A 55,764-nucleotide genomic window follows, 5' to 3' on the forward strand; every position below is an offset into this window, starting at 1 on the left:
CACGCGGCCGTCACCTCAGGACAGGGGTGCACGTGATCCGCCTGCTGATCGCCGACGACCACACGGGCGTCCGGCTGGCGCTCGAGGACCTGTTCGGGTCCACCACCGACATCTCGGTCGTGGCTGCGTGCTCGGACGGGGACGAGGTGCTGCCCGCGGCCCGGTCCACCCGTCCGCACGTCGCGCTGCTCGACCACGTCATGCCGCGCATGACCGGGCTGCAGGCCGCCGCGCAGCTGCGGGAGGAGTGCCCCGAGGTCCGGGTGGTGCTGCTCACCGGCACCGTCGGTTCCAGCCTGATGGCGGAGGCGAGGGCCCTCGGCGCAGCCGGCTTCCTCGCCAAGGGCGAGGACTCCGACGCGCTCCCCCACCACATCCGCACCGTCGCCGACGGAGGCAGCGCCTGGCCGGAGCCGGCGACGGCCAGCGGGCCCGTCTGACCGGACAGCTGCCACGACCGAGCGTTACGGGCACGGTCACCCAGCGCGAGGGCGCAACGATCGGACGCCGCAGCTGCCGGGGACCAAGGTCCCAACAGGCGCCGTCGCGGTACCACGGGGAACTGCGCCAACCGCATACTCCCCGCACCACCGGCCCCTCGGGGGGCCACGGCAGCTGGGAGTCGACCGTGCCGCTCACGACCCTGACCGATCGCCCTGCCCGCGTCGCCGCAGCGCGCGTCCTGGTCGTGGACGACCACCGCACCTTCGCCGAGCTCCTGGTCGTCGCCCTCCGCTCCGCCGGCATGGCACCCGTGGGCACGGCCACCTCCGCCGCGCAGGCGGTCGCCATGGCCCGCGATCTGCAGCCCGACATCGTGATCATGGACATCGAGATGCCCCGCCAGGACGGCCTCACGGCGACCCGCCAGATCCGGGAGGTCGCGCCGCGGACCGTCGTCGCCGTCGTCACCGGCCACTGCGACCCGACCTGGGTGGTCCGCGCGGCCCAGGCCGGCGCGTCGGCCTACATCCCGAAGAACGGCTCGCTGGACGAGATGATCGACGTGCTCTCGCGCGTGCGGCTCGGCCAGATGCTCGTCGCGCCGTCCGCCTTCACCGGCGGCGCGACGTCGGCCCCGGCCGCCCGCGCCGCCGCACCGCCGGTGCTCACCCGGCGGGAGCAGGAGGTGCTGGACTGCCTCGGCCGCGGCATGCAGGTCAAGGGGATCGCCCGCCTCCTGGGCATCACCGTCGAGACGTGCCGGGGCTACGTCAAGTCGCTGCACACCAAGCTCGGCGTCCGGTCCCAGCTGGAGGCCGTCATCAAGGCCCAGGAGGTCGGGCTCCTGCCGGCCTCGCGCGAGCGCTGAACCTGGGGGATGGCCGCTGCCGACCCGCGCCCGTGGTACCGACGTCTCCCCGGATCAGGCCACGGACGGGAACTGACCTACTTCGCCGGTGCGGGGGTACTGGCGCTGATCGCCGTGTCCACCGCCACCGTGCTGATCAGCGAGCGCATCGCCCGGTCGAACGCACTGGAGGAGGTGGAGCGGACGACGGTCCGGATCGCCGCCCTGGCGATCGGGCCGCTGGTGCCCGGCTACCTGAACGGGACGGTCGCCGACCGCTTCGAGTTCGAGCGGGCGGTCGCGAACCGCCTCCGGGACCCGTCGATCGAGTCCGTCGTCATCTGGGACGACCAGGGCCGGGTGGTGTACTCCAACCAGCGCCAGCTGATCGGTGAGCAGTTCCCCATCAGCGAGGAGCTGCGCAGCGCGCTGTCCGGCACCCTCGTCGCCGAGGTGGACGAGTCCCCCGAGACGTCCTACGAGGGGACGGCCGCCGGTCCGGCCCTGGAGGTGTACGCCCCCCTGTCGGGGAGCGGTCAGGACCTGGCGCTCGAGGTCTACTACGACCACACCGTGATCGAGCGCCAGGCCGCCCGGTTGCGCAGCGAGGTGCTGCCGATGGCGCTCGGCGGCCTGGTGCTGCTGCAGGCCATCCAGTTCCCCATCGCTGCCTCGCTGGCCAGACGGGTCCGGCGCAACGACGAGGAGCGCGCCGCCCTCGCCGCCGCCGCCCTCGAGTCCTCCGAGCGGGAGCGCCGGGCGATCGCCGCGGACCTGCACGACGGGCCGGTGCAGGACCTGGCGGGGGTCAGCTACGCGCTCAGCGCCCTGCGCAGCAGTGTCCCCGAGTCCCGGCAGGCGATGGTCGACCGGCTCGCGGGGGTGGTCCGGACCGCGGTGGCCTCGCTGCGCCGCGTGATGCTCGACGTCTACCCACCCGACCTGTCGGCGGACGGGCTGCCCCGTGCGCTGGACGACCTGGCGCTGCCGCTGCAGGAGCGGGGGCTGACGGTCGACGTGCGGACCGGGCCGCTCCCCCCGCTGGGCCCCCAGCAGGCCGCGACCCTCTACCGCACGGCCAAGGAGGCCCTGGCCAACGTGGCCCACCACGCGGGGGCCGAGCACGTCTGGGTGGCGCTCGAGGCGGAGGGGTCCGGGCGGCGGACGGTGGTCCGGCTCGAGGTGGCCGACGACGGGGTCGGCTTCCCGTCCTGCCACCAGCGCAGCCCCGACGGCCACCTGGGGCTGCAGCTCAGCCGCGACCGGGTCCTCGCGCTCGGCGGTCGGTTCGACACGGGTGACCGGCCGGGTGGTGGCGCTCGCGTCACGGCCCGGCTGCCGGTGGACCGCGAGGTGTGACGGGCGCCGGGGGCGGACCACCCACGTTGGGGGGAGCGGGATGCCCCAGGGTGCGGCTGCCCCGGTCGCGAGCGGCCCGGCACCGTCGGTGCCACCGCACGACGGGAGCGGCGGACAGGAGGGACCCATGGACACCCCCGGACCGCCGGTGCGGCCGTCGTGACGGGACGGCACGCGGCGCCGGGCACCAGGTCCCGGGCGCGCTCCCCCGTGTGGGGGCGGCTGGCGACCGGTGCCCTGGTCCTGCTCGTCCTCTCCGTGCTGGGCGTGCTCCCGCTCCAGCTGGTGCGGGTCGCGTCCGGCAGCATGGCGCCCACGCTGGACGACGGCGAACCCGTGCTGGTCCTTCGCTGGCCGGTGTCCGTGGACCGCTGGGACGTCGTGGTGGCCACCCCTCCCGGGCCGGACGCCGAGCCGGTGGTCAAGCGGGTCGTGGCGCTGGGCGGGGAGTCCGTCGCCGTCGAGGACGGCGTGCTCGTGGTCGACGGCCGGGCCGTCTGCGAGCCCTGGAGCGACCCCGCGCACCTCGACGGCGTCTGGTTCGGTCCGGTGCGGGTCCCCGACGGCTCCGTCTTCCTGCTCGGCGACGAGCGGGGCGGCTCGATCGACTCCCGCGTCTTCGGACCCGTCGGCGAGGACCGCGTCGCCGGGGTGGTCGTCGCCGGGGCGTGGCCGCTGCCGCACCCGCTGCCCACGTCACCCTGCTGATCCCGCCGCCCGGTCCGATCCGGCCGCCCGCCGCCCCGCCGCTGGTACCTTTCTGGCCGCCGGCGTCTGCCGGCGGTGCAGCCGCAGCGAAGTCCGGTGCGAACCCGGCGCTGTCCCGCAACTGTGACGGCCCTGAGCGGGCCGGAGCCAGATCGCCTGCCCTGCGCCGTGCAACCGACCCTCGCGGCAGGGGTCGCGCATCGGGCGTCGGGTCAGCTCGGGAGCGACGCCCGCCGCCTCCCCTGGAGGCTCTTCCTTGCTCGGCACCTCCTCCCCCGCGGCCCGGACGACCGGGCGCGCTCCGCGACGGTGCTCCCGCCCGGCCCTCGCCCTGCTGGCCGCCCCGCTCCTGGCGCTGACCGCCTGCGGCGGGTCCTCCGACGGCGGCGACGACACCGCGGCCACCAGCTCCGCCGGCGGCGACGCCTTCCCCGTCAGCGTCACCGCGGACAACGGCGAGGTCACCCTCGAGGAGCGCCCGGAGTCCATCGTCTCCCTGTCGCCCTCGGCCACCGAGATGCTCTTCGCCATCGGGGCCGGCGACCAGGTCGAGGCGGTCGACGACAACTCCGACTACCCGGCCGAGGCGCCGACCACGGAGCTGTCGGCGTTCACGCCGAACGCCGAGGCCGTCGCGGAGTACGACCCCGACCTGGTGGTGGTCAGCAACGACACGAACGGGATCGTGGACGCGCTCGAGACCCTCGACGTCCCGGTGCTGCTGCTCGAGGCCGCCGAGGACCTCGACGACACCTACGCCCAGATCGAGCTGCTCGGCGAGGCCACCGGCAACCCGGAGGAGGCCGCCGAGGTCGTCGCCGACGTGCAGGACCGGATCCAGGCCGCCGTCGACTCGGTGTCCACCGACGTCGCCGGCCAGCGGGTCTACCACGAGCTCGGCCCCGAGCTGTACTCCGCCGACAGCTCGACCTTCATCGGCAGCGTCTACAGCCTCTTCGGCCTGGAGAACATCGCCGACCAGGCTCCCGACGCCAGTGGCGGCTACCCGCAGCTGTCGGCCGAGTTCGTGGTCGACCAGGCGCCGGAGCTGATCGTGCTCGCCGACACGAAGTGCTGCGGCCAGAGCGCCGCGACGGTGGCCGACCGGCCCGCGTTCGCGAGCGTGCCGGCCGTGACCGAGGGCCGGATCGTCGAGGCCGACGACGACGTCGCGTCCCGGTGGGGGCCGCGCGTGGCCGACTTCGCCGAGACCGTCGCCGGGGCCCTCCAGGGCTGAGGCCCGGCCCCGGCATGAGCACCACCACCTCCGGTCCCCGGTCCGGCCGCACGGCGGCCGGACCGGGGACCGTGCGGTCCCGTCGGCCGGCCGCCGTGGTGTTCGGCGCCTCCGGGGCGGTGCTCGTGGCCGCCGTGCTGGCGGGGGTCTGGGTGGGCGCGGTGCCGCTGGCTCCCGGCGACGTCGTCGCCACCCTGCTCGACCGGGCCGTCGGCCCGCTGGGCGTGGACGTGCCCGGCGGGCTCGAGGGCACGCAGGCGTCCGTGCTGCTGCAGCTGCGCCTGCCGCGAGTGGTGCTCGCGGTCCTGGTCGGGGCGGCCCTGGCCGTCTCCGGCGCCGCGTACCAGGGCGTGTTCCGGAACCCGCTCGCCGACCCCTACCTCCTGGGGGCGGCCGCGGGGGCCGGCCTGGGCGCCACCCTGGTCATCGCCTACTCCCCCGTCCAGTCGATCGGCCCGGTGGGGATCGTCCCGCTCGCCGCGTTCGTGGGAGCGCTGGTCGGCGTCGGCTGCGCGCTGGCGCTGGGCACCGCGGCCGGTGGGTCGCACAGCCCCACCCTGCTCCTGGCCGGCATCGCGGTCGCCGCCTTCCTGGCCGCGGCGCAGACGCTGGTGCAGCAGCAGAACACCGACGACCTGCGGGAGATCTACGGCTGGATGATCGGCCAGCTCGGCAGCTCGCAGTGGTCCGACGTCGGGGTCGTGCTGCCCTATCTCGGGGTCGCCGGCGTCGTCCTGCTCTGCTGCGGCCGGGCCCTCGACGTGCTCGCCGTCGGCGACGACGAGGCGAGCGCGCTCGGGGTGCACCCGGGGCGGCTCCGGCTGCTGGTCATCCTCGCCGCCTCCCTGGCCACCGCCGCGGCGGTGGCGGTCAGCGGCCTCATCGGCTTCGTCGGCCTGGTCGTCCCGCACATCGTCCGCCGGCTCGCCGGCGGCTCGTACACCCGCGTCCTGCCGCTCTCGGTCCTGGTCGGCGGCGGTTTCCTGGTGCTGGCCGACCTGATCGCCCGGGTTCTCCTGGCCCCGGCCGAGCTCCCGATCGGCGTGGTCACCGCCTTCGTCGGTGCGCCCTTCTTCGCCGGCCTGCTGTGGACGGGGGCCCGGCGCCGATGACCGGGCAGCCCACCCCTCCCGGCGGCGCCCGGGTCGAGGTCCTCGACCTGAGCGCCGCCTACGGCCGCACCCAGGTGCTGGACTCGGTGCGGTTCACGGTCGAGGCCGGTGGCTGGCTGGCCGTCATCGGCCCGAACGGCTCGGGCAAGTCCACGCTGCTGCGCTCGGTCCTCGGGCTGCACCGCTCCCAGGGCCAGGTGCGGATCGACGGCGTGCCGACCACCGGCATGCCGCGGCGCGACCGTGCCCGCCTGCTGGCCTACGCCCCTCAGCTGCCGGTGCTCCCCGAGGGCATCACCACCCGCGACTACGTCACGCTCGGCCGCACCCCCCACCGGCCGTTGCTCGCCGCCCCCCGCCGGGTCGACCGGGAGATCGTCGCCGACGTCCTCCAGCGCCTGGACCTCGAGCCGCTGGCCGACCGGCTCGTGGTCACCCTGTCCGGCGGGGAGCAGCAGCGCGCCGTCCTGGCGCGGGCGCTGGCCCAGCAGCCGCGCGTGCTGCTGCTCGACGAGCCGACCGCCGCGCTCGACCTCGGCCACGCGCAGCAGGTGCTCGACCTGCTGGACCGGCTGCGCCGGCAGGACGGGCTCACGGTCGTGAGCACGCTGCACGACCTCACCCTGGCCGGCCAGTACGCCGACCGGCTGACCCTGCTGGCCGGCGGGCGGGTGGCCGCGGAGGGCAGCCCGGACGAGGTGCTCACCGCCGCCGCGCTGGCCGACCACTACGGCGCCCGCGCCCGCATCGTGCCGGGGCCGCACGGCCCGGCGATCCTGCCGCTGCGCTGATCGGCGATCCTCGATCGCCCTCCTCAGCGGGCCGCCCGGAAGCGGACGACGTCGCCCGGACGCAGCTGCGCCGCCGCCGCCAGGTCCGCGGTGACGACGACGGCCAGCACCGGGTAGCCGCCGGTGACCGGGTGGTCGGCGAGGAAGAGCACCGGCGCGCCGTCGGGCGGCACCTGCACCGCGCCCGGCACGAGGCCCTCGCTGGCCAGCTCGCCCTCGCGCGCCCGCGCCAGCCGGGGGCCGGCCAGCCGCAGCGCCACCCGGTCGCTGTCCGGGCTCACCCGCCACTCCTCGCCGAGCAGCGCCGCCCACGCCGCCGCGTCCAGCCAGTCCCGCCGCGGCCCGGGCAGCACGCGCAGCACCGGTCGTTCCGCCGGCGCGCCCACCGGGGCGACGTCGACGAACGGCTCCTCCCCCGCCAGCGCCCCCACCGGCAGCCGCGTCCCCGCGGTGAGGGCGGGGGGTCCGAGCCCCGACAGGGTGTCCGTGCTGCGCGATCCCAGCACCGGCGGGACGTCGACGCCGCCGCGCACCGCGAGGTAGCTGCGCAGGCCGGCGCGCGGGGCGCCCAGGGCCAGGACCGCCCCGGCGGGCAGCGTCGTGGGTGCGGCGAACGGTGCGGCACGCCCGTCGATCGAGACCGGCACCGGCGCCCCCGTCACCGCGACCAGCACCGTCCGCTCGGCGCGCAGGCGCAGCCCGCCCGCGGTCGTCTCGAGCACCGCGGCCGCCGGCCGGTTGCCGACCAGCCGGTTGGCCAGGGCCGCGGCCGGCCCGTCCGCGGCGCCGGACCGGGGCACCCCGATCGACGCCCACCCGGGCCGGCCGGCGTCCTGGACCGTGCTGAGCGGGCCCGGGTCGAGGACGGTGAGCACTCAGCCGCCCACCACGAACCGGACCGCCGTGCCCGGGGCGAGCAGCGCCGGCGGGTCCCGGTCGACGTCGAAGAGCACCGCGCCGGTGCGGCCGACCAGCTGCCAGCCTCCGGGCGAGGCGCGCGGGTAGACCCCGGCATAGGGGCCGGCCAGCGCCACCGCACCGGCCGGCACCCGGGTGCGCGGGGTCCCCCGGCGCGGGACGTGCAGCGCCGGCGGCAGCCCGGTCAGGTAGCCGAAGCCCGGGGCGAAGCCGCCGAAGGCCACGACGAACCGGACGTCGGTCAGCACGGCGACGACGTCCTCCTCGGTGCGCCCCGTGAGCCGGGCGACCTCGGGCAGGTCCGGACCGTCGAAGACCACCGGCAGCTCGACGGACGCCGTGGGCGCCCTCGCGGCCGGCCGGGCCGGGGCCAGGCGCCGCAGCGCGGCGACGTCGAGGTCGGTGGGTGGGCGGTCGAGGACCACCAGGACGGTGCGCGCCGCCGGCACCAGGTCCACCTGCCCGGCCAGGGGGGTGGTGGTCAGTGCCTCCCGCAGCTCCGGCACGTCGGCCGGGTCCGCCGCCTCCACCAGCACCGCACGGTCGCCGTAGGGCGCCGCACGGGCGACCGCTCCCCCCTCGGACACCGGACCATGATGGGACATCGGTCACCCGGCCGGATGACCAGGACCGTCGCCGCGGCACTGCGGTCGCCCGGTCCGCACCCCGGTGGAATGCTGGCCCGTCGTGACCTCGTCGACCGCTGCCGGCCCGGACCCCCTGCCGGTGGAGACGACGGGGACGGCACCGGTCGCGGACGGCGCCGCACCCGCCGTCGTGGTCGGGCTGGTCGCCGCGCCCGGCACCCCGGCCGAGCTGGCCCAGGGAGTGGCCGCCGACCTGGCCGCGGAGCTGGCGGCCCGGCACCCGGAAGTCACCTGGCAGGTCCCCGTGGTCGAGGACGGTCTGGTCCAGCCGCCGGCCGACGACGCCGAGCTGGTCGCCGCCACCCGCGAGCGGCTGCTGTCGGCCGACTGGGACCTCGCGCTCTGCTTCACCGACGTCCCGCTGGAGGTGTCCCGGCGCCCGGTGGTCGGCCACGCCAGCCCGGTGCACGGGGTCGGGGTGCTCTCGCTGCCCGCGCTCGGCGCCGTGGGGCGCCGCCGCCGCGCCGTGGAGGCGGCGGTCGGCCTGGTCCAGGCACTGGTGAGCGACGGCGCCGACGACCCCGCGGACCCCGGGGACCGCGCCGCGCTCGGCCTGCGGCTGCGGCAGCTGGCCACCGACCCCGCGGACACCACCGACGGGGTCCGGTTCACCGCCCGGGTGCTGTCGGGCAACCTGCGGCTGCTCGGCGGCATGGTGCGGGCCAACCGGCCGTGGCGGCTGGCGATCCGGCTCTCCCGCGCCCTGACCGCGGCGATCGCCGCCGGCGTGTTCGCCCTGATCACCCCGGACATCTGGCGGCTGGCCGACGCCTTCGGCGGCTGGCGGCTGGCGTTCGTCGCCGTCGGCTCGGTCGTGGCCATCGCCGGCACGCTCGTCGTGGGTGCCCAGATGTGGGAGCGACCCCGGAACCGGCGGGTGCGCAAGCAGGTCGTGCTGTTCAACATCGCCACCGTGGCCACGGTGACGATCGGCGTGCTCTCGCTGTACCTGGCGCTGTTCGTGCTCGCCCTGCTCGGCGGGCTGCTGCTCGTCGTGGAGCCGCTCTTCGCCGAGGGCCTCGGGCACCCCGCGCACCTGTCGGACTACCTGGAGCTGGCCTGGCTGACCAGCTCGCTGGCCACCGTCGGGGGTGCGCTGGGAGCGGGACTGGAGACCGACGAGACGGTGCGCGAAGCGGCCTACACCTACCGGCCCGGAGGCGCGGCCGGGTGACCGGCCGGACCGGTTCCGGCACCGCGGCACATCGAGATGTAGATCACACCTGCCGGGCGGAGAATCGGGCGTGACCATCGGAGGCCGCTTCGAGGCCGCGCTCGCGCGCGAGTCGGATCCGGCGCTGGCCGGATCGGAGCTGCTGCCGGTACGGCTCAGCCGTGCGTGCGCCGCGATCCTGCGGGTCGAGGGCGCCGGCCTGAGCCTGGCCGACGGCACCGGCCGGCGCGTTCCGCTGGGCGCCAGCAGCCCTGCGGCGTCCAGCGCCGAACGGATGCAGTTCACCGTCGGCGAGGGCCCGTGCCTGACCTCCCAGGCCTCCGGGCAGCCGGTGTTCGCCGTCGAGGAGGACCTGCGGCGACGCTGGCCCATGTTCGCCGACCTCCTGCTCGGTGGGACGCCGTTCCGGGCCGTCGTCGCCCTGCCGTTGCAGCCGGGGCCCGCGGGCGACGGCGCGCTCGACCTGTTCTTCACGCGCGCCTCGGCGGTCGCCGAGCTGGACGTGTTCGAGGCCGTCGCCGTCGGCGAGCTGGTGACCTCGTCGCTCAGCGACGCCGCGATGTGGTCGACCTGGACGCCGGCGGAGGGACCCGGCTGGTTGCACGGGTCGGCACCGCGCCGGCGGGCCGCGGTCTGGGAGGCCATGGGCAGGGTCAGCGTCGCCCTGGACGTGGACCCCGCCGAGGCGCTGGCGCGCATGCGCACCGACGCCTACACGTCCGGGCGTTCCGTGGACGACGTGGCCGCGGACCTCCTGACCGGCCGCCGCCGGATCGAGGACCTCGGCCGCGGCGACTGACGCCTCAGCCGGCGAACGGGCCGACCCGGACACCGGCGGCCTCGAGCGCGCCCCGCACCGCCCGCGCGAGCCCCACCGCGCCCGGGGTGTCCCCGTGCACGCACACCGACCGCACGTCCACCCGCACGGTGCTGCCGTCCACCGCCACGACGGTGCCGTCGAGAGCCATGCGGACGGCCCGCTCGGCCACCGCGGCGGGGTCGTGCACCAGCGCGCCCGCCGCCCCGCGCGGCACCAGCGTGCCGTCCGGGGCGTAGCCGCGGTCGGCGAACCCCTCCGCCACGGTCGGCAGCCCGGCCGCCGCCGCGCCGACGAGCAGCGCCGACCCGGGCAGGCCCAGCACCGCCAGGCCGGTGTCGTAGCCGGCGACGGCCGCCACCACCGCCCGCGCCTGGTCCGCGTGGTGCACGACCGCGTTGTAGAGGGCCCCGTGCGGCTTGACGTAGGACACCCGCCCACCCGCCGTCCGGGCGATGCCGTCGAGCGCGGACAGCTGGTAGAGGACGTCGGCGGCCAGCTCGTCGGGCGCGACGTCGACGAACCGGCGGCCGAACCCGGCCAGGTCGCGGTAGGACACCTGCGCGCCGATCGCGACCCCGCCCGCCACGGCGGCCGTGCACACCCGGCGCATCGTCACCGGGTCGCCGGCGTGGAAGCCGCAGGCGACGTTGGCGCTGCTCACGACCTCCAGCAGCGCGTCGTCGTCGCCCAGCCGCCACACGCCGAACCCCTCCCCGAGGTCGGCGTTGAGGTCGATGCGGCGGGGGTCCGGTGCGCTCACCGGGGCAGTCTCGCACCGGAATGGCGAGCGGCCCGGCGGCGCTGCACCTGCCATGGGAGCCGCCGAGCCACTCACGCTCTTCGACGTGGGGCCGCCGCCGGCACCGATGCCGCCCAACCACCTCCTCCGGGTGCGCCGCGTCTACGCCGAGCCCGCGGCGGCGGACTCCCCGCGGGGTCGTCAGGTCCTGGGCCGGTTCCCGGACGCCGAGGTGGTCGAGGTGCCGAGCCACTGGCAGATCCCCGAGCTGCACGGCAACGCCGGGAACGTCGACCGCTGGGTGCGGGTGAAGACCGAGACGCTGGTGCTCGGCGTCCGCAAGGGGCTCACCACCCGGCCCAACGGCCGCTCCGCGAACTTCATCGCGCCGGGCCTGGCCAACGGCTGCGCGATGGCCTGCGCCTACTGCTACGTGCCGCGGCGGAAGGGGTTCGCCAACCCGATCACCGTGTTCACCAACATCGAGCAGATCACCGCGCACCTGCGCCGGCACGTGGCCCGGCAGGGCTCCAAGGTCGAGCCCGACCAGTGCGACCCGGCCAGCTGGGTGTACGACATCGGCGAGAACAGCGACTGCTCCGTCGACGCGCTGGTGAGCGACAACGTCGCCGACCTGGTGACCACGTTCCGGGACCTGCCGACGGCGAAGGCGTCCTTCGCCACCAAGTACGTCAACCGCGGGTTGCTGGAGCTCGACCCGGCCGGCCGCACCCGCGTGCGCTTCTCGCTCATGCCCGACGACGACGCCCGGGTGCTCGACGTCCGCACCAGCCGGGTCGCCGACCGGATCGCCGCGGTCGACGACTTCGTGGCCGCCGGGTACGAGGTGCACCTGAACCTCTCCCCCGTCGTGCTGCGCCCGGGCTGGGAGGAGGACTGGGGCGGCCTCCTGGAGCGTCTGGACGACGAGCTCGGGGCCGCGGCGAAGGCGCAGGCCGCCGCCGAGGTGATCTTCCTGACCCACAACGAGGCGTTGCACGAGGTGAACCTCGGGTGGCACCCCACCGCCGAGCAGCTGCTGTGGCGGCCCGACCTGCAGGAGCCCAAGCGCAGCCAGAACGGGCAGGACAACGTGCGCTACCGGGCCGGGGTCAAGCGGGCGGCGGTCGCCCGGCTGCGGGAGCTGGTGGCCCGGCACGCGCCGTGGCTGGACATCCGGTACGCGTTCTGACCGGTCGCCGTGTCGCGATGTCGACATGGCCACATATCGACGGTTCGTGTCCGCGCCCTCACCCGCTGTGTGAGAGAGTGAGCGCTGTGACGGGGCTCTGACGCCCCGTCGGAGAGTTCTGGTCGAGGGGGAACGGTGCCCGAGTCGACCTCCGGGGTGCCCGCGGCGACCCTGCTGGCGGCCTTGCCCGACACGGTCGTCGTGGCCGGTGGTGACGGGCGGATCGCCTACGTGAGCCCGGCTGTGACGGTGCTGCTGGGCCACGACCCGGCGGCGCTGGTCGGCCGGCCGTTGCAGGTGCTCATGCCGGAGCGGCTGCGCAGCGGGCACAACGACGGCTTCTCCCGGTACCGCGCCACGGGCGTGGGCAAGCTCGTCGGCGCGACGACGCAGCTGCCGGCGCTGCACGCGGCCGGCCACGAGGTCGCGGTCGATCTCACCCTGTCCCGCGTGACCCCGACGGAGGGGGCCTCGCCGGACGACGCGCTGGTGGTCGCCGTCCTGCGTGACGCGAGCACGACGATCCTGCTGGAGCGGCAGTTCGCCGTCAGCCGCTACCTGGCCGCGACGCTCCGGGTCACCGCGGCGCTCACCGAGGCGCGCGACGCCGACGTCGCCTTCCGCCAGCTGCTGCCCACGCTCTGCACCGAGCTCGACTGGGACGCCGCCCTCCTGTGGCAGGCCGACCCCGAGCACGGACGGCTGGTGCACGCCGCCACGTGGGCCGCCCCCGAGGCCGATGTCCCGGCACTGGCCGCCGACGCCCCGGGCCGGGTGTTCCGCCGTGGTGAGGGGCTGCCCGGGCGTGCCTGGCTGAACCGGGAGCCGGTCGTCGCCGAGGAGCTCGGGTCCGACCCGCGGGTGGTCCGCCGTGACGTGGTCCGGGCGGACGGGTTGGGGACCGGTGTGGCGTTCCCGGTGCTGGGCGGCGACACGCTGCTCGCGGTCTGCGAGCTCTTCTCCACCGAGGCCCGGCCGGTCCCGCCCGAGCTGCTCGAGGTGCTGGGGCACGCCGGCCGGCAGATCGGCCAGTTCCTCGCCCGCCTGCGTGCCGAGTCGGTGGTCCGCGAGCTGGCCGACACGCTCCAGCGCAGCCTGCTGCCCTCCCACCTGCCCGCCATCCCCGGGATGGAGCTGGCGGCCACCTACCGGGCCGGCGGCGAGGCCGCGCTCGTCGGCGGCGACACCTACGACGTCATGCCGCTGCCCGACGGGCGGTGGATGGTGCTCATCGCGGACGTCTGCGGGACCGGGGCGGAGGCGGCGGCCGTCACGGCGGTCACCCGGCACACCGCGCGGGCGGCGGCGTCGTCGGGCAGCGCCGGCGAGATCCTGGCCGCGGTCAACACCGCCCTGCTGCACGAGCAGGGCAGCGCACCGCTGCGCTTCGTCACCGCCTGCTGCCTGCTGCTCGAGCCGGTGGCCGAGGGCCACCGGGCGACGCTGGGCGTGGCCGGCCACCCGCTGCCGCTGCTGCGCTGCCCCGACGGCGGGGCGCACGCGGTGGGCACGGCCGCCCGCCCGCTGGGCATCGATCCCGACGTGGCGTTCCCGGAGGTGGAGTTCCTCCTCCCGCCCGGCGCGACGCTGGTCCTCTACACCGACGGGGTCACCGAGGCCCGCGACGACAGCGGCGCCCAGTTCGGCGAGGACGCGCTGCTGCGGGTGGTGGCCGGAGTGCCCACCGGCGACGCGCAGGAGACCGTCGCGGCGGTGTCCGCCGCGGTGGAGGAGCAGCTGGCCGGCTCCCGGCACGAGCACGACGACCTCGCCCTCCTGGCGCTGTCCGTCCCCCGCTGAAGGGGCCGCACCTCCCGGGACCGGCCGGCCCCGCCTCCGGCCTGGCTACGGTGGTCGGGTGGCGCGGGTCGTGGTGGTGGGTGCCGGCCTCGGCGGGCTCGCCGCCGCCGCCCGGCTGGCCGCCCTGGGGCACGCGGTCACGGTCCTGGAGCAGGCGCCGGGGGTCGGCGGGAAGCTCGGCTGGTTCGCCCGCGACGGGCACTCCTTCGACACCGGCCCGAGCCTGGTCACCCTGCCGCAGGTGTACCGCGACCTGTTCGCCGCCACCGGCGGCCGGCTCGAGGACGCCGTGGACCTCGTCCGGCTCGACCCCGCCGTCGCCTACCGCTTCGCCGACGGCACCCGGCTGACCGTGCCCGGGCAGCCGGCCGCCGTGCCCGCCGCCCTCGACGAGGCGCTGGGCGCGGGCGCCGGCAGGGAGTGGAGCGCGCTGCTGGACCGGGCCGCGACCATGTGGCGGATCAGCGAGGGCCCGTTCCTCCGCACCCCCCTGGTGGGCGCCACCACGCTGGCCCGGCTGGCCCGGCGCCCGGCCGACGTCGCGGCGATCGCGCCGTGGCAGTCGCTGCGCGGCCTCGGCCGCCGGCAGCTGAGCCACCCCCACCTGCGGACGCTGCTCGACCGCTACGCCACCTACTCCGGCTCCGATCCGCGCCGGGCGCCGGCGGTGCTGGCCACCGTCCCGTACGCCGAGCAGGCCTTCGGCTCCTGGTACGTGCGGGGCGGGCTGCACCGGCTCGGCCTCGCGGTGCTCGACCGGGCCGTCGCGCACGGCGCGGTGCTGCGCACCGGCTGCGCGGTGCACCGGGTCCTGGTGGAGGGCGGCCGGGCGGCGGGCGTGCAGCTGGCCGACGGCGAGCGGCTGCCCGCGGACGTCGTCGTCTCCGGTGTCGACGCCGCCGCCCTGCACACCGACCTGCTCCCCGCCGACCCCCGCACCCGCGGCGTCCGACGGGACCTGGCCCGCGCCACCCCGTCGCTGTCGGGGTTCGTGCTGCTGCTGGCGCTGCGCGGCCGGACCCCGCCGCCGGCGCACCACACCGTGCTCTTCCCCGACGACTACGACGCGGAGTTCGACGCGGTCTTCGGCACCGGCCGGTACGCCGGCCGGCCGTGCCCGGTGCCCGACCCCACCGTGTACGTCAGCGCGCCCGATGACCCGGCGCTGGTGCCCGACGCCGACAGCTCGTCGTGGTTCGTGCTGGTCAACGCGCCCCGGCACGACCCCGCGCACGGGGTGGACTGGGACGCCCCCGGGCTGGCGGAGGACTACGCCGACGGGGTGCTGGAGGTGATGGCCCGGCGCGGGCTCGACGTCCGCGACCGCCTCCGCTGGCGGGTGGCCCGGACGCCGGCCGACCTGGCACGCGACACGGGCAGCGTCGGCGGATCGATCTACGGCACCTCGAGCAACGGGTCACGGGCGGCGTTCTTGCGCCCGGCGAACGCCTCCCGCATCCCCGGGCTGTTCCTCACCGGCGGCTCGTCGCACCCCGGCGGCGGCCTGCCCCTGGTCGGGCTCTCGGCCGAGATCGTCGCCGGCCTCGTCGGCCCCGCCTGACACCGCGCCGGCGGCACCTCAGCCGCGGGCGGCCCCGTAGCCGAGCAGCGCGGCGAGGCCCAGTGCGCTGCGCGGCTGGTAGGCCGCGCGCCAGAGTCCCCCGTGCGCCGCCTCGTACGCCTCGTCCTGCCACGGGTGCTCATGCGCCGGGCCCCCGCCGGTGTGCAGGTCGTGCACGAGTAGCGCGGCCATGAGCACGTTGGCCGTGGCCGGCTCGAAGATCTCCACGCCGAACCGGTGCGCACCGGCGTAGGCCGCGGCCAGCGCCCGGTTCTTCACCACCGACCGGGTCCGCGTCGGCGGGGCGACGTTCATCGACACCGTGCTGCCCGCGGCGCGCGCGACCGTCGCCCGCCACCGCTGCAGGCGCTTGGCCAGGGCGTAGTTCGGCCCCTGCTGGGCGACCAGGCTGTCGGCGATGCCCGGGTCGGTGCCGGGCACGTAGGCGCGCTGCAGCAGCCGCCCGCCCGACACCGTGCGCAGCGGCCGGCCGAGCAGCTTGGCCGTGCGGGTCCGCCCCGCGTACGCCTGCACCGACTGCGCCACGGCGTCGGCGGGCACGGCGAAGACGTCGGTGGGCGTGGCCAGGAACGCCAGCGCGAGATCGGCGCGGTCGGCGGCCACCCGCACGGTGAGCGCGTCGACGGCCGCGGACACCCGCACGTTCGTGGCGCCGTCGGCGTAGACGTAGTTGCCCAGCACCGGGTTCCCGGGCAGCGCGGCGATCCAGTCGGCGACCGCGGGCACCTCGGCGATCAGGTCGGCGCCGGCCCGCGCCGGGTCGGCGTCCGGTGCCGCGTCCGCCGTCGGCACCAGCAGCGTCCCGGCCCCGGCGCGGGCGGTGCCGAGCACCCGCTCCCACAGCGGCGCGCGGGGCAGGTCCACCCCGGCCACCTGCGCGCCCCAGCGCAGCAGCGCGGTCAACGGGCCCATCTCCGCGCCGGCGCCCAGCACGACGACGGTGCGGTCGGGCAGCGACAGCCACTCCGGGTGCGCCGCGACCGTGCGCACCGCCTCCGCGCACGACGGCTCGACCACCCCGGCGTCCACCCAGCCGTCCAGCCGGCGCAGCAGGGCGTCACCCCGCAGGCGCCCGCCGCGGAAGGGCAGCGAGAGCTCCCGCTCCGGCTCGGCGGTCCCGGTCACCGACGCGGTCCCGAACGACCGGCCGGCGGGCGCGGTGGCCAGCCCGCCCAGCCCGCTCTCGCCGTCGGGTCCGGCCACCTGCATGCGCCGGTGCAGCGCCACCAGGCCGGCGTCGGCGATGGTCCGGGCGGCGTCGGGCGAGGTCAGCCCGGCCTCGACCAGCCGGCGGAAGTGGGTCAGGTAGCCCGCCCGCCAGTTCGTCTCCCGCTCGGCGGCCATCGCCCCGGCGGCGTCGACCGGCCGCAGCGCGTCGGCGACGACGGCGCGGCCGAGCGCCGCGGTGCTCCGCCGTCCGTCGGGCCCGGCCGGGAACACGACCCCCTGGTCCTCGCTCATCGCTCGTCCACCACGCGACCAGCTTCTCCCGGGCCGCCCGCGCTCGGCCAGCGGGGTCGCCGGGGGCGCGCCGCCACGAGGTCCCGGCGCAACTGGGTTGAGCACGTCCGGTCCTGGCTATCCATGCGCCATGCCTCCTGCAGCCACCGACTTCTACGCGGCAGCGCTGCAGTCCGCGGGGACCGCAGGCGGCCCGGCGCCCGAGCCGTGGTCGGTGCGGGACGCCGACGGCCGCACCTTCTCGCTCGCCGGTGCACTCGACCGGTGGACCGGCGACGCCGACGCCGTCGACGGGGGCTTCCTCGCCCGCGCCCGCGGCACCGTCCTCGACGTCGGGTGCGGCCCGGGGCGGCTGGCCGCGGAGCTGGCCCGCCGCGGGGTGCACGCGGTGGGTCTCGACATCTCCCCCACGGCGCTGCGGCTGGCCCGCCGGTCGGGCGCCACGGTGATCCGGCGCTCGGTCTTCGAGCCGGTCGTCGCCGAGGGCCTGTGGGGCACCACGCTGCTGGCCGACGGGAACATCGGGATCGGCGGGGACCCGACGGCGCTGCTCCGGCGCTGCCGGGCACTGGTCACCCCCGGCGGCCTGGTGCTCGTGGAGACCGAGCGGCCCGGCGTCGGGCAGCGCACCACCCGCCTGCGGCTCGAACGGGCCGGGGAGGTCAGCGCGTGGTTCGACTGGGCCCACGTCGGCTGCGACGCGATCGAGGAGCTGGCTGCCGCCGCCGGGCTGCGCCTGACCGAGTCCTGGGCGGAGCGCGGTCGCTGGTTCGCGGTCCTGCAGCGCCCTCCGTCGCCCGCGGTCTGACGGGGCCGGCTCAGTCCCGGCGGGAAACCGGGGCGCCGGCCTCCAGCCAGCGCAGCAGCGTGCGGGTGCCGAACCCGCTGCCGCCCCGCGTCAGCTCCCCGTCGTCGGACGCGGCCCGCGCGGGGCCCGCGATGTCGAGGTGGGCCCACGGCAGGTCGCCGGCGAACGGCCGCAGGAAGAGCGCCGCCATGGTCCCGCCCGGCCCGGCCGGCGCATCGGTCGTGTCGGCCACGGCGCTGTCCAGCAGCGCGCCGTACTCGTCGTCCAGCGGCATCCGCCAGGCCGGCTCACCGGCCTGCGCCCCCGCCTCGCCGAGGGCGGCCGCCAGCCCGTCGGTGGTGGCGTACAGCGCCGCGGTGCGCGCGCCGAGCGCCACCTTCGCCGCCGTGGTCAGCACGGCGACGTCGACCAGCGCGGTGGCGCCGAGGTGCAGCCGGGCGTGGGCCAGCGCGTCGGCGAGCACCAGGCGTCCGTCGGCGGCGGTGGTGCGCACCTCGGTCGTGCGCCCGTCCACGTGCCGAACCACGTCCGACGGGCGGTAGGACGAGCCCGACACCGCGTTCTCCGCCACCGGCACGACGGCGGTCACGGCGACCGGTAGCTCCAGCCGGGCGGCGGCGTCCAGGGCGGCGAGGACGGCCGCGCCGCCGGCCATGTCGGTCGTCGTGTGCCGCACGGCGGCGGAGCGGGTGATCGAGAGCCCGCCGGTGTCGAAGGTGGTCCCCGAGCCGACGAGCACGGGGTGCCCCGGCCCCGCGGCCGGGTGCCGGTAGGCCGCGACGACGACTCCCGGGGGGCGCGCCGAGCCGCCACCGACGGCGAGGACGCCGCCGAAGCCGCCCTCCGCCAGCTCCCGGGGACCCAGCACGCCGACCGAGACGTGCGGCAGCCCGGCGAGCCGGTCGACGGCCCGGTCGGCCAGCCACGCCGGGGTCTTGGTGCTGGGCGGGGTGTTGACCAGGTCCCGGGCCCAGGCGACGGCGCCGGCGGCCACCTGCCCGGCGCGCACGGCGGCGCCGACCGCGGGGTCGTCGGCGTCGGCGAGGACGACGGCGACGGTCCCCAGCCGGGGCGGGTGCGCCCGCGACGAGTCCCGGAACCGGTAGCCGGCGAGCAGGGCCGCCTCCACCGCGGCCCGGGCCTCCGCCGCTCCGGCGGGGGCGGCGGCCCCGTCCAGGGGAAGGACCAGCCGGCGGGCGCCGTGCCTGGCCAGCGTCTGCCCCCGGCGGACCGCGGTCGCCGCGTAGCGGCGCACCTCGGGGAGCGACCCGTTCCCGATGCCGGCGGCGACCACGCTGCGGGGCCGACGGCCGGCGATCGGCACGTTCGTGAACGCGCGCGGCCGGCCGGTGTTGCCCGTGTCGGCCAGCGCACCGGTCAGCAGCCCGGGGTCGACCACGGGCGATCCGGCGGCGGTCAGCCACGGCGGCAGGACGGCACCCGTGGCGACCGGCACCGCCAGCACGTCGTCGGGCCCCAGCTCCGGGACCCCCGCCAGCACCTCGACCCGCGGGAACGGCGCGGCCCCGGTCGCCGGCGATGTGCCGACGGCCGGGGCCGTGTCGTCCTGCGCGGGGCTGCCGGGGGGCAGGCTCGCGGGAGGTGTCAGCTGGTCGCGCCCTTCAGTGCCTCCGACAGCGCGGCCGCCTCGTCCGGCGACAGCTCCACCACCAGGCGACCGCCGCCTTCCAGCGGTACGCGCATGACCAGGCCGCGCCCTTCCTTGGTGACCTCGAGGGGACCTTCACCCGTGCGCGGCTTCATGGCCGCCATGCGTGCCTCCTTCGCCAGCCACGCGCCTGCCCGGAGGCAGCCGCGTGGTGTCCGATGCTGTGAGCTTCCGCAATGATCCCGTATGAGCGGCCGTCGTCCAACATCAGGCCCGTGCGGGTGATGCGCGGAAGCAGTCCGCGACGTGGTCGTCGACCATCCCGGTGGCCTGCATGAGCGCGTACGCCGTGGTCGGGCCGACGAAGACGAAGCCCCGCCGCTTGAGCTCCCGCGCCATCGCGACCGACTCCGGGCTGGTCGCCGGCACGTCGGCCAGGGTGGCCGGACGGGGCCGCGGGCCGCCCGGGGCGAAGGACCAGAGCAGGGCGGAGAGCCCCTCGGGCAGCTGCTGCGCCGCCCGGGCGTTGGAGACGGCGGCGGCGATCTTGGCGCGGTTGCGGACGATCGCCGCGTCGGCCATGAGCCGTTCCTGGTCCGCGGCGGTGAAGGCGGCGACCGCGTCGATCGAGAAGCCCGCGAACGCCGTCCGGAAGGCGGGGCGCTTGCGGAGGATCGTGATCCAGGAGAGCCCGGACTGGAAGGCCTCGAGGGTGAGCCGCTCGAAGATCGCGTCGTCCCCGCGCAGCGGCGTCCCCCACTCCTCGTCGTGGTAGGTGACGTACTCGGGGGCGCTCGTGGCCCAGGCGCAGCGCTGCACGCACCGGACGCTAGCGCCGGCCACCGACGCCCTGGTCCGACCGGCGCGGCCGGCCGTGCGCCAGTAGCGTCGCCGCTCGTGCGCGTCCTCGTCACCGGCGGTGCCGGCTTCATCGGTTCGGCCGTCGCCGCTGCCCTGCACGACGCCGGTCACGAGGTGCGGGTGCTCGATGCCCTGCTGCCGGCCGTCCACCCCGACTACCCCGACGGACCGCCGCTGCCGCCGGGGGCGGAGCTGCAGGTCGGCGACGTGCGCGACGCCGCGGCCGTGGACCGTGCGCTCGACGGCGTGGACGCGGTGTGCCACCAGGCGGCGATGGTCGGCCTCGGGGTCGACGTCCAGGACATGCCCCTCTACGCCGGCATCAACGACCTGGGCACCGCGGTGCTGCTGGCCGCCATGGCCCGGGCCGGGATCGGCCGCCTCGTGCTGGCCAGCTCCATGGTCGTGTACGGGGAGGGGCGCTACTCCTGCCCCGAGCACGGACCGGTGCCGGCGGCGCCCCGACGGCGCGCCGACCTCGACGCCGGCCGGTTCGAGCCTCCCTGCCCCCGCTGCGGCCGGCAGCTGGCCTGGGACCTCGTGACCGAGGACGACGCCCCGGACCCGCGGAACACCTACGCCGCCACCAAGCTCGCCCAGGAACACCTCTCCGCCGCGTGGGCCGGCGCCACCGGCGGGAGCGTCGTCGCGCTCCGCTACCACAACGTGTACGGGCCCCGGATGCCGCGGGACACGCCCTACGCCGGCGTCGCGTCGATCTTCCGCAGCGCCCTGGAGTCCGGCCGCGCCCCCGCCGTCTTCGAGGACGGCGGCCAGCAGCGCGACTTCGTGCACGTCTCCGACGTGGCCACGGCCAACCTCCGGGCGCTCGAGCACCCGGCCGCCGAGTCGACCCTGCGGGCCTGCAACGTGGCGTCGGGACGGCCGCACACGGTGGGCGACATGGCCCGGGCCCTCGCCGACGCCATGGCCGGCCCGGCACCGGTGGTGACCGGCGAGTACCGGCTCGGCGACGTGCGGCACGTGGTGGCCAGCCCCGCCCGGGCGGAGGCCGAACTGGGGTTCCGCGCCGAGGTCGACTTCCTCGACGGCATGCGCGAGTTCGCCACCGCCCCGCTGCGCCCGGCCCCGCGCGGCTGACGCACGCGGCTCACCACTCGGTGCGGACCGCCACCTCCACCACCAGGGCGCTGACCGCGCTCAGCGCCAGCCAGACCCGCGTCTGCCGCGGCGGCAGGAAGGCGGCGGCGACCGGCAGCCACACCGTGAACGGCAGCCAGATCCGTTCGGTCTCCCCGCGGACGAGGCCGGTGAGGTCGCTGACCAGCAGCCCGGCCAGCACGGCACCCAGGAGCAGGGCGAGCCGGCTGCGGCGCAGGCAGGCCAGCCCGGCGACCGCCGCGGGCCCGGCCGCGACGGTCGCCGCGGCCAGGTTCGCCACGAGGAAGAAGGCCAGCGGCCGGTCGGCGTAGGACGGCCCGGAGCGCACCCGCTCCGCGGTGAGGGACAGCCCCTCGAACCAGTCGTAGCCGCCGAGCGCGAACAGCGCGAAGACGACGAGGACCCCGGCGGCCGCCACCGCCAGGACGCGGACCATCCCGCCCCAGCCGAGGCGCGCCCGGTGCACCACGACGACGGCGAGGGCCAGCAGCCCCAGCGACGCCAGCCCGAAGGAGAGGTGCAGGGCCAGCCCGAGCAGCAGCCCGCCGCCCAGGGCGGAGCCGGCGGCACCCCGGCCCGGCGCCCGCGCGGCGGCGGTGGCCAGCAGGGCGACGCCCCAGGCCATCACCCCGGCGAACAGCGCGTCAGCGCTCGTCGCCACCCACAGCGCCGTCGGCGCCAGCACCAGAAAGGGCGCCACCGCCCGGGCCGTGCCCTCCCCCGCCACGGCCCGGACCGTGAGCAGCACGGCGGGGACCGCGAGCGCGCCGGCCGCGATGCACATCGCCGCCGCCCACCCCAGACCGCCGAGGCCGGCCCGGTCCAGGAGGACGAAGGCGAGCAGCGCCCCCGGCGGGTGCCCGGACACGTGCGTCGTCCACGGGTCGGCGGAGTCGGCGAGGACGGAGGCGTTGAAGGTGCGCAGCAGCTCGCCGATCCCGCCCACCCGGCCGACGTCGTAGGGGTACTCGTACCGGCTGGCCAGCGGCTCGGTCAGCCGCCCCCACCCGCTGGCCAGGGCGAGGGAGATCGCCCAGCCGGCCGTCGCCGCGGCCGAGCCGGCCAGCAGCACCGGCCACCGGGCCCGGCGGGCGGCGGCCGGCCCCCACAGCACGAGTGCGAGCCCGACCGCGACGGGCAGGAGCACCCGCGGGGAGAGCAGCGGGTCCCACGCACCGCGCAGCACGAGACCACCGATCAGGTGCAGGTCCACGCCGCCCCGGGTCAGCTGCCAGCCGACCAGCGCCGTCCCGCCGACGAGCAGGACCGCGACCAGCAGGCCGGCCGCCGGGCGCCACGGGCGATCCCGCGGGGGGCGCTCCGCTCCCCGGGGGAGCTCGGGAGGGGCCGCGGTCACCAGCCGGACCCTAGGACCCCGGCCGCGGAACCGCCCACCAGCAGCGGCGGCGTCGGCGGGCGCGACCGGTGCGTTCGTGGTTGTGTCCTGGCGTGCCCGACGTCGTCCTGCCCTGCCTCGACGAGGCCGGCGCGCTTGCCTGGGTGCTCGGTCGGCTGCCCGCCGGCTACCGCGCGATCGTCGCCGACAACGGCTCGACCGACGGCTCGCCGGAGATCGCGGCCGCGCACGGGGCGACGGTGGTGCACGTGCCGCAGCGGGGCTTCGGCGCCGCCGCGCACGCCGGTCTGGAGGCGGCCACCGACGACGTCGTCTGCTTCTGCGACGCGGACGGGTCGATGGACCCCGCCGACCTGCCGCTGGTCGCCGATCCCGTGCTCGCCGGCAGCGCCGACCTGGTGCTCGGTCGCCGCCGGCCGACCCGGCGGAGCGCCTGGCCGCTGCACGCCCGGGTGGCCAACGTGGCGCTGGGCGTCATGCTGCGCCGCCGCACCGGTCTGGCGCTGCACGACCTGGGCCCCATGCGCGCCGCCCGCCGCACCGCCCTGCTCGGGCTCGGCCTCACCGACCGCCGCTTCGGCTACCCGCTGGAGATGGTCACCCGCGCCGCCGACGAGGGCTGGCGGGTGCGCGAGGTGGACGTGCCCTACGCGCCACGCGCCGAGGGCACCCGCTCCAAGGTCACCGGCACCGTGCTCGGCACGGTGCGCACCATCCGGGACATGCGGCAGGTGCTCTCGTCGTGACCGGCACCCAGCTGCTCGTCATCACCAAGGCGCCCGTGCCCGGCCGCAGCAAGACCCGGCTCACGCCGCCCTGCACGCCGGAGCAGGCGGCGGCCATCGCCGGGGCGGCGGTCGGCGACACTCTCGACGCGGTCCGGGCGGCCCCGGTGGCCCGCCGGGTGGTGGCGCTCGACGGGGACGCGGCCGCCCTCGACCTGACCGGCTGCGTCGTCGTGCCGCAGACCGACGGCGACCTCGGCGTCCGGCTGGCGGCGGCCTTCGCCGACGCCATGGCCGGCCCCGGCGGAGCGCTTCCCACCCTGCTCATCGGGATGGACACTCCCCAGGTGACCGGGGAGCTGCTCGCCGACTGCCTCGACCGCCTGGTGGCGGCCGGCCCCGGGTCGGCCGTGCTCGGCGGCGCCCCCGACGGCGGCTGGTGGGCCCTGGGCCTCCACGCGCCGGAGCCTGCGCAGGTGCTGACCACCGTGCCCATGTCCCGGGAGGACACCGCCGTCCGCACCCGCGCCGCGCTGGAGGGCGCCGGCCTGACCGTGCTCGACCTGCCGGTGCTCACCGACATCGACCACTTCCCCGACGCCGTCGCGGTCGCCGCGCTGTGCGGCCCCGGCACCCGGACCCACCGGGTGGTGACCGGGCTGGGCGAGGCCCTCGGGACGACGCCGTGACCGGCCGGCTGGACCGGCTGCTGGGAGCCCGCATCCCCGACCCGCCCGAGGGGCTGCGCCGCGGCCCCTTCCGCGCGGGGGCCTTCCCGAGCCCGCTGCACTCCGAGCGCCGCTCGGCACGGGTGGGGGTCTGGCTCGGGCTGGCCTTCCTGGTGTGCTTCCTGACCGGGCTGGTGAGCGACCTGGTCCAGTCGGGACCGGCGTGGTTCTCCTGGCCGTCGTCCCCGGTCTGGCTCTACGGCCTGACGCAGGGCCTGCACGTGGCGACCGGGCTGGCGGCGATCCCGCTGCTGCTGGTGAAGCTCTGGACGGTCTACCCGCTGCTGTTCGAGTGGCCGCCGGCCGGGTCGCTCGCCCGGCTGGTCAGCCGGCTGTCGATCCTGCTGCTGGTCGGCACCGCGGCCATGCAGCTGGTGACCGGCCTGATCAACATCGCGCAGTGGTACCCGTTCGGCTTCTTCTTCCCCGTAGCGCACTACTGGACCGGCTGGATCGCCATCGGCGCCGTCGCGGTGCACGTCGGGGCCAAGGCCCCGGAGATCCGGCGCGGCCTGGCCCGCCGGGGCTCGCCCGCGGCCACGGCCGGGCTGGCACCGGAGCAGGCGCGGGAGCTGGGAGCGGCCGACGCCGCCGAGGAGGAGGCTGCGATCGGCCGCCGCGCCTTCGTCCTCGCCGCCGGGCTGGGCGTCGGCGCGGTCACCCTCACCACCGTGGGGCAGTCGGTGTCGGCGCTGGCGCCGGTGTCGCTCCTCGCGCCCCGGCTGCCCACGGTCGGGCCGCAGGGACTGCCGGTCAACCAGACGGCCGCCGCCGCCCGGGTGCGCGAGACCGCCACCGATCCCGGGTACCGGCTGGTCGTCGACGGCCCGCGCCGGCTGGAGCTCTCCCTCGCCGACCTGGTGCGGCGGCCGCAGCACACCGAGACCCTGCCGATCACCTGCGTGGAGGGCTGGAGCGCGTCCGGGCGGTGGACCGGTGTCCGCCTCGCCGACCTGCTCGAGGAGGCCGGCCTGCCCCGCGGCACCGAGGTGGTCGTCGAGTCGCTGCAGACCGGCGGGCTGTACCGCACGAGCGTGGTGGCGCCGCCGCACGCCGCCGATCCGCGCACGCTGCTGGCGCTGCAGCTCGGCGGCGAGCCGCTCGCCCTCGACCACGGCTTCCCGGTGCGGCTGATCGCGCCCAACCGGCCGGGCGCCATGCAGACGAAGTGGCTGGCCCGGGTGCGGCCGGCATGAGCACCGGTATCTCGCGGGACGACCGCGCGGCCGGCCGGGTCGGCCGGGATGCCTACGCCTCCGATCCCGCCCGCCCGCTGGCGTCGGCCGCCGCGCCCTGGTGGCGGTGGCTGTTCCTGGTCCCGGGCCTGGCCGCCGTCGGCTGGGGGGTCGTCGGGCTGCTCGGTGCGAGCGACCGGGTGCCGCTGTCGGGCTGGGCGCCGTGGTTCCTCGGCAGCGCGCTGCTGCACGACGTCGTCATCGCCCCGCTGGTCCTCCTCGCGGGCGCCGTGCTGACCCGCCTGCTCCCCCGGCCGGCCCGGGCGCCGATCGCGGTGGGCCTGGTGGTGAGCGGGGTGCTGACGCTGGTGGCCCTGCCCTTCGTGCTCGACCCGGGGAACGTGCCGGAGCCTGGCTTCCTGCCGCAGGACTACGGCCGGAACCTGCTGCTGCTCGTCGCCGGCGTCCTCGCCGTCTCCGCGGTCTGGGCCGCGGTGCGGACGCGGCGGGCCCACCGCGGCTGACCTCCGGGCGCTACGGTCCGCCGGTGGCCGTCCGGACCGCTGAGCGCACGCCCACCCCCGTGCGGCCCGCGCTGCACCGGGGGCCGCTGCTCGCCCTCGCCGCCGGCGTAACCGCGCTGCTGCTGGCCCTGGCCGGGCGCTACGGCTACCACCGCGACGAGCTGTACTTCCTCCGCGCCGGCCGCGAGACCGCCCTCGGGTACGTCGACCAGCCGCCGCTCACCCCGCTCCTGGCCGCCGCGATGGACGCCCTCGCCCCGGGCTCCCTGACCGTGCTGCGGCTGCCGTCGGCGCTGGCGGCCGGCGCGGTCGTCGTGCTCACCGGCCTGCTCGCCCGCGAGTTCGGCGGCGGCCGGGGTGCGCAGCTGTTCGCGGCGGCCTGCACGGCGGTCTCGTCGATCCTGCTGGCCGTCGGCCACCTGCTCTCGACGACGACCTTCGACCTGCTGTTCTGGGCGCTGCTGTCGTGGCTGCTCGTGCGGGCGCTGCGCGACGGCGGCGCGAGCTGGCTGGTCGCCGGGGCGGTCGCCGGGCTGGCGCTGCAGAACAAGGTGCAGCCGGCGTTCCTGCTGGCGGCCGTGGTGCTCGGGCTGCTGCTGGCCGGCCCCCGGTCGGTGCTCCGCTCGCCGTGGCCGTGGGCCGGCGGTGCGCTGGCGCTGGCGGTCTGGGCACCGAACCTGGTCTGGCAGGCGACGCACGACTGGCCGCAGCTGGCGCTGGCCGAGGCCATCGCCGCGGGCGGCTCGGGCACCAGCGAGCCCTGGTACCTCTTCCTGCCCTTCCAGCTCGTGCTGGTCAGCCCGGTGCTCTTCCCGGTCTGGATGGCCGGGTGGTGGCGGCTGCTGCGCGACCCCGCGCTGGCGCCGTGGCGGTGCTTCGCCGTCGCCTACGCCGTCCTGGCCGTGCTGTTCCTCGTCACCGGTGGCAAGCCGTACTACCTGGCCGGTCTCTACCCGCTGCTGCTGGCGGCCGGCGCGGACCCGGCGCTGGCCTGGGCCCGCCGGGGCGGCGCAGGGGCCCGGCGCCTCCTCGTCCCCGCACTGGCGCTGAGCCTGGCCGCCTCCGCGGTCCTCATGCTGCCGGTGCTCCCGGCCCGCTGGCTGTCGGCCACACCGGTGCCGGCGGTGAACTACGACGCCGGGGAGACCGTCGGCTGGCCGCGGTTCGCCACCGCCGTGCAGCAGGCACGGGCCGGGCTGCCCGCCGGGGCGGAGGTCGTCGTCCTCACCGGGAACTACGGGCAGGCCGGCGCCGTCGACCGGTTCGCCCCCGCCCTGGGCCCGGCCTACAGCGGGCACAACTCGTACTGGACGTGGGGCCCACCACCGGAGGGCGCCGACGCCGCCGTGGTGGTCGGGCTCCCCCCGGCGGACCTGGCCCGCTGGTTCGGCGAGGTCCGGCCGGCCGGCCGCATCGACAACGGGGTGGAGCTGGACAACGACGAGCAGGGCCGGACGATCTGGCTGGCGAGCGACCGGCAGGTGCCGTGGTCCGAGATCTGGCCGCAGCTGCGCCGGCTCGGCTGACTACCGGGCGGCCGAGTCGACGGCCGTGACGCTGGGCTCGGGGCGCGCGGTGCTGCGCCGCGTGGCGAGGACGCAGCCGGCCAGCACCAGCGGCAGCCCGAGCGCCAGACCCAGGGTGAACGGCTCGCCGAGCAGCCAGACGCCGAGGAGCACGGCCACCGCCGGGTTGACGAACGTGATCACCAGCGCCCGCTGCGGGCCCACCTCGCGGATCAGCGCGAAGAACAACCCCAGCGCGACGGCGGTGCAGACGACGCCCAGGGCGAGCAGGGACAGCAGCGCCTCCGACGAGGCGTCGGCCACCTGTCCCAGTCGCGGCACCGCGAACGGCGCGTAGACCACCGCGGTAACGACCAGGGCGATCGAGGCGGCGGCCACGCCCGGCACGTCGGGCAGCGCGCGGCTGACCACCAGCGGTGCGGTCGCGTACCCCACCACCACGAGGGCGACGGCGGCGATCGGCAGGAGATGGGCGCCGTCGAGGTCCAGCCCCAGCAGGACCGCGATGCCGACGACGCCGATCCCCATGCCGAGGAGCCGCACCGGCGTCAGCCGCTCCTCCTCCCCGGCCAGCCGGGCGGCGAGCGCCGCCACGAACGGCACCGCCGCCACCAGCAGCCCGGTGAGCGAGCTGGAGAGGGTCTGCTCGGCGTAGGACAGCAGCAGCCACGGCGCGGTCATCTCGAGCACGGTGAACAGCAGCAGCGGCTTCCAGCGCCGCAGCACCGGGCGCAGGTGCCCCCGCGCGATCGTCCACGGCAGCAGCAGGACGGCGCCGACGACGCAGCGGGCGAAGACGACCGAGACCGGGGACACCTCGCCGACGGCCACCTTGATCAGCAGGTAGGGCACACCCCAGATCACCGACATGGCGCCGAACAGCACCCAGCCCCGTCGGCTCACGGCCCCGTCCTCATCGGTCGCCCGCGGGCCCCGCAGCCGGCTCGAAGGTGCGCGCGAACGCCGCGAAGCGCTTCAGCGACCAGCGGATGCCCACGAGCGCGAACGGCCTGATCAGCACCCAGCCGACCCGCCCCAGCCGCCCGAGGGGCAGGTCGAGCCGCTCGGTCCACACGAAGGTGCTGTGCTCCCCGCGGGGCTGGATCTCGAAGATGCCGGGGCCGCGCACCAGCCGCCCGGTGTGCTGGACCTCCACCAGGCGCGGCGGGTCCCACGTCGTGACCACCATCGTGTCCAGCAGCCCGACGTGCCGGCCGCCGGGCAGCGGCAGCCCGGTGCGTGCGGCCAGCCGGCCACCGACGCCCTGCGCCGGCCCCTCGACCGTCCGCACGTCGGTGCCGATCATCCACTCGCCCTGGCGGGTCCAGGCGGTCAGCGCGGCCCACACCCGCTCGGGCGGCGCCGCGACCTCGACCCGCTCGACCAGCTCAGGCATCCCGGCTCCCCTCTCCGTCGGACGATCCGACCCCGGGGTCGGTCGGCCGCTCCTCGTGGGCGCGCGCGGCCAGCTCGGTCCGCAGCGCCGCGATCTGCGCGTCGCGCTCGTCCAGGGTCAGGGCCAGCTGGTCCAGCAGCCAGTCGACCTCGGCCATCCGGTAGCCGCGGAGGGTGACCGCGATCCGCAGCGCGCGGACGTCGTCGGACACGACCGGGCGGTCGTCGGGCAGGTGCACCGGCGAGCGGTCCGGCTCGGCCGGGGGCTGGGTCTCCCCCCGCCCGAGCAGCAGCGCCCCCACCACGAACAGCACCCCGCCGACCAGCAGGACGGCGACGACGAAGACGACGAAGGAGAGCACCTCAGGCGTCGGAGGGGCGGGTGTCGATCGGCACCCGCATCCCCCCGCCGTTGTCCCCGGCCGCGCGCGACGCCTCGGCGGCCTGGATGACCGCCACCGCCTCGGCGACGTCGTCGGTCACGGTGACCAGGTCGAGGTCGCCGGCGCCGATGGTCCCCGCGGGGACCATCGTCTCGCGGATCCAGGTGAGCAGGCCGGACCAGTACTCGCTGCCCATGAGCACGACGGGGAAGCGGGTGACCTTGCGGGTCTGCACCAGGGTGAGGGCCTCGAACAACTCGTCCAAGGTGCCGAAGCCGCCGGGCAGGATGACGAACGCCTGCGCGTACTTCACGAACATCGTCTTGCGGACGAAGAAGTAGCGGAACGAGATGCCGACGTCGACCCACTCGTTGAGCTCCTGCTCGAACGGCAGCTCGATGCCCAGGCCGACCGACATGCCGCCGGCGTCGCAGGCGCCCTTGTTGGCCGCCTCCATCGCACCGGGGCCGCCCCCGGTGATGACCGCGTACCCGGCCCGGGACAGCGCGGCGCCCAGCTCCACCCCGAGCGCGTAGTGCGGGTGGTCGCGGGGCGTGCGGGCGCTGCCGAACACGCTGACCGCGCGCGGCAGCTCGGCCAGCAGCCCGAACCCCTCGACGAACTCGCTCTGGATCCGCAGCACCCGCCACGGATCGGTGTGCACCCAGTCGCTGGGGCCCCGCTTGTCGAGCAGCCGCTGGTCGGTGGTCGACCCCTGCCGCTGCGGGTCGGGCTCGCCACCCCGCAGCATGATCGGCCCGCGGTGGCGGGTGGGCCGGGCGCGGCGCTCGTCGCTCGGTGGGGTGGTCATGCCTCGCTCCTCGTGACGGGGTTCCCGGACAGGTAGGCGGTCAGCGCGTCGACGGCCGGCTGGAGCCGGGCGACGACGACGTGCTCCTCGCGGGTGTGCGCCAGCTGCGGGTCACCCGGGCCGTAGTTGATCGCCGGGATGCCGAAGGCGGCGAACCGTGCGACGTCGGTCCAGCCGAGCTTGGCGCGCGCGGGCCGGCCGACGGCCGTGACGAACGCGGCGGCGGCCGGCTCGGCCAGCCCCGGCAGCGCCCCCCCGGAGTTGTCGACGACGGTCAGCGTGGCGCCGGCGGCGATCGCCTCGGCGAAGACCTCGCGCACGTGTGCCTCGGCGGCGTCCTCGTCACGGTCGGGCGCGTAGCGGAAGTTCACGGTGAGGGACGACTCGTCGGGTATCACGTTCCCGGCGACCCCACCGGCGATACCCACGGCGTTCAGCCCCTCCCGGTAGGTGCAGCCGTCGATCTCGACCTCCCGCGGCGAGTAGGCGGCCAGCGCCGCCAGCGCCCCGGCCAGTCCGTGGATCGCGTTCTCCCCCAGCCAGCTGCGGGCGCTGTGCGCCCGCCGGCCCTTGGTCTCCAGCACCGCGCGCAGCGTGCCCTGGCAGCCGGCCTCGATCTCGCCGTCGGTCGGCTCGAGCAGGATCGCGAGGTCGCCGTAGAGCCAGCCCCGCCGCTCGCGGGCGACCCGGCCGAGACCGTTCTTGACCGCCTCGACCTCCTCGTTGTCGTAGAAGACGAACGTCAGGTCGTGCGCGGGGGCGGCACCGGGGCCGCCGAAGGCCGCGGCCAGCCGCAGCATCACCGCGTCCCCGGCCTTCATGTCGCTGGTCCCGCAGCCGTAGAGCCGGCCGGTGGCCTCGTCGAGCCGGCTGGGCACGTTGTCGGCGATCGGCACGGTGTCGAGGTGGCCGGCGAGGACCACCCGGGTGGGCCGGCCGAGGTTGGTGCGGGCGAGCACGGCGTCGCCGACGCGCTCCACCTCCAGGCCGCCGAGCCCGCGCAGGGCGGCCTCGACGGCGTCGGCCAGCGCGGTCTCGCTGCCGGAGACCGAGGGCGCGTCGACCAGGGCGCGGGTCAGCGCGAGGACGTCGGCGGAGAGGTCCAGCGGCGGGAGGGTGCTCACGACGAGGAAGCGTAGGGCCCGTGCCGCCGCCCGGCCGCCGCGGCGCGGTCAGCCGATCGGTAGCGTCGTCGTCGTGACTGACGCAGCGTCCGCCCCCGTCTCCGCCGTAGCCGCCGGTCTGGCGACCGTCACCCCGTCCGGCACCGTGCTGGACACCTGGTACCCCGAGCCCCGGCTGGGTGCGCCCGCCGGTGCGGCGAGCGGCTCCACCCGGCTGGGGGCGCTCGAGCTGTCCGGCGAGCTCGGCCCCGACTACGGCGGCCTGGTGCGCCGCGACGAGGCCCGCGGGGTCGAGGTCATCGCCGTCCGCACCGTCATCGCCGACCTCGCCGCACCGCCGGTGGACACCCACGACGTCTGGCTCCGGCTGCACCTGCTCTCGCACCGGCTGATCCAGCCGCACGGCGCGGACATGACCGGTGTGTTCGGCCTGCTCACCAACGTGGCCTGGACGAGCGCGGGCCCGGTCGAGGCCGCCGGCTTCAACGCCCACCGGCTGCGCGCCGCCGTCGGCCACCTCACCGTCTTCGGCGTCGACAAGTTCCCCCGGATGGTCGACTACGTCATCCCCTCCGGCGTGCGGATCGCCGACGGCGACCGGGTGCGGCTGGGCGCACACCTGGCCGAGGGCACGACGGTCATGCACGAGGGGTTCGTCAACTTCAACGCGGGCACGCTCGGGCCCTCGATGGTCGAGGGCCGGATCAGCGCCGGCGTGGTCGTGGGCGCCGACAGCGACATCGGCGGCAGCGCGTCGATCATGGGCACCCTCTCCGGCGGCGGCACGCAGGTGATCTCGATCGGCAGCGGCTGCCTGCTCGGCGCGAACTCCGGCGTCGGCATCTCCCTCGGCGACGGCTGCGTGGTCGAGGCCGGCTGCTACGTGACCGCCGGCTCCCGCGTCACCCTCCCGGACGGCTCGGCGGTCAAGGCCAAGGAGCTCTCCGGCCGCAACGGGCTGCTGTTCCGGCGCAACAGCGTCAGCGGCGCGCTCGAGGCGCTCCCGCGCGACGGCGACTGGGGCGCGCTCAACGCCGAGCTGCACGCCAACTGACCGAGGCAAAGGAAGCTATACCTGCGCTTTCTCGACCCGAGCCGCAGGTAGAGCTTCCTATGCCTCGCCTCGGCGGAGGTCAGGCTGCGGCCTCCGTGGCGACGTCGAGGTGCTCCAGCAGGGCCACGACGAACTCCTGCGGACGCTCGACGTGCGGGGAGTGCCCGACGCCGGGCAGGACGACCTCGCGGTAGGCGCCCCCGGCCGCGGCGTAACGCTCCAGCACGGCCCGGGTCTGGGCGACCATCGGCTGCGGCGGGCAGACCTCTTCGCCCGGCCAGCCCGGTACGGCTCCCAGCTGTCCCAGGTGGGCCAGGTCGAACGCCGAGGTGTCCGACACGATCGCGTCGGCGTCCCCGCGGATCCACAGCACCGGAGGCCTGCCGGCCAGCTCGGCGAGCCCCGACACGTCCATGACCGTCGGCGCCATCGTGTTGAGCACGCCGCGCTCTCCCGGGGCCACGCCCGGCCACGTCGGACTGGTCGCGGAGTCGCCCGGGTAGTGGTCGGCACCGGTGCGCGTGGACAGCATCGAGGCGACGAAGACGTCCTCCAGCACGGGGTCCAGCGGCAGCGACCCCGGCGCCACGTAGAACGCCCGCAGGATCGACCGCGGACTCGTCGGGCTGCCGGTGCCCGTGTCGCCGGCAGCGAGCGCGGCGACGAACTCGGGGTTGGCGGCGCCCCCACCGGAGCCCGCACCGTCCTCGGCGAGACGGCGCCCCTCCGGCCCGGCCGTGCCGCCGAAGCCGTAGGGCGAGACCGGCGCCACCAGCGTCACGGAGGCGACCCGCGCAGGCGCGTCCAGCAGTTACTGCAGTACGACGCCCGCGCCCATGCTCCAGCCGACCAGGTGCACCCGCTCGACGCCGAGGGTCTCCACCAGCGCCGCGACGTCGTCGGCCCAGTCGCGCACGCCCCGGCGCGCGTCCACGGGCAGCGGATCGGTGTCGCCGTAACCGCGCAGGTCCACCGCGACCGGCCGCACGCGCGCCTGGTCCACCAGTGCCAGCATCGGCTGCTGCCAGAAGAGCGCGGAGCTGACGTTGCCGTGCACGAAGAGCACGACCTCGCCGTCGGCGGCGCCGAGCCCCGCCGGCTCGACGGCGGCCGGGTGCACGAGGTTTTGGGTCAGCCGCGGGGTGGCCACCCGCGTGGTGGTGATCCCGGGCAGCAGGACGTCCATGGCTCCTCCTCGACGGCGGGCACACGCTATCGGCGCGGGCCGGGCGGGAACAGCCCTGCGCGGGCTCGCCGCGAGGTCGGGCCGACCAGGCCGCGCGCCCCGCGCAGCCCGGACGGTGGCCGCGTCCAGGGAACGGTCAGGTCCGGCACCTACAGTCGGCAGGCGATGACCAGCCCCCGCACCACGGCGCACGCCGTCGCCCCGCGGGCGCGCACGTCCACCCGGCCCCGGCCCACCGCCCGGCACGGGAGCGCCCGCCGGACGTCCTCGCGGCGCCCGGCCCGCCGGGCGTCCACGCGCCGGACCGGTCGGCGACGGCGGAAGGCGCGCGACCTCCCCTCGATCGTCCGCTGGTGGCCGGCGCTGCTGGTGGCCGCCGCCGTGCTCGCCGGCGTCGCGTGGGGCAGCGAGAAGTACCCGACGTTCCCCGCGGCCGGCACCTGCACCGTCCCCGACGGCTCGGTCACCGTCACCGCCGAGCAGGCCGGGCACGCCGCGACGATCGCGCGGGTCGGCAGGGAGCGCGGCCTGCCCGACCGCGCCGTCGTCATCGCCCTCGCCACCGCGCAGCAGGAGTCCCGGCTGCGGAACCTCGACTACGGCGACCGGGACTCCCTGGGCCTGTTCCAGCAGCGCCCGTCCCAGGGGTGGGGCACCCCGGAGCAGGTGCGCGACCCGGTCTACGCCGCCAACAAGTTCTACGACGGGCTCGTGACCGTCCCCGGGTGGGAGGCCGGCCGGCTCACCGACAGCGCCCAGGCCGTGCAGCGCAGCGGTTTTCCCGATCTCTACCAGCAGTGGGAGGGCATGGCGCAGCAGCTGTCCGCGGCCCTGGCCGAGGGCACGCTCGACTGCTCCTGATGGCGACCGTCGTCACATTCCGGCCGTTCTCGTTCCCTCTGCGGAGGGAGGCCGTGGGTGCAGCGCTCAACGACCGGTCGACCGGCACCGACATGCTGGCCATGACGATCGCGCCCCACGTCCCGACCACCGCGGCTCCCACCGGAGCCGCTGCGCCCCCGGTCGCCGACGTCACGGCGCTGCTGCCCTCCCGCGAGGCCCTGCTCGACCGGCTCGCAGAGGAGCTGCCGGGAGCCGCCGAGCGGCCGACGAGCCTGGTCGTCCTCGGGCTCCTGCGCCGCGACGACGGCTGGCCCACCCCGCCGAGCACCCTGGCCCGGATCACCTCGCTCCTGGCCCGCTCCATCCGCGGCGACGACTGGGTGTCCGCCTCCGGGCCGGCCGAGTTCGGCCTCGTGATCGCCGGACCGGGGACGGCCGCCGAGGTCGCCGCCGGCCGGCTGGTCTCGGCCGTCCTCGCCGAGGGGATCCCCGGGTTGTCGGCGGCCGCGGGCATCGCCGCGGTCGACGCCGGCCGCCCGGCCACCGAGATCTTCCGCCGCGCCACGCTCAGCCTCACCGCCGCGCGCCGGGTGGGCGCCGGCACGGTGATCCGGTACCGCGAGCCCAGCTGAGCGGAGCGCCGGCGCCGGCCGTCACGCGGCCGGTGCGGCGATCAGGAGCACCGCCGCTGTCGCGGCCGCCAGGGTCCGCACCGTGTTCCACCCGGTCCACCGGCGCACCCAGCCGGGCCAGCGGTCCGCGGTCGCGGTGGAGCCGGGGTGCAGGCGCGCCAGCTCGTCGTTGAGCGGGACGTTGGCCGCCACCGTCACCCCGAGCACCCCGACCAGGTAGAGCGGGGCTGCCGCCAGCACCTCCGGCCGCCGGGCGCCCCCCAGCTCGATCACCGCGGCCGCCAGGCACAGCACCCCGGTGCCGAAGAGCAGGGCGAGGAACGCGGGGCGGATCGCCGTCCGGTTCACCGACTGCATCGCCGCGGCGCCCGCCGCCGCAGGCAGCGCGGCCAGCGCCGGCATCACCATCAGGCTGAAGACGGCGAACGCCCCGCCCACCAGCCCCGAACCGAGCGCCGCCGCGGCGACCAGCACCCCGGCCACCGGTTCAGCCCCGCCCGATCGTCGTCATGCGGTGAGTACAGCGGCAGTACCGTGAGACGGTCCATCGCCCCAGCCCCCGATCGCATGCGCGAGCGTCTACGGTCCTGGCATGGACGCCGTCTCCGGGCTGCTCGCCGGCCCCCGCGCGCAGGGCGCCTTCGTGCTCCGCTCGGTGCTGCGCGCACCGTGGGCCATGCGCATCGCCGACGAGGCGCCGCTCACCACGATGACCGTCCTGCGCGGCTCGGCCTGGGTGCTCGCTGCCGACGGCGCGGCGACGCAGCTGGGACCCGGGGACGTCGCCCTCCTGCGCGGCCCGCGGCCCTACACCGTGGCCGACGACCCGGCGACGCCGCCGCAGGTCGTCGTCGGCCCGGGACAGGTGTGCAGCCCGCCGTCCCCCGCCGGGACGGCGACCGGGATGACGGCACTCGGCCTGCGCACCTGGGGCAATGACGCGCGGGGCGAGACGGTGCTGCTCACCGGCACGTACCCGGCCCCCGGCGAGGTCGGGTCCCGGCTGGTGCGTGCACTGCCCGAGCTCGCCGTCGTCCCCGGCGACGAGAGCACCCGGGCGCTGGCTGGGCTGCTGGCCGCGGAGCTCGCCCGCGAGGCGCCGGGCCAGAGCGCCGTGCTGGACCGCCTGCTGGACGTCACCCTGGTGTCGGCGCTGCGCGCCTGGTTCGACCGGCCCGACGCCCGCCCCCCGGCCTGGTACTCCGCGCACGCCGATCCGGTCGTAGGCCCCGCGCTGACGCTGCTGCACGCGCAGCCCGCCCATCCCTGGACGGTCGCGTCGCTGGCCGCGGCAGTAGGGGTCGCCCGCGCGACGCTGGCCCGCCGCTTCACCGCGCTGGTCGGCGAGCCGCCGCTGACCTACCTCACCGGCTGGCGGATCGCGCTCGCCACCGACCTGCTCCGCGACCCCGACCTGACCCTGGCCGCCATCGCGCGGCGGGTCGGGTACGCGACACCGTTCGCGCTCAGCGCCGCGGTGAAGCGGGTGACGGGAGCGAGCCCGGCCGAGCACCCCGCCCGTCAGGCGGCGCGGCGCTGACCGGTCAGGCGGTGAGTCGCTGCACCGCGGCGTCGATCCGCTCGTCGGTGGCGGTCAGGGCCAGCCGGACGTGGCGGGCGCCGGCCGGGCCGTAGAAGCTACCCGGGGCGGCCACGACCCCGAGGGCGGCGAGCCGGTCGATGGTCACCCAGCAGTCCTCGTCGCGGGTGGCCCACAGGTACAGCCCGGCCTCGGAGTGGTCGATCCGCATCCCGGCGGCGCGCACGGCGGCCGCCAGCCGCTCCCGTCGGCCGCGGTAGCGCTCGCGCTGCGCCTCGACGTGCGCGTCGTCGTCGAACGCCGCGGCCATGGCGGCCTGGACCGGCCCCGGCACCAGCAGGCCGAGGTGCCGGCGCACCTCCCAGACCCGGCGGACCAGCTCGGGGTCGCCGGAGAGCAACCCGCCCCGGTAGCCGGCCGCCGTCGACTGCTTGGACAGCGAGTGCACGGCCAGCAGGCCGGTGTGGTCCTCCCCCGCCACGTCGGGATGCAGGATCGACCGCGGGGCCACGTCCCAGCCCAGGGTGATGTAGCACTCGTCCGCGACCACGGGCACGCCGTGGGTACGGCCCCACGTCACCCAGCCGCGCAGCTGCTCCACGGTGAGCACCCGCCCGTGCGGATTGCCCGGCGAGTTCAGCCAGACCAGGGAGATGCTGCCCGCGTCGGCCGGCGGGGTGTCGCTGCGCCGCACGTCCAGGCCGGCCAGGACCGCCCCCACCTCGTAGGTCGGGTAGGCGACCTCGGGCACCAGCACCGTGCTCGCGGTGCCCTGCAGGCCGAGCAACGTCGGCAGCAGCGCGACCAGCTCCTTCGAGCCGACCGTCGGGATCAGCGGCGGCACGGCCCCCAGCGGATCGGGGACCCCGACACCCAGGCGCCGCCGGAGCCAGCCCGCCGCGGCGGTGCGCAGCGCAGCGGTGCCCAGCGCCGTCGGGTACCCCGGGGCGTCAGCGGCCCCGGCCAGTGCCTCGCGGAGCACCTCGGGGGTGTCGTCGACCGGGGTGCCGATCGACAGGTCGACCACCCCGTCCGGGTGCTCGGCGGCCCGTGCCCGCGCCCCGGCCAGGGAATCCCAGGGGAAGTCCGGCAGGGCACGGGCCGGCCCTGCGGACGGAGCCGTCAGTGCTCTTCGCCCTGCGGCGGCAGGGCGGCCACCAGCGGGTGGTCCTTGCCGACCTTGCCGGTCTTCGCGGCACCACCCGGGCTGCCCAGGTCGGAGAAGAACTCCACGTTGGCGTTGTAGAAGTCCTTCCACTTGTCCGGGACGTCGTCCTCGTAGTAGATGGCCTCGACCGGGCACACCGGCTCGCACGCCCCGCAGTCGACGCACTCGTCGGGGTGGATGTAGAGCATCCGGTCGCCCTCGTAGATGCAGTCCACCGGACACTCGTCGATGCACGCCTTGTCGAGAACGTCGACGCAGGCCTGGGTGATGACGTAGGTCACGGGGTTTCCCTCCCGGGGACGATCCGGCGGCGCCGCCGGCCGCGGCCGGAGCACCAGATGCGCACCTAGTATCACCTCCCCGGCCCGGCGGCGTTCGACGGGCCACCCGCCGCCTGCCCCGCGCGGGGCCGCGGAACCGCGGGCACCGGCCGAGCTCCCCCCATCGGGGTGGGGGCGGGAGCCCCTGCTCAAGGCGGCCGGGCAGGCGCCGATGTCGACGATGTGTCCCAGATGCCGCTCCCCGAGGTCACGCCGCGGCGCCTGTCGCCGGCGTCGCCCTTCGATGCCCAGGCGGCGCTGGTGCACCTGCTGTCCCGGCTGCGCTCGTCCTCCGGGGCGACCCGCGTGTCGGTGTGGGTGCACGAGGCCACCACCGAGCTGGTCGTCCCCTTCCGGCAGGCCGTCCGCCCCTCCGGCGACCCGCTGCCGCAGCACCCGGCGCTGCGCACCCCCGCGTTCGTCTCCGACGCCCCCTTCCTCTCCGCCGTCATCACCGGCCGCCAGGCCGTCGTCGCCTCGGCCGACGGGCGCCGCGCGGCCGACCGCCAGCTGGCCGAGGTCGGCATCCGCTCGGCCCACGGCGAGCCGCTGCTGCTGGACGGCGAGGTCGTCGGCGTCCTGACCGTGGAACCCGCGGCCGCTGCCGCACCGCACCTGCTGCGCCAGGTGGCCCCCAAGCTGGCCGCGGCGCTGGCCGAGACGTGGACCCGCCGGTCCGAGCAGCGCCGGCTGGACCAGGCCGCCGTGCTGCTGGGGCTGATCGAGTCCGCCGCGCAGGCCCAGTCCATGGACCACCTGCTCGGCTCGGCCTGCCGTCAGCTCGCCGAGCTCGGCGAGGTGGAGCGCGCCTGCATCTTCCTGCTCGAGGACGGCCGGCTCGTCCCCCGGATGGCCGCCTACGCCGACGGCCGCCGCGACCTCGCGACCTGGCAGCAGTTCCGCAACGCCCCCGTGGCCCTCGAGCTGGCCGAGACGGTGCTGCGCACCGGCGAGGCCACGACCGCCGACCGCAGCTCCGGCCTCATCTCCGGCTGGTGGGTGGACTCCTTCCACATCGCCTCCGCGCTGGCGGTCCCGCTGGGCCGCGCCCCGGAGCTGGCCGGCGTCCTCATCCTCGACAGCACCCACGTGCGGCCGTTCTCCGAGGACGTCCGCCGGCTGGCCGCCGCTGCCGGGGCGCACCTCGGCGGGGTGATCGAGCAGGCCCGCACGAGCCAGGCCCGCGCGGCCTCCCTCGCGACCGCCCGGGTGGTGCGGCAGCTGCTCGTGGACGGCTCGGGGGTCACCGGGGCCGCCGAGGCCGCGGAGGTCCTGGCCCGCGCGGTCCAGTGCCTCGCGGGCACCGACCGCAGCGCCGCCTACCTGGTCGACGACGACGACCGCATCGGCGAGGTCCGGCATGTGGACTGGCCCGAGTCGCACAAGCAGGTGATCCAGACCCGCCTGGTCGGCCGGCCGGCGGCCGACGTGGCCCTCTGGCGGCTCGCCTCCGAGCAGAAGACCCCGGTCTTCGTCGAGGACGCCGCCGCCGGCGAGCTGCTGGACCCTCAGCTGGTCCGGGCCCTGGAGCTGGGTTCCTACATCAGCGTGCCGCTCATGTCCGGCGACCGGCTCCTCGGACTGGTTGTCACCGGATCGGTCGGGTCGGGGCGCACCTGGAGCCCGGCCGTCCGAGACGCCGTCCGCCAGGTGGCCCTCGAGGGCGCGCTCGTCGTGGAGAACGCCGAGCTGCGCGCCGCCGAGCAGCGGCGCCTGGCGCAGCTGGCCAGCGAGGCCCACCACGACCCCCTCACCGGGTTGGCCAACCGTCGCCGGTTCATCGAGCAGGTCGAGCACACGGTCTACGGCGACCCCGACCGCCGGTGCGCGCTGGTCATGATCGACCTCGACCGGTTTAAGGAGATCAACGACAGCTTCGGGCACAGCGTCGGCGACGACCTGCTCTGCCTGGTCGGCCCCCGGCTCCGGCGCGCCCTCGGCCCGGAGGACCTGCTCGCCCGCATGGGCGGTGACGAGTTCGCCGTCCTGCTGCCTGACGCCGACGACGGCCGCGCCCGGGAGGTGGCCGAGCACATCGGCGCCGAGCTGCGCGACGCCTTCGTGCTGGACGGCATGTCCCTGCACATCGACGCCAGCATCGGCATCGCGTTGTGCCCCGACCACGGCCGCGACCGGTCGCTGCTCCTGGCCCGCGCCGACACCGCCATGTACGCCGCCAAGCGCGGCCGCCTGGGGTACGAGGTGTGGGCGCCCGACGGCACCCCGGCCACCCGCGACCGGCTGGAGACCCTCGAGCAGCTGCGGTCGGCCCTGGACGGCGAGGAGCTGGACAACCACTACCAGCCCCAGCTGGACCTGCGCACCGGCGCCGTGGTCGGCCTCGAGGCGCTGGTCCGCTGGAACCACCCCGACCGCGGGCTGCTGTACCCCGACGTCTTCCTGCCGCTCGCCGAGCAGGCCGGCCTGATGCGCCGCCTGGCGCTGCGCGTGCTGGAGCGCGCCCTCCGCGACCTCCGGTCGTGGCGGGCCCAGGGTCACGACCTGTCGGTCGCGGTGAACCTCTCGGTGTCCAACCTCCAGGACGTCGCCCTCCCCGGGCAGGTGGCGATGCTCCTGGACGCATTCGCCGTGCCCGCCGAGGCGCTCGTCCTGGAGATCACCGAGGACGTCCTCATGGCCGACGCCGCCCGCAGCCAGCAGGTGATGGCCGGGCTGCGCCGGCTGGGCGTGCGGCTGTCGGTCGACGACTACGGCACCGGCTACTCCTCGCTGTCCTACCTGCGGGCGCTGCCGGTCGACGAGCTGAAGCTCGACCGCAGCTTCGTCACCCACCTGACCAGCGACACCCGGGCGGCCGCCATCGTGCGCAGCACCCTGCAGCTGAGCCGGGACCTGGGCATGAGCATGGTCGTGGAGGGTGTCGAGGACGCCGACTCCCTGGCCGCGCTGCGCGAGTGGGGCTGCGACGTGGCGCAGGGGTACCACATCTCCCGGCCCATGCCGGCCGAGCGTGTGCAGGGCTGGCTCGAGGCCCGCCCGACGCCGGCGGCGTGGAACTCCACCACCCGCCCCCGCCACTGACCCGGGGGCGCCGCCGCCCCGGCCGGGACCGGGCACGAGGATCAGCGATGTGCTCACGTCCTCCGCCGTCCCCTCCGTGCCCGTCGCCGACCTGGAGCGGCTGGCCGCACGCACCTGGCGGGGACTGGAGGAGGAGCCCTACGGCGACTGGCTGCTGCGTGCCGGCGGTGGCTTCACCGGTCGCGCCAACTCGGTCCTCGTCGTCGGCGATCCGCCCGCCGGGCTGCCCGCCGCCGTCGCGGAGGTGACCTCCTGGTACGCCGACCGCGGCCTGCGGCCGTGCGCCGCCGTCCCCTCGTCCGGCGCGGCGGACGCCGACGCGGCCTTCGCCGCGGCCGGGTGGACCCGGGACGAGGACACGCTGGTCCTCACCGCCCCGGCCGGCCCGTGGCCCGGGGCCGATGTCCCGGTCGAGCTCGCGGAGGCACCCGACGCGGCCTGGCTGTCCGGCTACCGCTCCGGCGGCGCCGCCCTGCGGGCGTCCGCGGTCGCCGTCCTGCGCAACGCCGACCAGCCGCGGTTCGCCACCGTCCGCCTCGCCCCGGACCCGGCGCCACCGGCCGCCGTCGCCCGCGGCGTGCTGTGCGACGGCTGGCTGGTGATCAGCGCCGTGACCGTCGACGAGGAGTACCGGCGGCGGGGCCTGGCGACGGCCGTGATGGCGGCGCTCGCCGCCGACGCCCGGGCCCGCGGCGGCCACTCCTGCCTGCTGCAGGTCACGGAGTCCAACGGCCCGGCGCTGGCCCTCTACGCGCGGCTGGGGTTCAGCGAGCACCACCGGTACGCCTACCGCTGGGCCCCGGCACCGCCGGCGTGACCGCGCGGGGCGGCGCCCCCAGAGCCCGCCCGGCCGCGAGGGCCCCGGCCAGCACACCGAGCAGCAGGAACGCCAGGGTGAGCCCGCCGAGCGCACCGCCGGCGCCCAGCAGCAGGTCACCCTCCGGGCGGCGCACCATCGCACCGATCACGACCACCAGCCAGGTGACGGCGGGGAGCGCGGCGACCGCCCTCGACCCGCTGAGCCGGAACGCGGCCCGGACGAGCAGCACGTTGCCCACCACCGCGGCGGCCACCGACACCGGCACGAGCACGCCCCCGAGCCGCAGCGGCAGCCAGAAGATCTCGACGAGCGCCAGCCAGGCGGAGACGAGGACCGCGCACACCCCCCAGGCCACCGGCGCCCACCGCCCGCGGCTCACCCCGGCAGCCCGGCGAACAGGTCGTCCTCCCGGTCGTGCGGTCCGCTCACGGGGCCGCGCTCGCCGGCCACCTGCCGGTAGTACTCGACGCCGAGGACCTCCTGGCCGAGGTTGTTGGACAGCGCGAAGAACGGGCCGTCGACGGTGATCTGCGTCGGGTGGGCGCGCATGGCGGCGTCCTTGCGCCCGGCGTGGGCCCGCCCGTCGACGGCGCAGGTGACCACCTCGTCGGGGACCACGAAGGGCACGTCGTCGAGGTTGCCCAGCCCCTCGAACGGCGAGGCCTCCCCCAGCGCCGCCATCGCCTCGATGCCCTCGCGGACCACCGAGCGCGGCATGGCGTTCCAGTAGACCTTCGCCACCTCCCACGGCTCCCCGAGGTCGGCCCGGTAGTCCGGATCGGCCGCGGCCTCGACCGCGGCCATGGCCACGCGGTGCGCCTGGATGTGGTCCGGGTGGCCGTAGCCGCCGAACTCGTCGTAGGTGACGACGACCTGCGGGCGCACCTCGCGGACGACGGCGACGGCGTGCGCGATCGCCTCGTCCAGGTCGGCGTTCCAGAAGGCCCGCGGGTGGTCGTTGGCCGGCGTGCCCATCATCCCGGAGTCGCGGTAGCGCCCCGGCCCGCCGAGGAACCGGATGTCCTCGACGCCGAGAGCGGCCATCGCGGCGCGCAGCTCCCAGATGCGGTAACCCCCGAGCTGGTCGGCCTGGTCGGCCGCCAGCTGGGCCAGCTCCGGCACCAGGATCTCGCCCTCCTCGCCCAGCGTGCAGGTGAGGAGGGTGACGCCGGCGCCCTCGGCGACGTAGCGGGCCATGGTGGCCCCGTTGTTGATCGTCTCGTCGTCCGGGTGCGCGTGGACCAGGAGCAGGCGCCGGTTGGGGATCACTCCGGCATTCTGCTCCTCGTGCCGGGCGGGCCCGGAAGGGCACCGCCCGGCACGGGTCACTCCGTCGGGACGACCTGCCGCGCCTCGGCGAAGTGGCACGCCGACGGGTGCCCCTGCCCGCGGTCGACCAGCGCCGGCGCCTCGGTGGCGCAGATGTCCTGCGCCTTCCAGCAGCGGGTGCGGAATCGGCACCCGGACGGCGGGTTCGCCGGGCTCGGGACGTCGCCCTCGAGCGGGACCCGCTCCTTGAGCCCGCGCAGGTGCGGCTCGTGCACCGGCACGGAGGAGAGCAGCGCCTGGGTGTAGGGGTGGGTGGGCGAGCCGTAGACCTCGGCCTCGGTGCCCTCCTCCACGATGCTGCCGAGGTACATCACCGCGACCCGGTCGGAGATGTGGCGCACCACTGACAGGTCGTGGGCGATGAACAGGTAGGAGAGCCCGAAGTCGTTCTGCAGGTCCTCGAGCAGGTTGACGACCTGCGCCTGGACCGAGACGTCCAGGGCGCTCACCGGCTCGTCGCAGACGATGACCTCGGGCTGCAGGGCGAGGGCCCGGGCGATGCCGATGCGCTGCCGCTGCCCACCGGAGAACTGGTGCGGGTACCGGTTCACGAAGTCGGGGTTCAGCCCGACCCGCTCCATCAGCTCCTGGGTGCGCTGCAGCCGGCCCTTCTTGGGCGCGACGTCGGCGTGCACCGACCAGCCCTCGGCCACGATGTCGCCCACGGTCATCCGCGGGTTCAGCGAGGCGTAGGGGTCCTGGAAGATGATCTGGACCTCGCGCCGGTACTGCTTCAGCGCGCCGCCCCTCATCTTGGTGACGTCCTCGCCCTTGTAGAGGATCTGCCCGTCGGTCGGCTTCTCGAGGGCCACCAGCATCTTGGTGACCGTCGACTTGCCGCAGCCGGACTCGCCGACCAGGCCCACGGTCTCCCCACGGCGCAGCCGCAGGTTCACGCCGTCGACGGCCCGGACGTGGCCGACCGTGCGCTTGAGGACGATCCCCTGGGTGAGCGGGAAGTGCTTCTTGAGGTCCTTGACCTCCAGCAGCACCTCGCCGGGCGTGTGCACCGGGCGGGTCGCCGCGTCGGCGGCGTCGGACGCGGTCCTCCGGTCCGCCTCCGCGGCCCGGCCTGCTGCGCTGCTCCCGGAGCTGCCGAAGCTGTCGTCAGGCATCGTCGTCCGGCCCGACTCCGCGCCCCGGTCCGCTCCTCGCTCGTTCCTCGCTGCGATGCTCCCGGAGCTGTCGTCAGGCATTGAGGACCTCCTCGCTGTAGTGGCAGGCCGCCTCGCGGCCGGGGACGACCAGCCGCAGCGGCGGGACGTCGGTGTCGCAGTCCCGGCCGGTCGCCGCCTGCGCACCGGTACGGCGCTTCGAGCAGCGCGGGTGGAAGGGGCAGCCCGACGGGATGGCGGCCAGGTTCGGCGGCTGTCCGCCGATCGGCTGCAGCCGGCCGCCCTTGACCTCGACCTGCGGGATCGAGCGCATCAGCCCGTCGGTGTAGGGATGGGCCGGGTTGCCGAAGACGTCGTCGACGGTGCCGCGCTCGACGATGCGACCGGCGTACATGACGGCCACGTTGTCGGCCACCTCGTTGACCACGCCAAGGTCGTGCGTGATCAGGACCAGGCCCATGCCGGTGTCCCGCTGCAGGTCCTTGAGCAGGTCCATGACCTGGGCCTGGACCGTGACGTCGAGGGCCGTCGTCGGCTCGTCGGCGATGAGGATGCGGGGGTCGAGGGCGATCGCCATGGCGATCATCACCCGCTGCCGCATGCCGCCCGAGAACTGGTGCGGGTAGTCGTTGACGCGCTGCGCGGCGGCCGGGATGCGCACCCGGTCCATCAGCTCGACGGCCTGCTTCTTGGCGTCCTTGCGGGACATGCCGCGGTGCGCCCGGAACATCTCCCCGATCTGGAAACCCACGCTGTAGACGGGGTTCAGCGACGACAGCGCGTCCTGGAAGATCATCGAGATCCCCGGACCGCGGACCTTCCGCTGCTCCTCGGCCGGCAGCGTCAGCAGGTCGCGCCCCTCGAACACGATCTGCCCGCTGGTGATCTCCGCCGGCGGCATGTCGAGGATCCCCATGATCGCCTGGGCCGAGACGGACTTCCCGGAACCCGACTCGCCGAGGATGGCGACGGTCTCCCCCTCCGAGACGGTGTAGCTCACGCCGTTGACGGCGTTCACCACCCCGGACTCGGTGCGGAACTCCACCCGCAGGTCCTCGACCTGGAGGATCGGGCCGGACCGGCCCTGCACGGGGCCGGACGGGACTGACGTGGACGCGGTGCTCATGAACGCTGCTTCGGGTCGAGGGCGTCGCGCAGGGCGTCACCCATGAGGACGAATGCCATCACCGTCAGGGTGAGGATGAGGCTCGGGAAGAGGACGGCGTGCGGAGCGGTCCGCAGCAGGCTCTGCCCGGTGTTGATCTGCAGTCCCCAGGAGATCGCCGGCGGCTGCAGGCCCACCCCGAGGTAGGTCAGCGTCGCCTCGGCGGCGATGAGGATGCCGATGGTGATCGTCGCGTACACGAGCACCGGGGCGACGGCGTTGGGCAGGATGTGCCGCATGAGGATCCGGGAGTCGGAGGCGCCCATGGCCCTCGCCGCGGCGACGTAGTCCGAGCTCTTGACCGCGATGACCTGCGAGCGGACCAGCCGCATGGCGGTCATCCAGCCGAACAACGCCAGCGCCAGCGCCACCGCGAACACACCGCGACCGAGGATGCCGCTGCGCAGGACCACCAGCGCACCCAGGATCAGCGGCAGCGCGTAGAAGATGTCGGCGATCCTGGACAGGATGCTGTCGGTGACCCCGCCGTAGAAGCCGGAGATGGCGCCGACCAGGACGCCGAGGACCAGGATCACGACGACCGCCAGCAGGCCGATGATCAGCGAGTTCCGCGCGCCGTAGACCACGTTGGCCAGGTAGTCGCAGCCCTGCTGGTCGAAGCCGAACCAGTGCTCCGCCGACGGCTTGGCGTTGGAGTTGGACAGGTTGCACGACCGTGGGTCGACACCGCGGGAGAACACCGTCGGGAGGAGCGCCATGCCGACGAACAGCAGGCCCAGCACGGCGCCGATCCAGAAGAGGACGTTGCGCTTGAGCTGGCGCCAGGCGTCGCTCCACAGGCTGTTCTGGCGGGCCTCGTCCGGCTGACCGGGGGCGGCATCGGTCACGGTGCCGGCCCCGACCTCGTCGTGGCCCACGGTCGTCAACTTCGAGTCACTCATAGCGGATCCTCGGGTCGAGCACGGCGTACAGCACGTCGACGACCAGGTTGAAGAAGATGAAGACGAACACCAGGAGCGTCACGATGCCGACGACGACGGCGCCCTCCTGGGCCCGCACGGCGTCGAAGACCGCCCGGCCGATGCCCGGCAGGTTGAACACGGTCTCGGTGACGATCGCGCCGCCCATCAGCGTGCCGATGTCGGCGCCGATGTAGGTGACGACCGGGATGAGGCTGTTGCGCAGCGTGTGCCGGACGATGACGTCCCGGCGCGGCAGGCCCTTGGCGCGTGCGGTGCGCACGTAGTCGGCCCGCATGTTCTCCGCGATGCTGGTGCGGGTGAGGCGGGCCACGTAGGCCAGCGACCCGGCGGCCAGGACCAGGCCCGGCAGCAGGTAGCTGTACCAGCCGTCGTTGACGCCGGCGATCGGGAACAGGCCGAGCTGCAGCCCGAAGGTGTACTGCGCGACGAACGCCAGCACCAGGATCGGGATGGAGACGATGAGCGTGGTGCTCACCAGCACGACGTTGTCGAAGAAGCCGTTCTTGCGGATGCCGGCCATGACACCGGCGACGATGCCGATGACGACCTCGAACGCGATGGCGACCAGCGCCAGCTTCGCCGTGACCGGCAGCCGCTGGGTGATCGTGTCCAGCACCTCACGCCCGCGGAAGTCGGTGCCGAAGTCGCCCTGCAGGAGGTCGCCGACGTACTTGATGTACTGCAGCCAGAGCGGGTCGTTGAGGTTGAACTCGTCGGTCAGCTGGGCCACCACGGCGGGGGCGAGCGGCCGGTCGCCGCCCAGGGCCCGGATCGGGTCGCCCGGGAGCGCGTAGACCATCGCGAAGATCAGGAACGAGGCCCCGATCAGGACGGGGATCGTGAGTAGAAGGCGGCGCGCGATGTAGCGGCCCATGTCGCTCCTCGGTCAGGACGCGTCACCCCGGGTCGCGGGCGCGGACGCGTCGTCCATGATGCGGGACGAGCCCGAGCGGCCGACCGCCGGGGGCACCTGTCCGGATCGGACGGGTACCCCCGGCGGCGGCCTGCGGTGTGCGGCTGGGTCAGCCGTTGACGCTCACGTTGGCGACGTCGATGTCACCGAAGACGTCAATCACCACGTCGCTGACGTTCTCCGAGTGAGCGGCCTGCTCCAGGTCGAAGAACATCGGGATGATCGGCATGTCCTGGAGGAGGATGTCCTCCGCCTGGTTGTAGTAGTCGATCGCCTCGTCGTTGCTCTCGGCGCTGTTGCCCTGCTGGATCAGCGCGTCGAACTCCGGGTTCGAGTAGAACGTGGCGTTCGAACCCGCCGGCGGCAGGGCCGCCGTCGAGTACAGCGGCTCGAGGTAGTTCTGCGGGCTGGGGTAGTCCATGCTCCAGCCGAGGCGGAACGGACCGGTCACACCCTGCTCGTCCAGCAGCGGCAGGTACTCGGCGAAGTCGAGCTCGCCCCGGAGGACGTAGTCGATGCCGAGGTTCTCGCGCAGCTGGTTGCCGACGGCCTGCACCCAGGCGTCGTGACCGGCGCCCGCGTTGAACCACAGCTCGATCGGCTGGCTGCGGTCGAAACCGGCCTCGTCGAGCAGCGCGTTCGCCTCGTCGACGTTCAGCTCGCAGTACTCGCAGACACCCTCGCGGTACCCGTCGACCACCGGCGCGACGTAGGCGTCGGCGGGCTCCCGGCTACCGGCGAAGATGGCGTCGGAGATCGCCTGCCGGTCGATGCCCATCGACAGCGCCCGGCGCACGAGCGGGTCGGAGAAGCGCTCGTCGTAGGTCGGGTAGCCCAGGTAGGTGAACCCGGACGACGGGGCCTCCAGGTACCGGTCGCCGAGCACGTCCTCGGCCGAGGCGATGGCGTCCGGCGGCAGGTCCGGCAGGACGTCGAGGTTCCCGGCCTGCAGGTCGTTGTAGCCGGTGTTCAGGTCGGCGTACACCGTGAAGTCCACCGACTCGGCGTTGCCCGGGTCCTCGCCGGCGTAGTCCTCGTACCGCGTGACGGTGAAGCCCTGACCGGGGACGAACTCCTCGTCGGCCTGGTACGGGCCGTTGCCGATCGGCATGGCGCCGAAGCCCTCGGGGTCCTCGAAGAAGGCCTCGGGCAGCGGCCAGAAGGCGTTGTAGCCGACGGTCACCGGGAACTGGGCGAACGGCGTGGCGAGCTCCACCTCGAAGGTGTTCTCGTCGATGACCCGGAGGCCGCTCATCTCCTCGGCGGCGGGGTCACCGGTGACGTTGCCCTCGTCGTCGGTGGGGGCCTGCAGGTCGTCGTACCCGAGGATGTTCGAGAAGAAGTAGGACGCGCCCTGGGCGTTCGGGCTGTAGGCGGTGTAGTTCCACGCGTCGACGAACGACTGCGCGGTGACCGGGGTCCCGTCGTGGAAGGTCCAGCCGTCCTTGAGCTCGACGGTCCAGGTGGTGTTGTCCTCGGACTCGATGGACTCCGCGACACCGGTGTACTCGACCTCGCCGTCGGCGGCGTACTCGATCAGACCCGTCCACAGCGCGGAGATGACCTGGTGGCCCTCGCTCTCCGTCGTGTTGCCGGGGACCAGGGCGTTCTCCGGCTCACCGACGTAGACGCTGAACGAGCCGCCCTCGGCGGAGGTACCGCCCTCGCCGCCGCCGTTCTCGTCACTGCCACCACAGGCGGACAGCAGCATCGCGGCGGCGGCGCCGCCGGCCACGAGCGCAGTCCTGCGCTTGCTCAACTTCACGTGCAATGCCTCCCTCGACCCGCACCAGCGGGGGGAACGGACAGGTCGAACCACGGGCCCGAGGGCGAATGGACGACTGACTGGTCACGAACCGAACACGACCGGGAGATGACTTCCCAGCAGTGACGGGTGGACCCTAGGCACGCCTCGAAGGGGGTGTCCACGGACGTCATCGAGTTGTGACCTGGGCTCACGATCCGCTTCGTCACCGTAACTTCCACGCCTCGCGACGGGTAGCGCGGGCGGTCCTCCGGTTGCTACGCCGGGTTCACCGGAGGCCTTCCAGCGGGTCACCGGGGCTGGGTGTCGCGGGCCCGCAGCGGGGGTACCGGAGTTCCCACTGCACCGACGAGCACCGGAGGTACCGCGATGAGCGGCATGGACAAGATGAAGAACAAGGCCGAGGAGCTGTCGGGCAAGAGCAAGGAGTCCGTGGGCGAGGCGACCGGCGACAAGGACCTGCAGGCCGAGGGTCAGGCCGACCAGGCGTCGGGCAACCTGAAGCAGGCCGGCGAGAAGGTCAAGGACGTCTTCAAGAAGTAGCCGCCCCTCCCCGCACCCCCACGACGGGGTGCGCGTGAGAACACGGTCCAGGGCGCCGCTCCCATCCCGGAGCGGCGCCCTTCGTCGCGCCCGCCGGGAGAGTGGTCAAAGGCGGGCGAGTGGTCAGAGGCGGGCGAGGAGGGCGCGGACGGCCGGGAGGAGGGGGCGGTCGGCGGGGATCCAGTCCAGCGCGTCCAGCTCACCCGCGCCGACCCACCGCAGCTCGGCGTGCTCGTGCGCCACCGGCCGGCCGGCGGTGATGCGCGCCCACCAGACCCGCATCGTCGAGGCGCCCGGAGCGCCACCGGCGACGACGCCGTCCAGCGGCACCTCGCCCAGGAACGACTGCGGCGCGACGGCGACGCCCAGCTCCTCTGCGCACTCGCGCACCAGCGCGGCCAGCTCCGGCTCCCCCGGCTCCACCTTGCCGCCCGGGAACTCCCAGCAGCCGTCGAAACGCCCGCCGGAGCGCTGGGCGACCAGCACGCGGTCGCCCTCGACGAGGGCGGCGCCGACCACCTGGACCACCTCGCGCGCCCGCAGGGCCGCCGCGGCGGCGTAGCCGTCGAGGTGCGACTGCATCGCCCGCACGACCCGTCGGCGGAGCAGCACCTGGTCGACGACGCCGCCGAGGGCGCCGGGCAGCCCGGTCTCCCAGTCGACCTGCTCGTCGACGAGCGTGCCGGCGCCGGTGGCCGAGAACGTGCGGGAGTGGGTGAGCCACCGCAGCCCGGTGCCGGGGCCTGCCGCGTACACGTCCCGCTCCGGGCGCACGGAGACGACCTCCTCCAGCGGCACCGGCCACGGCCGGCCGACAGCGCGGGCGACGTCGAACGCCACGGTCAGCGGCGCCTCCACCAACGTGGTGAAACGCAGCTGGAACACCCGGGCACTCTCCCAGATGACGGCACTATGGGCTCCGTGCGCATCAATGCCCGGGTCGACTACGCCGTCCGAGCCGTCGTGGAGCTCGCCGCGGCTGCGCCCGAGGCACTGACCTGCGACCGCATCGCGACCGCCCAGCACATCCCCAACCGCTTCCTGCAGGCGATCCTCGCCGATCTGCAGCACGCCCGGCTCGTCACCAGCCAGCGCGGCCGGGACGGCGGCTACCGGCTGGCGCTGCCGGCCTCGGAGATCTCCATCGCCCGCGTGATGCGCGTGGAGCAGGGCTTCCTGGCCGAGGTGCACGGCCAGCGCCCCGAGGACGTCGCCTACCCCGGTGCCGCCGCCGGGCTGGCCGGCGTGTGGGTCGCCGCCCGCGAGGCCTACCGCCAGGTGCTCGAGGGCGTCACCGTGGCCGACGTCGTCGCCGGGGAACTCCCCCCGCACGCGGCCGAGCTCGTCGCCATCGACACCGCCTGGCGCTCGTTCAGCGGGCCGGACCCGGACTGACCGGTCACCGCGATCGGCGCCGTCGGCTGGTTCACACACCGGATCGGCCGGGATATGGGAGGATCGGCGGCATGACCGACCGCGGCAGCCTGCTCGTCGCGCGTCTGCACATCGATCTGGCGCTGGTCTCCAGCGCCGCCTGTCGCGCCGCGCGCTGACCCAGGTCCCCCGCGCAGCTCCCCTGCTGCGTCCCGATCCAGCAGCGCCCCGTCCCCGGCCCGGCTGCCGCGCGGACGGCGAGCGCAGGAAGAAGTACGCCACGTGAGCACCCCCACCCGTACCAGCAACCGGCCGCAGCGCGGTCAGGGTCAGTGGGCGCTGGGCTACCGCGAACCGCTGAACCCGAACGAGCGGATGAAGAAGGACTCCGACGGCCTCGAGGTGCGTCAGCGGATCCTGGACATCTACTCGAAGACCGGCTTCGACGGCATCGACCCCGGCGACCTGCGCGGCCGGATGCGCTGGATGGGCCTCTACACCCAGCGCGCCCAGGGCATCCCCGGCGGCAAGACCGCCGTGCTCGAGCCCGAGGAGCTCGAGGATTCCTACTTCATGATGCGGGCCCGCATCGACGGCGGGCAGCTGACCAGCGACGCCCTGCGGGTCCTCGGCGGCATCAGCACCGAGTTCGGCCGGGACGTCGCCGACGTGACCGACCGGCAGAACGTGCAGTACCACTGGATCCGCATCGAGGACGTCCCGGAGATCTGGCGGCGGCTGGAGTCGGTCGGCCTCTCCACCATGGAGGCCTGCGGCGACGTGCCGCGCGTGATGCTCGGCTGCCCGCTGGCCGGCATCCTCGAGGACGAGGTGCTCGACGCCACCGACGTCATCGCGGCGACCGTCGCGAAGTACGTGGGCAGCCCGGAGTTCAGCAACCTGCCCCGCAAGTGGAAGACGTCGATGTCCGGCTGCGTCGACCACTGCACCGAGCCCGAGATCGACGACGTCTCCTTCGTCGGCGTCGTGAACGAGGCGGGCGAGGCCGGCTACGACCTGTGGGTCGGCGGCGGCCTGTCGACCAACCCGATGTTCGCCCAGCGGATCGGCGTCTTCGTCCGGCCCGAGCAGGTCACCGACGTCTGGGCGGCCTGCACCGCGGTCTTCCGCGACTACGGCTACCGGCGGCAGCGCAACCGGGCCCGCATCAAGTTCCTCATGGCCGACTGGGGCCCGGAGAAGTTCCGCCAGGTGCTGCAGGACGAGTACCTGCACGAGGCCCTGCCGGACGGCCCCGCCCCCGCGCCGGCCAAGCACGACCAGCGCGACCACGTCGGCGTCAGCCGGCAGAAGGACGGCAACAACGCCGTCGGCTTCGCGCTGCGCACCGGCCGGATCAGCGGCTCCCTGCTCACGACGATCGCGAACCTGGCCGACGAGTACGGCCAGGGCCGCATCCGGACGACGACGCAGCAGAAGCTGGTCATCCTCGACGTCCCCGACGAGAAGGTCGAGGCGCTGGTCGAGGCGCTGGCCGAGCACGACCTGCAGGTGCGGCCCAGCGCCTTCCGCCGCGGCACCATGGCGTGCACCGGGCTGGAGTTCTGCAAGCTGGCGATCGTCGAGACCAAGCAGCACGCGCAGGACCTCTACGCGGAGCTGGAGCGGCGGCTGCCCGACTTCGACGTGCCGATCGGCATCAACGTGAACGGCTGCCCGAACAGCTGCGCCCGCTTCCAGACCGCCGACATCGGGTTCAAGGGCTCGATGGTCCGCGACGACGCCGGGGAGATGGTCGAGGGCTTCCAGGTGCACCTCGGCGGTCACCTCGGCGTGGAGGCCACCTTCGGCCGCAAGTTCCGCGGCCACAAGGTGACCAAGGCGGAGACCGCCGACTACTGCGAGCGCGTGCTCCGCGGATTCCTCGAGCGCCGCACGCCCGGCGAGTCCTTCGCCCACTACGTCTCGCGGGCGGACGAGGACTGGCTGCTGTGAGCGAGGAAGCGGGTGCGGGAAGGACCCGGCAGCTGCCGGTGTTCCACTGCCCGTACTGCGGGGACGAGGAGCTGACCCCCTACGACGGGGAGTCGGCCACGGGGTGGCGCTGCGGCGCCTGCCTGCGCGCGTTCTCCGTCCGCCTGATCGGGACGGGAGTCCAGGAATGACAGCTGCTGGAACGGCCAGGACCCTCTCGGCGACGCCGGAGCTCGCGGCCGGCGCCGACGCCCGCTTCGAGGGCATCGCCGACCCGGTCGAGCAGGCGCTCGCCGTGCTGCGCTGGGCCGGGGAGACCTTCGGCGACCAGTTCGCGATCACCTCGTCCATGGCCGACGGGCTGCTGTCGCACCTGGCCTCCCGGGTGATCCCCGGCGTGAACGTGGTCTTCCTCGACACCGGCTACCACTTCGCCGAGACGATCGGGACCCGCGACTGGATCAGCAGCGTCCTGCCGATCACCCTGCACAACGTCACCCCGCCGCAGACCGTGGCGGAGCAGGACCTCTCCTTCGGGCCGAAGCTGCACGACCGGGATCCGGACCGCTGCTGCGAGCTGCGCAAGGTCAAGCCGCTGGCCCAGGCCCTGGCCGGGTTCGCGGCCTGGGGCTCGGGCGTGCGGCGCGACGAGTCACCCACGCGGGCCGGGACGAAGCTGGTCGACTGGGACGCCAAGCGCGGCATGGTGAAGGTCAACCCGATGGCAGCCTGGACCCAGGACGTCGTCGATGCCTACACCGCCGAGCACCAGATCCCGGTCAACCCGCTGTTCGAGCTCGGCTACGGCTCGATCGGCTGCGCGCCGTGCACCCGCCCCGTCGCTCCCGGCGAGGACCCCCGCGCCGGCCGCTGGGCGGGGAGCGGCAAGACCGAGTGCGGCCTGCACACCTGAGCCGCTGAGCGCGAGGATCGGCGCATGCCGCGCCCTCCCCGCCTCTCCCCCGACGACGTCTCCGCCGCGCTGGGCGGCCTGCCGCTGTGGTCCGGCGACGCCGACGGGCTGCGGCGCACCGTCGAGCTGCCCAGCTTCCGGGACGCCGTCGCCGCGATCGTCGCCATCGCCGACGTGGCCGAGGAGATGGACCACCACCCCGACGTCGACCTGCGCTGGCGGACCCTGCACCTGACCCTGGTCAGCCACTCCGCCGGCGGCGTGAGCGAGCTGGACCTGGAGCTGGCCAGGCGGATCGACGCGCTCCTCCCCTGAACCACCCCGGCCCCCGCACCGTGCGGTGCGGGGGCCGGTCGGCCCCTCCGTCCCACCCCGGGCATACGCGGGGCGGGACGGAGAGGGTCCATCCTCAGCTGCCGACGCGACCCTCGTCGGGGCGGTACACGACAGCCACGCTCGGCCGCGGGAACGGCCGGTACGCCTGCATGTCGGGCCACCGGCTGGACGGGTTCTCGACCGTGGAGCCGGTGGTCTCACCGGGGTGCTGCACGGAGACGAACACCGCCCGGCCGTCCGGCGGGATCATCGGGCCGCTGCACTCGGCGCCGATGGGAACGGTCAGGAACGCCTTGAGGTGGCCCCGCTCCGGGCCCTGGGTGGGAACGGCGAAGAGCCCGTCGTTCGTTCCGCCGATGGTGCCGGCCTCCTGGTTGCGCGTGGAGAGCACGTTCCCGTCCGTGGAGATCCAGAGGTTGCCGGCCGGGTCGAACTCCAGGTTGTCCGGGCACGAGATGGCGCTCACCTGCGACTTGTCGTACCCGGCGAAGTACGTGCCGGGGAACTCCGGGTCGCCGCAGATGAGGAAAATCCGCCAGCTGAACGTGTCGCCGGTGGCCGAGCCCAGCTCCTCCCACTCGATGACGTGCCCGTTGCGGTTGCCCGGCCGCTCCGCGAAGGCGGCCGGCGTGCCGGCCTCTTCATCGGCGGGCACGAACGCGAACGAGCGGGTCAGCGGGTTGGCCTCGTCCGCCCCCGGCCGGCCGTTCGTACCGGTGCGGTTGGAGTTGTTGGTCAGCGCCGCGTAGACGCGCCCGTTGACCGGGTTGACCTGGATGTCCTCCGGCCGGTCCATCTTGGTGGGCACCTTCGACGGGTCGATGACCTGGACGTTCTCCGGGTCCGGGAAGTCGCCGTTCTCGTCCAGCTGCTTGCCGAGCCGGTCGGCGGCCTGGCGGGTGAACACCAGAACCCAGGCGACGTCCTTGCCAGGGATCATCGACCGGCCGTCCTTGACCAGCGGGATCCAGCGGCCCACGCCGTCGAACTCCCCGTCGGAGGGCAACCGTCCGCTGCCGTCGATCTCGGCAGCCGGCGAGTCGCCGGTGAACTGGGCGACGTAGAGGTCGCCCTCCTCCAGCAGGGTCATGTTGTGCTGGCGCGTCGCCGGGTCGGTGCCCGCCCGGTACTTCTTCTTCGACACGAACTTGTAGATGTAGTCGAAGCGCTCGTCGTCGCCCGAGTACGCGACCACCCGGCCGTCCGCGGCGATCTGCACGTTCGCGCCCTCGTGCTTGAAGCGCCCCAGGGCGGTGTGCTTCCTGGGTGTCGAGGTCGGGTCGTAGGGGTCGACCTCGACCACCCAGCCGAAGCGGTTGACCTCGTTGGGCTCCTGGCTGAGGTCGAAGCGCGGGTCGACGGTGTGCCACTTGCGGGTCGGGACGTCCTCCGGGCTGACGCCGTACCGGCGCAGCGCCGCCATCTGGGTGGCCTCGCTGATCGGCGCCGTCGTCCCGAAGTACTGGTTGAAGTTCTCCTCGCCGTGCAGCGTCGTCCCCCACGGGGTGACACCGCCGGCGCAGTTGTTCAGCGTGCCCAGGACGGTCCTGCCCTCGGGGTCGGCACTGGTCTTCAGGTACTCGGATCCGGCGGCGGGCCCGGTCAGCCGGAAGGGTGTGTCGGTCGTGATCCGGCGGTTGCGGTCACGCTCGCGCGTGGCTCGCCACCGACCGGCCGGACCGTCCCGCCGGACCTTCACCACCGAGATGCCGTGCGCCATCATCGCGATGCGCTTCTGCTCGTCGCTGATGTCGCCGGCGCCCTCCTCGTCGGCGACACCGGCGAACATCAGCTGCTCGTCGGTGTACTCGTGGTTGACCACCAGCAGGGCGTTCCGGTCGTCGAGCG

General features: G+C 75.3%; 58 protein-coding genes (1 of these 58 cut by a window edge). 31 read left to right on the top strand and 27 right to left on the bottom strand.

What is annotated here, in order from left to right; genetic code table 11:
• Positions 1 to 32: 32 nt before the first annotated feature.
• From ACI79T_RS08085 to ACI79T_RS08115, 7 genes are all read left to right on the top strand, one after another.
• Positions 33 to 440 carry a response regulator gene (locus ACI79T_RS08085; RefSeq protein WP_456609530.1) on the top strand — a complete coding sequence of 136 codons (408 nt, stop codon included), beginning with the start codon at positions 33 to 35 and terminating at the stop codon, positions 438 to 440.
• 188 nt (positions 441 to 628) lie between these two features.
• Positions 629 to 1,312 carry a response regulator transcription factor gene (locus tag ACI79T_RS08090; protein WP_456609531.1) on the top strand — a complete coding sequence of 228 codons (684 nt, stop codon included), beginning with the start codon at positions 629 to 631 and terminating at the stop codon, positions 1,310 to 1,312.
• A gap of 114 nt (positions 1,313 to 1,426) precedes the next feature.
• The gene (locus tag ACI79T_RS08095) at positions 1,427 to 2,650 is read left to right on the top strand and encodes a sensor histidine kinase (RefSeq protein ID WP_456609532.1); all 1,224 of its coding nucleotides are present in this window, start codon (positions 1,427 to 1,429) and stop codon (positions 2,648 to 2,650) included.
• Positions 2,651 to 2,809: 159 nt separating this feature from the next.
• Entirely contained in the window at positions 2,810 to 3,358 is a 549-nt protein-coding gene (gene lepB / locus ACI79T_RS08100) for a signal peptidase I (protein ID WP_456609533.1), read from the top strand.
• 256 nt (positions 3,359 to 3,614) lie between these two features.
• Complete coding sequence (locus ACI79T_RS08105) at positions 3,615 to 4,595, top strand: ABC transporter substrate-binding protein (protein ID WP_456609534.1); 981 nt, start codon at positions 3,615 to 3,617, stop codon at positions 4,593 to 4,595.
• A 14-nt stretch (positions 4,596 to 4,609) separates the two neighbouring features.
• Positions 4,610 to 5,707: a FecCD family ABC transporter permease gene (locus ACI79T_RS08110; protein ID WP_456609535.1), complete on the top strand. Its 1,098-nt coding sequence runs from the start codon at positions 4,610 to 4,612 to the stop codon at positions 5,705 to 5,707.
• Positions 5,704 to 6,498 carry an ABC transporter ATP-binding protein gene (locus ACI79T_RS08115; protein WP_456609536.1) on the top strand — a complete coding sequence of 265 codons (795 nt, stop codon included), beginning with the start codon at positions 5,704 to 5,706 and terminating at the stop codon, positions 6,496 to 6,498. The genes ACI79T_RS08110 and ACI79T_RS08115 overlap by 4 nt, the downstream gene beginning before the upstream one ends.
• A gap of 23 nt (positions 6,499 to 6,521) precedes the next feature.
• On the opposite strand, the gene ACI79T_RS08120 is transcribed toward ACI79T_RS08115, so the two are convergent.
• A complete protein-coding gene (locus ACI79T_RS08120) occupies positions 6,522 to 7,373 on the bottom strand; it encodes a 5-oxoprolinase subunit C family protein (protein WP_456609537.1) in 852 nt (283 codons plus the stop codon).
• Positions 7,374 to 8,003, bottom strand: a complete 630-nt coding sequence (locus tag ACI79T_RS08125) for a 5-oxoprolinase subunit B family protein (protein WP_456609538.1) — start codon at positions 8,001 to 8,003, stop codon at positions 7,374 to 7,376. It abuts the gene before it with no gap.
• 100 nt (positions 8,004 to 8,103) lie between these two features.
• Between ACI79T_RS08125 and ACI79T_RS08130 the strand changes: the two genes are divergently transcribed.
• Positions 8,104 to 9,237 (top strand): hypothetical protein, encoded by a 1,134-nt coding sequence (locus ACI79T_RS08130; RefSeq protein WP_456609539.1) that lies wholly within the window; start codon positions 8,104 to 8,106, stop codon positions 9,235 to 9,237.
• Between the two features lie 70 nt (positions 9,238 to 9,307).
• Positions 9,308 to 10,036 carry an ANTAR domain-containing protein gene (locus ACI79T_RS08135; RefSeq protein ID WP_456609540.1) on the top strand — a complete coding sequence of 243 codons (729 nt, stop codon included), beginning with the start codon at positions 9,308 to 9,310 and terminating at the stop codon, positions 10,034 to 10,036.
• Positions 10,037 to 10,040: 4 nt separating this feature from the next.
• On the opposite strand, the gene ACI79T_RS08140 is transcribed toward ACI79T_RS08135, so the two are convergent.
• On the bottom strand, positions 10,041 to 10,817 hold the full coding sequence (locus tag ACI79T_RS08140) for a LamB/YcsF family protein (RefSeq protein WP_456609541.1): 777 nt from the start codon (positions 10,815 to 10,817) through the stop codon (positions 10,041 to 10,043).
• Positions 10,818 to 10,902: 85 nt separating this feature from the next.
• On the opposite strand from ACI79T_RS08140, the gene ACI79T_RS08145 reads away from it, so the two are divergent.
• The 3 genes from ACI79T_RS08145 (at position 10,903) to ACI79T_RS08155 (ending at position 15,349) form a co-directional block, all read left to right on the top strand.
• Positions 10,903 to 11,988 carry a spore photoproduct lyase family protein gene (locus ACI79T_RS08145; RefSeq protein ID WP_456609542.1) on the top strand — a complete coding sequence of 362 codons (1,086 nt, stop codon included), beginning with the start codon at positions 10,903 to 10,905 and terminating at the stop codon, positions 11,986 to 11,988.
• Positions 11,989 to 12,123: 135 nt separating this feature from the next.
• Positions 12,124 to 13,788 (top strand): SpoIIE family protein phosphatase, encoded by a 1,665-nt coding sequence (locus ACI79T_RS08150; protein ID WP_456609543.1) that lies wholly within the window; start codon positions 12,124 to 12,126, stop codon positions 13,786 to 13,788.
• A gap of 58 nt (positions 13,789 to 13,846) precedes the next feature.
• Positions 13,847 to 15,349, top strand: coding sequence for a phytoene desaturase family protein (locus ACI79T_RS08155; RefSeq protein ID WP_456609544.1), 1,503 nt, complete (start codon positions 13,847 to 13,849; stop codon positions 15,347 to 15,349).
• A gap of 18 nt (positions 15,350 to 15,367) precedes the next feature.
• Here ACI79T_RS08155 and ACI79T_RS08160 read toward each other — a convergent pair whose 3' ends face one another.
• Positions 15,368 to 16,831, bottom strand: coding sequence for a hypothetical protein (locus ACI79T_RS08160; protein WP_456609545.1), 1,464 nt, complete (start codon positions 16,829 to 16,831; stop codon positions 15,368 to 15,370).
• 130 nt (positions 16,832 to 16,961) lie between these two features.
• Here ACI79T_RS08160 and ACI79T_RS08165 point away from each other — a divergent pair, with 130 nt between their 5' ends.
• The gene (locus ACI79T_RS08165; protein ID WP_456609546.1) at positions 16,962 to 17,639 is read left to right on the top strand and encodes a class I SAM-dependent methyltransferase; all 678 of its coding nucleotides are present in this window, start codon (positions 16,962 to 16,964) and stop codon (positions 17,637 to 17,639) included.
• Positions 17,640 to 17,649: 10 nt separating this feature from the next.
• Here the strand turns inward: ACI79T_RS08165 and ACI79T_RS08170 are convergent, their stop codons facing one another.
• The 3 genes from ACI79T_RS08170 to ACI79T_RS08180 all read right to left on the bottom strand — a co-directional run bounded on the left by ACI79T_RS08170 (position 17,650) and on the right by ACI79T_RS08180 (position 20,067).
• Positions 17,650 to 19,140, bottom strand: a complete 1,491-nt coding sequence (locus tag ACI79T_RS08170; RefSeq protein WP_456609547.1) for a leucyl aminopeptidase family protein — start codon at positions 19,138 to 19,140, stop codon at positions 17,650 to 17,652.
• A gap of 104 nt (positions 19,141 to 19,244) precedes the next feature.
• Complete coding sequence (locus ACI79T_RS08175) at positions 19,245 to 19,412, bottom strand: DUF3117 domain-containing protein (protein WP_012947303.1); 168 nt, start codon at positions 19,410 to 19,412, stop codon at positions 19,245 to 19,247.
• Positions 19,413 to 19,515: 103 nt separating this feature from the next.
• Positions 19,516 to 20,067, bottom strand: a complete 552-nt coding sequence (locus ACI79T_RS08180; RefSeq protein WP_456609548.1) for a DNA-3-methyladenine glycosylase I — start codon at positions 20,065 to 20,067, stop codon at positions 19,516 to 19,518.
• Positions 20,068 to 20,145: 78 nt separating this feature from the next.
• Here ACI79T_RS08180 and ACI79T_RS08185 point away from each other — a divergent pair, with 78 nt between their 5' ends.
• Positions 20,146 to 21,210 (top strand): NAD-dependent epimerase/dehydratase family protein, encoded by a 1,065-nt coding sequence (locus ACI79T_RS08185; protein WP_456609549.1) that lies wholly within the window; start codon positions 20,146 to 20,148, stop codon positions 21,208 to 21,210.
• 10 nt (positions 21,211 to 21,220) lie between these two features.
• On the opposite strand, the gene ACI79T_RS08190 is transcribed toward ACI79T_RS08185, so the two are convergent.
• Positions 21,221 to 22,588: a hypothetical protein gene (locus tag ACI79T_RS08190; protein WP_456609550.1), complete on the bottom strand. Its 1,368-nt coding sequence runs from the start codon at positions 22,586 to 22,588 to the stop codon at positions 21,221 to 21,223.
• A 92-nt stretch (positions 22,589 to 22,680) separates the two neighbouring features.
• Here ACI79T_RS08190 and ACI79T_RS08195 point away from each other — a divergent pair, with 92 nt between their 5' ends.
• The 5 genes from ACI79T_RS08195 to ACI79T_RS08215 are packed head-to-tail and all read left to right on the top strand — an operon-like array spanning position 22,681 to position 27,266.
• Positions 22,681 to 23,334, top strand: coding sequence for a glycosyltransferase family 2 protein (locus ACI79T_RS08195; RefSeq protein WP_456609551.1), 654 nt, complete (start codon positions 22,681 to 22,683; stop codon positions 23,332 to 23,334).
• Entirely contained in the window at positions 23,331 to 24,002 is a 672-nt protein-coding gene (locus ACI79T_RS08200; protein ID WP_456609552.1) for a TIGR04282 family arsenosugar biosynthesis glycosyltransferase, read from the top strand. The genes ACI79T_RS08195 and ACI79T_RS08200 overlap by 4 nt, the downstream gene beginning before the upstream one ends.
• The gene (locus tag ACI79T_RS08205; protein WP_456609553.1) at positions 23,999 to 25,237 is read left to right on the top strand and encodes a molybdopterin-dependent oxidoreductase; all 1,239 of its coding nucleotides are present in this window, start codon (positions 23,999 to 24,001) and stop codon (positions 25,235 to 25,237) included. The genes ACI79T_RS08200 and ACI79T_RS08205 overlap by 4 nt, the downstream gene beginning before the upstream one ends.
• Positions 25,234 to 25,740: a hypothetical protein gene (locus ACI79T_RS08210; protein WP_456609554.1), complete on the top strand. Its 507-nt coding sequence runs from the start codon at positions 25,234 to 25,236 to the stop codon at positions 25,738 to 25,740. The genes ACI79T_RS08205 and ACI79T_RS08210 overlap by 4 nt, the downstream gene beginning before the upstream one ends.
• Before the next feature lie 23 nt (positions 25,741 to 25,763).
• Positions 25,764 to 27,266 carry a glycosyltransferase family 39 protein gene (locus ACI79T_RS08215; RefSeq protein ID WP_456609555.1) on the top strand — a complete coding sequence of 501 codons (1,503 nt, stop codon included), beginning with the start codon at positions 25,764 to 25,766 and terminating at the stop codon, positions 27,264 to 27,266.
• Here ACI79T_RS08215 and ACI79T_RS08220 read toward each other — a convergent pair whose 3' ends face one another.
• Genes ACI79T_RS08220 through dapE form a run of 5 tightly spaced genes read right to left on the bottom strand, consistent with a single transcriptional unit; the run spans position 27,267 to position 30,979 of the window.
• Complete coding sequence (locus ACI79T_RS08220; protein ID WP_456609556.1) at positions 27,267 to 28,169, bottom strand: DMT family transporter; 903 nt, start codon at positions 28,167 to 28,169, stop codon at positions 27,267 to 27,269. It abuts the gene before it with no gap.
• A gap of 10 nt (positions 28,170 to 28,179) precedes the next feature.
• A complete protein-coding gene (locus ACI79T_RS08225; protein WP_456609557.1) occupies positions 28,180 to 28,662 on the bottom strand; it encodes an SRPBCC family protein in 483 nt (160 codons plus the stop codon).
• The gene (locus ACI79T_RS08230) at positions 28,655 to 29,023 is read right to left on the bottom strand and encodes a DivIVA domain-containing protein (protein WP_456609558.1); all 369 of its coding nucleotides are present in this window, start codon (positions 29,021 to 29,023) and stop codon (positions 28,655 to 28,657) included. Before ACI79T_RS08230 ends, ACI79T_RS08225 begins: the two co-directional genes overlap by 8 nt.
• Position 29,024: 1 nt before the next feature.
• Positions 29,025 to 29,855, bottom strand: coding sequence for an LOG family protein (locus ACI79T_RS08235; protein WP_456609559.1), 831 nt, complete (start codon positions 29,853 to 29,855; stop codon positions 29,025 to 29,027).
• Complete coding sequence (gene dapE, locus ACI79T_RS08240) at positions 29,852 to 30,979, bottom strand: succinyl-diaminopimelate desuccinylase (protein ID WP_456609560.1); 1,128 nt, start codon at positions 30,977 to 30,979, stop codon at positions 29,852 to 29,854. Before dapE ends, ACI79T_RS08235 begins: the two co-directional genes overlap by 4 nt.
• A 73-nt stretch (positions 30,980 to 31,052) precedes the next feature.
• On the opposite strand from dapE, the gene dapD reads away from it, so the two are divergent.
• Positions 31,053 to 32,033 carry a 2,3,4,5-tetrahydropyridine-2,6-dicarboxylate N-succinyltransferase gene (gene dapD, locus ACI79T_RS08245; RefSeq protein WP_456609561.1) on the top strand — a complete coding sequence of 327 codons (981 nt, stop codon included), beginning with the start codon at positions 31,053 to 31,055 and terminating at the stop codon, positions 32,031 to 32,033.
• A 79-nt stretch (positions 32,034 to 32,112) separates the two neighbouring features.
• Here dapD and ACI79T_RS08250 read toward each other — a convergent pair whose 3' ends face one another.
• Both ACI79T_RS08250 and ACI79T_RS08255 read right to left on the bottom strand, forming a co-directional pair.
• A complete protein-coding gene (locus tag ACI79T_RS08250; RefSeq protein ID WP_456609562.1) occupies positions 32,113 to 32,814 on the bottom strand; it encodes an alpha/beta fold hydrolase in 702 nt (233 codons plus the stop codon).
• A 30-nt stretch (positions 32,815 to 32,844) separates the two neighbouring features.
• A complete protein-coding gene (locus tag ACI79T_RS08255) occupies positions 32,845 to 33,219 on the bottom strand; it encodes an alpha/beta fold hydrolase (protein ID WP_456609563.1) in 375 nt (124 codons plus the stop codon).
• Between the two features lie 165 nt (positions 33,220 to 33,384).
• Between ACI79T_RS08255 and ACI79T_RS08260 the strand changes: the two genes are divergently transcribed.
• A complete protein-coding gene (locus ACI79T_RS08260) occupies positions 33,385 to 34,080 on the top strand; it encodes a hypothetical protein (protein WP_456609564.1) in 696 nt (231 codons plus the stop codon).
• Between the two features lie 53 nt (positions 34,081 to 34,133).
• Positions 34,134 to 34,694, top strand: a complete 561-nt coding sequence (locus tag ACI79T_RS08265; protein ID WP_456609565.1) for a hypothetical protein — start codon at positions 34,134 to 34,136, stop codon at positions 34,692 to 34,694.
• Positions 34,695 to 34,715: 21 nt separating this feature from the next.
• Here the strand turns inward: ACI79T_RS08265 and ACI79T_RS08270 are convergent, their stop codons facing one another.
• Entirely contained in the window at positions 34,716 to 35,177 is a 462-nt protein-coding gene (locus ACI79T_RS08270; RefSeq protein WP_456609566.1) for an anthrone oxygenase family protein, read from the bottom strand.
• A gap of 109 nt (positions 35,178 to 35,286) precedes the next feature.
• Here ACI79T_RS08270 and ACI79T_RS08275 point away from each other — a divergent pair, with 109 nt between their 5' ends.
• On the top strand, positions 35,287 to 36,234 hold the full coding sequence (locus ACI79T_RS08275; RefSeq protein WP_456609567.1) for an AraC family transcriptional regulator: 948 nt from the start codon (positions 35,287 to 35,289) through the stop codon (positions 36,232 to 36,234).
• 4 nt (positions 36,235 to 36,238) lie between these two features.
• On the opposite strand, the gene dapC is transcribed toward ACI79T_RS08275, so the two are convergent.
• Positions 36,239 to 37,360 (bottom strand): succinyldiaminopimelate transaminase, encoded by a 1,122-nt coding sequence (gene dapC / locus ACI79T_RS08280; RefSeq protein WP_456609631.1) that lies wholly within the window; start codon positions 37,358 to 37,360, stop codon positions 36,239 to 36,241.
• Positions 37,357 to 37,683: a ferredoxin gene (gene fdxA / locus ACI79T_RS08285; RefSeq protein WP_456609568.1), complete on the bottom strand. Its 327-nt coding sequence runs from the start codon at positions 37,681 to 37,683 to the stop codon at positions 37,357 to 37,359. Before fdxA ends, dapC begins: the two co-directional genes overlap by 4 nt.
• Positions 37,684 to 37,914: 231 nt before the next feature.
• Between fdxA and ACI79T_RS08290 the strand changes: the two genes are divergently transcribed.
• Both ACI79T_RS08290 and ACI79T_RS08295 read left to right on the top strand, forming a co-directional pair.
• Positions 37,915 to 40,764: an EAL domain-containing protein gene (locus ACI79T_RS08290; RefSeq protein WP_456609569.1), complete on the top strand. Its 2,850-nt coding sequence runs from the start codon at positions 37,915 to 37,917 to the stop codon at positions 40,762 to 40,764.
• A gap of 49 nt (positions 40,765 to 40,813) precedes the next feature.
• Positions 40,814 to 41,581, top strand: coding sequence for a GNAT family N-acetyltransferase (locus ACI79T_RS08295; RefSeq protein ID WP_456609570.1), 768 nt, complete (start codon positions 40,814 to 40,816; stop codon positions 41,579 to 41,581).
• Here the strand turns inward: ACI79T_RS08295 and ACI79T_RS08300 are convergent.
• From ACI79T_RS08300 to ACI79T_RS08330, 7 genes are all read right to left on the bottom strand, one after another.
• The gene (locus ACI79T_RS08300) at positions 41,529 to 41,963 is read right to left on the bottom strand and encodes a hypothetical protein (RefSeq protein WP_456609571.1); all 435 of its coding nucleotides are present in this window, start codon (positions 41,961 to 41,963) and stop codon (positions 41,529 to 41,531) included. The two genes, ACI79T_RS08295 and ACI79T_RS08300, sit on opposite strands and share 53 nt — an antisense overlap.
• Complete coding sequence (gene mshB, locus ACI79T_RS08305) at positions 41,960 to 42,853, bottom strand: N-acetyl-1-D-myo-inositol-2-amino-2-deoxy-alpha-D-glucopyranoside deacetylase (protein WP_456609572.1); 894 nt, start codon at positions 42,851 to 42,853, stop codon at positions 41,960 to 41,962. Before mshB ends, ACI79T_RS08300 begins: the two co-directional genes overlap by 4 nt.
• Positions 42,854 to 42,909: 56 nt before the next feature.
• Positions 42,910 to 44,028: an ABC transporter ATP-binding protein gene (locus tag ACI79T_RS08310; protein WP_456609573.1), complete on the bottom strand. Its 1,119-nt coding sequence runs from the start codon at positions 44,026 to 44,028 to the stop codon at positions 42,910 to 42,912.
• A 73-nt stretch (positions 44,029 to 44,101) separates the two neighbouring features.
• Positions 44,102 to 45,154: an ABC transporter ATP-binding protein gene (locus tag ACI79T_RS08315; protein ID WP_456609574.1), complete on the bottom strand. Its 1,053-nt coding sequence runs from the start codon at positions 45,152 to 45,154 to the stop codon at positions 44,102 to 44,104.
• Complete coding sequence (locus ACI79T_RS08320; RefSeq protein WP_456609575.1) at positions 45,151 to 46,095, bottom strand: ABC transporter permease; 945 nt, start codon at positions 46,093 to 46,095, stop codon at positions 45,151 to 45,153. The genes ACI79T_RS08315 and ACI79T_RS08320 overlap by 4 nt, the downstream gene beginning before the upstream one ends.
• Positions 46,088 to 47,011, bottom strand: a complete 924-nt coding sequence (locus ACI79T_RS08325) for an ABC transporter permease (RefSeq protein WP_456609576.1) — start codon at positions 47,009 to 47,011, stop codon at positions 46,088 to 46,090. The genes ACI79T_RS08320 and ACI79T_RS08325 overlap by 8 nt, the downstream gene beginning before the upstream one ends.
• Positions 47,012 to 47,159: 148 nt before the next feature.
• A complete protein-coding gene (locus ACI79T_RS08330) occupies positions 47,160 to 48,815 on the bottom strand; it encodes a peptide ABC transporter substrate-binding protein (RefSeq protein ID WP_456609577.1) in 1,656 nt (551 codons plus the stop codon).
• A gap of 369 nt (positions 48,816 to 49,184) precedes the next feature.
• On the opposite strand from ACI79T_RS08330, the gene ACI79T_RS08335 reads away from it, so the two are divergent.
• Positions 49,185 to 49,358 (top strand): CsbD family protein, encoded by a 174-nt coding sequence (locus ACI79T_RS08335; RefSeq protein ID WP_456609578.1) that lies wholly within the window; start codon positions 49,185 to 49,187, stop codon positions 49,356 to 49,358.
• Between the two features lie 123 nt (positions 49,359 to 49,481).
• Here ACI79T_RS08335 and ACI79T_RS08340 read toward each other — a convergent pair whose 3' ends face one another.
• Complete coding sequence (locus tag ACI79T_RS08340) at positions 49,482 to 50,243, bottom strand: (deoxy)nucleoside triphosphate pyrophosphohydrolase (RefSeq protein ID WP_456609579.1); 762 nt, start codon at positions 50,241 to 50,243, stop codon at positions 49,482 to 49,484.
• Between the two features lie 27 nt (positions 50,244 to 50,270).
• Between ACI79T_RS08340 and ACI79T_RS08345 the strand changes: the two genes are divergently transcribed.
• The 5 genes from ACI79T_RS08345 (at position 50,271) to ACI79T_RS08365 (ending at position 53,895) form a co-directional block, all read left to right on the top strand.
• Positions 50,271 to 50,753: an RrF2 family transcriptional regulator gene (locus ACI79T_RS08345; protein WP_456609580.1), complete on the top strand. Its 483-nt coding sequence runs from the start codon at positions 50,271 to 50,273 to the stop codon at positions 50,751 to 50,753.
• 261 nt (positions 50,754 to 51,014) lie between these two features.
• Positions 51,015 to 52,688 carry a nitrite/sulfite reductase gene (locus ACI79T_RS08350; RefSeq protein WP_456609581.1) on the top strand — a complete coding sequence of 558 codons (1,674 nt, stop codon included), beginning with the start codon at positions 51,015 to 51,017 and terminating at the stop codon, positions 52,686 to 52,688.
• Positions 52,685 to 52,858, top strand: coding sequence for a hypothetical protein (locus tag ACI79T_RS08355; protein ID WP_456609582.1), 174 nt, complete (start codon positions 52,685 to 52,687; stop codon positions 52,856 to 52,858). The genes ACI79T_RS08350 and ACI79T_RS08355 overlap by 4 nt, the downstream gene beginning before the upstream one ends.
• Positions 52,855 to 53,580 carry a phosphoadenylyl-sulfate reductase gene (locus ACI79T_RS08360; RefSeq protein ID WP_456609583.1) on the top strand — a complete coding sequence of 242 codons (726 nt, stop codon included), beginning with the start codon at positions 52,855 to 52,857 and terminating at the stop codon, positions 53,578 to 53,580. The genes ACI79T_RS08355 and ACI79T_RS08360 overlap by 4 nt, the downstream gene beginning before the upstream one ends.
• A gap of 24 nt (positions 53,581 to 53,604) precedes the next feature.
• Positions 53,605 to 53,895 (top strand): 4a-hydroxytetrahydrobiopterin dehydratase, encoded by a 291-nt coding sequence (locus tag ACI79T_RS08365; RefSeq protein ID WP_456609584.1) that lies wholly within the window; start codon positions 53,605 to 53,607, stop codon positions 53,893 to 53,895.
• 94 nt (positions 53,896 to 53,989) lie between these two features.
• On the opposite strand, the gene ACI79T_RS08370 is transcribed toward ACI79T_RS08365, so the two are convergent.
• Positions 53,990 to 55,764, bottom strand: the 3' portion of a protein-coding gene (locus ACI79T_RS08370; protein ID WP_456609585.1) for a PhoX family protein. Its footprint extends 472 nt past the window's final position; only the last 1,775 of its 2,247 coding nucleotides appear in the window; the start codon falls outside the window, past its right edge; its stop codon occupies positions 53,990 to 53,992.

The organism is Blastococcus sp. SYSU DS0619 (assembly GCF_054051035.1).

Bases quoted from the DNA above. Each gene is read 5' to 3' on its own strand.
- ACI79T_RS08325 (WP_456609576.1), bottom strand. From the start codon at position 47,011: ATGGGCCGCTACATCGCGCGCCGCCTTCTACTCACGATCCCCGTCCTG.
- ACI79T_RS08165 (WP_456609546.1), top strand. From the start codon at position 16,962: ATGCCTCCTGCAGCCACCGACTTCTACGCGGCAGCGCTGCAGTCCGCG.
- ACI79T_RS08345 (WP_456609580.1), top strand. From the start codon at position 50,271: ATGGGCTCCGTGCGCATCAATGCCCGGGTCGACTACGCCGTCCGAGCC.
- ACI79T_RS08320 (WP_456609575.1), bottom strand. From the start codon at position 46,095: ATGAGTGACTCGAAGTTGACGACCGTGGGCCACGACGAGGTCGGGGCC.
- ACI79T_RS08175 (WP_012947303.1), bottom strand. From the start codon at position 19,412: ATGGCGGCCATGAAGCCGCGCACGGGTGAAGGTCCCCTCGAGGTCACC.
- ACI79T_RS08160 (WP_456609545.1), bottom strand. From the start codon at position 16,831: ATGAGCGAGGACCAGGGGGTCGTGTTCCCGGCCGGGCCCGACGGACGG.
- ACI79T_RS08360 (WP_456609583.1), top strand. From the start codon at position 52,855: ATGACAGCTGCTGGAACGGCCAGGACCCTCTCGGCGACGCCGGAGCTC.
- ACI79T_RS08275 (WP_456609567.1), top strand. From the start codon at position 35,287: ATGGACGCCGTCTCCGGGCTGCTCGCCGGCCCCCGCGCGCAGGGCGCC.
- ACI79T_RS08365 (WP_456609584.1), top strand. From the start codon at position 53,605: ATGCCGCGCCCTCCCCGCCTCTCCCCCGACGACGTCTCCGCCGCGCTG.
- ACI79T_RS08115 (WP_456609536.1), top strand. From the start codon at position 5,704: ATGACCGGGCAGCCCACCCCTCCCGGCGGCGCCCGGGTCGAGGTCCTC.
- ACI79T_RS08260 (WP_456609564.1), top strand. From the start codon at position 33,385: ATGACCAGCCCCCGCACCACGGCGCACGCCGTCGCCCCGCGGGCGCGC.
- ACI79T_RS08290 (WP_456609569.1), top strand. From the start codon at position 37,915: ATGCCGCTCCCCGAGGTCACGCCGCGGCGCCTGTCGCCGGCGTCGCCC.
- ACI79T_RS08315 (WP_456609574.1), bottom strand. From the start codon at position 45,154: ATGAGCACCGCGTCCACGTCAGTCCCGTCCGGCCCCGTGCAGGGCCGG.
- ACI79T_RS08110 (WP_456609535.1), top strand. From the start codon at position 4,610: ATGAGCACCACCACCTCCGGTCCCCGGTCCGGCCGCACGGCGGCCGGA.
- ACI79T_RS08310 (WP_456609573.1), bottom strand. From the start codon at position 44,028: ATGCCTGACGACAGCTTCGGCAGCTCCGGGAGCAGCGCAGCAGGCCGG.
- ACI79T_RS08335 (WP_456609578.1), top strand. From the start codon at position 49,185: ATGAGCGGCATGGACAAGATGAAGAACAAGGCCGAGGAGCTGTCGGGC.
- ACI79T_RS08210 (WP_456609554.1), top strand. From the start codon at position 25,234: ATGAGCACCGGTATCTCGCGGGACGACCGCGCGGCCGGCCGGGTCGGC.
- ACI79T_RS08255 (WP_456609563.1), bottom strand. From the start codon at position 33,219: ATGGACGTCCTGCTGCCCGGGATCACCACCACGCGGGTGGCCACCCCG.
- ACI79T_RS08235 (WP_456609559.1), bottom strand. From the start codon at position 29,855: ATGACCACCCCACCGAGCGACGAGCGCCGCGCCCGGCCCACCCGCCAC.
- ACI79T_RS08225 (WP_456609557.1), bottom strand. From the start codon at position 28,662: ATGCCTGAGCTGGTCGAGCGGGTCGAGGTCGCGGCGCCGCCCGAGCGG.